Genomic DNA, 56,382 nt, shown 5'->3' with positions numbered 1-56,382 from the left:
ACTGAAGAACAACTATCCCTTCTTCCACCCGCGTTACGCCGGGCAGATGCTCAAGCCACCGCACCCGGCCGCCGTGGTCGGCTATGTCACCGCCATGCTGATCAATCCCAACAACCATGCGCTGGACGGCGGTCCAGCCACGGCAGCGATGGAACGCGAGGTGGTCCAGCAGCTGGCCACCATGTTCGGCTTCGGCACCCATCTCGGCCATCTCACCACCAGCGGCACCGTCGCCAACCTGGAGGCACTCTTCGTCGCCCGTGAACTCCACCCCGACCAGGGTGTCGCCTACAGCGCGGAGGCCCACTACACGCACGGCCGGATGTGCGGTGTGCTGGGTGTCGAGGGGCACGCCGTGCCCACGGACGACCGGGGCCGCATGGATATGGACGCCCTCGAAGAGCTGCTGCGCACGGGCCGGGTCGGCACGGTCGTGCTCACCGCCGGCACCACCGGCCTCGGCGCGATCGACCCCGTCCATCAGGCACTCCTCCTGCGGGAGAAGTACGGCATACGCCTCCATGTCGATGCCGCCTACGGAGGCTTCTTCACGCTGCTCGCCGGCGCCGAGGGAGCGGCCGGTCTGCCCGATGCCCCGTGGCGCGCCATCGCCCGGTGCGACTCGGTGGTGGTCGACCCGCACAAGCATGGGCTCCAGCCGTACGGCTGCGGCGCGGTCATCTTCGCCGACCCCGAGGTGGGCCGCTTCTATCTGCACGACTCGCCCTACACGTACTTCACCTCCACGGAACTGCATCTCGGCGAGATCAGCCTGGAGTGCTCCCGCGCCGGCGCCTCGGCCGCGGCCCTGTGGCTCACCTTCCAACTGCTGCCGCCCACAACCGACGGCCTGGGCAACGTCCTCGCCGCCGGCCGCCGAGCCGCCCTGCGCTGGTCGGAACTGATCGAGGCCTCGGACGCCCTGGAGCTGTACCAGTCCCCCGAGCTCGACATCGTGTGCTACTTCCCCGCGACCGACCCGGCCGCCCTGTCCGCCATCGACACGGCCTCGGAACGCGTGCTGCAGCAGGGCATGACCGAGCGGGACCCGGTGTTCCTCAGCACGCTGCGGGCGGATGCCCATGCCTTCGCGGCACGCCACCCCAAGGTGACCACCGACGCGGAGGGAGCGCGCATCCTGCGCAGTGTGCTGATGAAGCCGGAGTCCGAGGACCATGTGCAGCAGCTGCACACCCGGCTCGAGCAGCTCGCGCGACCGTCCTAGCAGGCGGCCCGGAGGTTGGTCCAGACCTATTAACGATAGGTCTGGACCTTTTTATCGTGTGGTGCATCACCTCACGCGAGTCTCCAGGCCTGCCCCGATCGCCCGCCCCACCCAACGCGGTTCACCAACTCACCCAGCGCCAGGCCGTCATGGACGCCTTCGATGCGGTGATAGCCAGAAACAGCGAGAAGGGAGCACGGCATGATCGGTCGGAGGTTACGTCTTCTGGGTGTCGGCCTGGCGATGGCTTGTGTCGTGCAGGTGCTGGTCGCCGCGGCGCCGAGTTCACCGCGAGCCGCCACCTGCGCGGTCAGGTCGAAGCCCTCGGGCAAGGTGCTCCAGGGGTACTGGGAGAACTGGGACGGCGCGGCGAACGGCGTTCACCCGCCCTTCGGTTGGACTCCGATCACTGACACCCGCATCCGCGATCACGGCTACAACGTGGTCAATGCGGCCTTCCCGGTTATTCGTTCGGACGGCACCGTCCTGTGGGAGGACGGGATGGACGCGACGGTGGAGGTCGCCACCCCGGCCGAGATGTGCCAGGCCAAGGCTGCCGGTCTCACGATCCTGATGTCCATCGGCGGTGCGACGGCCGGTATCGACCTCAGCTCCAGCACCGTCGCCGACCGGTTCGTCGCAACGGTGGTGCCGATCCTCAAGGCGTACAACTTCGACGGCATCGACATCGACATCGAGACGGGCCTCATCGGCAGCGGCAACATCAACCAGCTGTCGGCCTCGCAGGCCAACCTCGTTCGCATCATCGACGGCGTACTTGCCCGGATGCCCTCGAACTTCGGCCTGACGATGGCGCCCGAGACGGCCTACGTCACGGGAGGCAGCGTGGCGTACGGCTCGATCTGGGGCGCGTACCTGCCCATAGTGAAGAAGTACGCGGACAACGGCCGGCTCTGGTGGCTGAACATGCAGTACTACAACGGCAGCATGTACGGGTGCTCCGGCGACTCCTACTCCGCGGGCACCGTCCAAGGGTTCACCGCGCAGACGGACTGCCTCAACAAGGGGCTGGTCGTCCAGGGCACCACGATCAGGGTTCCCTATGACAAGCAGGTTCCAGGACTGCCGGCGCAACCGGGCGCCGGGGGCGGCTACATGTCGCCGAACCTGGTGTCGCAGGCCTGGAACAAGTACAACAACGGCTTGAAGGGACTGATGACCTGGTCCATCAACTGGGACGGGTCGAAGGGCTGGACGTTCGGGAACAACGTCAAGGCCCTCCAGGGCCGCTGAAACCGACAGCACCGCGCGGCAGGTGACCGCTACCAGTCCTTTTCGGTGCCGCCCATCTTGGCACCGGCGAGGACGCTCACCCGGCCTGTGTCGTCGTAGACGTCCTGACGCCACGTGGCAAAGGCGTCCGCCACCCGCCGCATGTGCTCCTCATCCGATCGGAAGCCTTCCCGCATCCAGATCCGCGCCTCATTGCGGTCCCCCACCTTGCGGATGATGACCTTGCCGACCATGGGAGGCAGGACGTCGTCGGACTTGACGGCGTTCGAGGAGAGGTAGCCGCGGAAGTCGGCCTTCGCGTCGTACCAGCCCGCCATCTCCTCCTCTGACGTCACAACCGGATCGCCGTCGCCCTCGGTCGTCAGGTCGGGATGCTCCGCTCCGGACTCGTCGGTCGTCTCGTCCGTGCTCCCCTCCGCCGTCCCCGACTGCCCCTGAGAGCCACCACCGGCCACCACTTCGCCCGCCCCCGGCCGCTCGTGTCCACACGCCACCAACAGCCCACAGCAGAGTAAGGCCACCACTGTCGCGGCCCCCGCGCGCCGCACACCTCGGCCAGTCGTCATCAAGACCCTCCCCGATTCGCATACTGTTCCCCGCTGTCCAGATGCGCACAGAGCCGGTTCCGTTCCCTCTGCGGCTCAGCCTGCCGCGGACGGCCCCCCGCCGTGATGACGCTCCGGCGCAGGCAGCCCACGCCACACGGCCCGCGTACCTTCGGGCGAATATCGCGCGGGGGCGTGGCACGAAGGGCCCAGGGTGGTACGAGCTTGTGGATGTCCACACCAACGGATCCACAGTCCAGCAGTCCGGACCCCGGCGGGCCGCCCGCCGGGCGCCGGCACCGGATCCGTACGGCGTCGCGTCAGGCACTGCGCGGCATCACCCCTTCGCCGGCCGGAAAAGCGGGCGGCCGGCGCCCGCCACCCCGCTCCCGGCCCGGCGGCGAGCCCCGGGTGCTCCCCGCCCTTCAGACGGCTGCCGCGTACTCCTGGCGGATCCTCGTGGTGGGCGGCCTCGTGTACGCCGTCTTCTCGGTGCTGGGGCGGTTCCACGAGATCGCCGTGGCTGTCTTCCTCGGCATGGTCATCACCGCAATGCTCCGGCCACTGGCCGACCTCCTGGCGCGCGTTGTGCCACGACCGCTCGCCGTCGCCGTGTCCCTGCTCGGCAGCATCATCGTCGTCCTCGGGGTCCTGACGCTGGTCGGCGAGGCGGTGGCGGGAGAGCAGGCCGGTCTGGTGCGGGAGTTCCGGGCAGGCTTCGTCAGAATCGAGCACTGGCTCGAGGGGCCGCCGTTCGAGCTCAACTCCGGGGCACTCACCGACATCCAGTCCCGGATCGGGAGGTTCCTGTCAAGCCACCGGGCCACCCTCTTCAGTACGGCACTCAGCGGCGCCGGCCGGCTGGTCGAAGTCCTGACCGTGTTCGCCCTGGCCCTGTTCTCCTCGGTCTTCTTCATCCACTCCGGCGACCGGCAATGGCGCTGGTTCTGCGACCAGCTTCCGCCGGCGGCGGGGGAACGGGTGTCGATCGCGGGCAGCGCGGCCTGGGAGACGTTCACCGGCTACACCCACGGCATCGTGCTGGTGGCCGGGACCAACGCGATCCTGGTCGGCGTGGCCCTCTTCGCTCTCGGCGTGCCGCTCGCGCTCCCGCTGGCTCTGCTGGAGTTCTTCGCCGCCTTTGTTCCGCTGATCGGCTCACCCATCGCCCTCGCGGTCGCCGCCGTGGTGGCTCTGGCGGCCAAAGGCCCGCTCATCGCGGCCATGGTCGTCGCCCTCATCGTGATCATCGGGCAGATCGAAGGCCATCTGCTGCATCCGATCGTGATGAGCTGGGCCGTTCGGCTGCATCCGGTGGTGGTCGCGCTCACGGTCATCGGCGGCGCTATCGCGGCCGGAGTACTGGGGGCGGTGGTGGCCGTGCCGCTGGTGTCCGTCCTCTGGTCGGTCTATCTGGCGCTGCGCCGGGCGCGTGAAGCGGAGACGCCGCAGAACCCGGCCCCGGCCGGGGGACGGGACCGTAAGGCCCGTGGCGAACCTTCGCCGCCCGCGAAGTGAGTCCCGGCAACCAACGTCACCGTGGGGACCGATGCCGGGGGAAGAGCCGACGCCCCGGCCCTTGTCGGGACCGGGACGCCTCGCGTGCTCCTGTGTCAGCCGGTGTAGGCGGCGAAGATCTTCGAGAACTCGTACGCGGACTGCGGGATGTTCGTGCACATGTACAGGGCACCTGTACAGGCGTTGCGGTCGCGGGTCGCCTCCCAGAAGGCCAGTTCCCCGAGATGCCTGCCCTGCGCGAACGTGACCAGCCGGCGTGCGTCGGCCTGGTCGAAGATGTGCCCGTCGTCGTTCTGGCCGAGCATCGGCGTCACACCGACCATCGCCCATGTCTGAGCGTCGCTCTTGGCCGGGTACAGCGACTGGAGCTGGGTGTACGTGCTCTGTGCGGCCTGCACCGCGGCGTCGCCGTAGTCGACATTCCGGTAGTAGTCCATCGCCATGACGTTCACGACGTCGAGATTCACACCCGCGTCCCGCGCCGATTTGACCACAGCCAGCCCGTCGGCGGTCAGCCCCTCCGGGAGAACGGGCAGCGTGAGGGAGATCCGCAGCCCCGGGTGGGCCTGTTGGAGACGCGCCATGGCCTGCGAACGGCGGCTGACCGAGGCCGGGTCGGCGGTGGCCGCCCCCTCGATGTCGAAGTCGGCGTACGTCAGGTCGTACGCGGTGACGACCGCGTTGTACTCGGCGTACAGCGCGTCGACCGACGAACATGCCTGAGCCAGTTCGATACCGCTTGCGCCGCCGAAGGAGATGTTGACGTCGCCGCCGCCCGTGCGGATGGCGTCGATCTGGTCCCTGGCCCAGCCGGCCCGCGGGTCATAGGCGTTGAACCACATGGCCTTGCAGGCCGATGCGGTGACGAAGGCCATCGTGAAGCTCTTGAGCCCGCTCGCCGACGCCATTGCGGGCATGCTCGGGGTCGGCCAGGCCCCCATGTCGACGTACGGCGCGGTGCGCACCCCGCCGGCCGGGGGTGTACCGCCGCCCGTGCCTGTCGTACCGCTGACCGCGGCGCTGTAGGCCGAGGTGTTACCGGCAGCGTCCTTGGCCCGGACGCGGAACGCGTAACCGGTGCTCGCCTGCAGTCCGGTGGCGGTGTACGAGGTGCCGGTCACGGTGACCGGCGTGCCGCCGTCGCGGGAGACCTCGTAGCCCGCGACCGCGCCCGAGTTGTCGGTCGACGCCGTCCAGCTCACGGTCAGGGTCGAACCGGTCGCCGAGCCGACCCTCACGCCGGACGGCACGGTCGGCGCCGTCGTGTCGCCGTCGCCTGAACTGCCTTGGCAAGGTGCGCTGTTGAGCTTGCAGTTCGCCGGTGTGCCGCTCCCGCCGGACACCCAGCCGAACGTCGCGGTCGCGCCCGGTGCCAACGACCCGTTGTACTCACGGTTCGTGAAGGTGTAGTGGCTGCCGCTCCGGGTGAGCAGCGCGTCCCAGTACGAGCCGACCGAGGTATCCGAAGGCAGGTCGAACTCGACGGTCCAGCCGGTCAGTGGGGAGCTGCCGCCGTTGGTGATGGTGTACGCGCCCTGGTAACCGCCGTCCCAGGTCGATGTTTTCGAGAACGCCGCCGTCGGCGTGGCCGCGGCGGCGGGTGGGGCCAGAAACAGGACCAGGGCCCCGATGAGCGTGACGACCAGCGTCAAAGATCTTCGCATGTGCTGCCTCCACCGAGTGGGAACAAGCGCGGATTCGAGCCTCCGGATTGAGCACGCCTGCTTGGTCTATACCAAAGCGTCTGGCATGTACGTACCGAGCGCAGGGCATCTCGTCAAGCCGGCGCTCGCACGGGCCGTGCTCTGCGGCCGTCCGGAGCGAGCCGCGACATGCGGCGCCGCGACCGATGAGTTTTCGTTTGTCGTCACGTCCATACCTCTGAGCGGGAAGCGACATGAGGAGCGGTGATGACCGACACGCAGAAGCGGGTCCAGGAAGCGATCGACCGGATGGTCGACTCCGGTGCGGAACGCGGTGTGCAAGTCGCCGTACACCGGCACGGCGAGCTGTTGGTCGACGCCGTCGCCGGCGTCGCCGATCCGGAGACCGGACGGCCCGTGACGCCGGGGACCGTGTTCTACAACTTCTCCATCGGGAAGGCCGCGACATCGGCCGTGGCGCATGTGCTCGCGGAGCGCGGCGCCTTCGGCTACGACACTCCGGTGGCGGAGCTGTGGCCGGAGTTCGCCGCGCACGGCAAGGGCGCGGTGACCGTACGGCACGTTCTGACGCACTCGGCCGGAGTGCCGGGCGTGCAGATGGGCACCTCGGTGGAAGATCTGTGCGACTGGGAGTCGATGTGCGCGGCGATCGCCGATGCCGAGCTGTGGTGGGAACCGGGCACGGCGGTCGGATATCACGCCTACACCTTCGGCTACATCGTCGGCGAGATCGTGCGCCGGGTGACCGGCAAGCCCATCTCGCAGGTACTCCAGGAGGTCGTGAGCGGGCCGCTGGGCGTGGCCGACGAGCTCTACTTCGGCATGCCCCTCTCCGAACACAGCCGGCTTGCCCGGCTGGAGGACGAGGCGGGCGCGGCGGAGATGCCGGCCGGCCTGCCGGAGGATCTGCCGATGTTCAAGGCGGGGCCGCTCCCCCTGTTCCCGACGGCCGAACTCGGCAATCGCACCGACGTCCTTGCCGCCGACATCCCGGCCGGCGGCAAGACCTCGGCCCGTGCCATGGCGCGTCTGTACGCCGGACTGCTGGGCGACGTTCCCGGTGTCCCGCTGATCTCGCCGGAGCGGCTCCGTGAGGTCACGGCCGTTACGGCCGAGGGCACCGACCGGGTCTTCGGCAACGAGAGCTCGTGGGGGCTGGGCTACTCGATCGGTCTCCCCAGCAGGGAGGGGGCGACGAGCGCGTTCGCGATGGGCGGCGCCGGCGGGAGCTTCGCCTACGGGGACACGGCAACCGGTATCGCGTTCGCGCTGACCAAGAACCGGCTGACCGCGGACTTCTCCGCCGCCATGGAGCTGATCGGGATCGTGAACGAGGCCACGACCGAAGACTGACAGGCTCGTGGCTGGTGAGTGGACCGCGTGCTCGCGGAGCCCTTCGCACCGCTCTCGCCGCAGGAGCGGGATCTGCTCCATTCACTGCTGATGCGACTGCTGCCCGAACAGGGCGGCCGCGACACCGACGAGCATCAAGCCCCCACCAGATAGGCGTGTTCTTGCCCGTTACGGTCCGGACCGGAGGAAGATTTCCGGCGAGGTGCAGTCCGTCCAGGTACGGCACCTCATCCACGCCAGTGGGAGCCCTTTTCAGTGCCGTGGCCCCGACTCGAAACCGACACCGCAATGAACGGTACGCACGACCAGGCCGTACTGCTGGCTGGCAACGACACCTGGACCGTCACCGCCACGGCCGGGCCGCCATCCGCCCGGCCGGGCAGGAAGGGACCTGCTGTGACCCTGTCTTCCTCGAAGGCCAGACTCGCTTCCCTGCGCGCCGACCTCGAGCGCCGCAACCCAGCCCAGCCCGAATTCCATCAGGCTTCAACGGAAGTGCTGGAGACCCTGGCTCCCGTACTCGCCGCCCGTCCCGAGTACGCGCAGCCGGGGCTCATCGAGCGCCTCTGCGAACCAGAACGGCAGATCATCTTCCGGGTGCCCTGGCAGGACGACCGCGGCGCAGTGCACGTCAACCGAGGATTCAGGGTGGAGTTCAACAGCGCACTCGGCCCCTACAAGGGCGGCCTGCGCTTCCACCCATCGGTGAACCTGGGCGTCGTGAAGTTCCTCGGCTTCGAGCAGATCTTCAAGAACGCCCTCACCGGACTGGGTATCGGCGGCGGCAAGGGCGGCAGCGACTTCGACCCACGAGGTCGTTCGGACGCCGAAGTCATGCGCTTCTGCCAGTCCTTCATGACAGAGCTTCACCGGCACATCGGCGACCACACCGACGTCCCGGCCGGCGACATCGGCGTCGGCGGCCGCGAAATCGGCTATCTCTTCGGCCAGTACCGGCGTATCACCAACCGCTGGGAGGCGGGCGTACTCACCGGCAAGGGCCAGGGGTGGGGCGGCTCGGCGATGCGCACCCAGGCGACCGGCTACGGCAGCGTGCTCTTCGCGGCCGAGATGCTGAGCCGGCGGGGAGAAGAGCTCGCGGGCCAGGGAGCGGTGGTCTCCGGCTCGGGCAACGTCGCCGTCCACACCATCGAAAAGCTGACGCGCAGCGGCGCCCATCCCATGACCTGCTCCGACTCCGAGGGCTATGTGGTGGACGAGAAGGGCATCGACCTCGAGCTGCTCAAGCAGATCAAGGAGGTCGAACGCGCGCGCGTCAGCGAGTACGCGAAGCGCCGTGGCACCTCCGCCCGCTACGTTCCCGGCGGCCGGGTGTGGGACGTGCCCTGCGACGTCGCCTTCCCTTCGGCCACCCAGAACGAGCTCGACGCCGACGGCGCTCGCGCCCTGGTCCGCAACGGGGTCAAGGCCGTCTCCGAGGGCGCCAACATGCCCACCACTCCGGATGCGGTGCGCATTCTGCAGGACGCAGGTGTGGCCTTCGGCCCGGGCAAGGCCGCCAATGCCGGCGGTGTCGCCGTCAGCGCCCTGGAGATGCGCCAGAACGCCGCCCGCGACTCCTGGACACCCGGGCGCGTGGAGGACGAACTCGCCGAGATCATGCGCGATATCCATCGCGTCACCTACGAGACCGCCGAGCGCTACGGAGCACCGGGCGACTATGTGACCGGAGCGAATATCGCAGGCTTCGAGCGCGTCGCGGACGCGATGCTGGCCCAGGGACTCATCTGACGGGAGCGGCAGCTGTGGACGGTGGGCCCGGCCGACCCCGGGCCCACGCAGCGAACCAATGACTGCCGCTGCGCGAACCATTGACGAAGCAGGGGCGCGGTTCTAGCTTCATCGCGTTGATTTCATACGTCATATATGAGACGCGATACGCGAGATCTGGGAGTGTCCATGGCTTTCGCCCCGAGCCCGATCCCCTCCCGGACCCAGTACGTGCTGGAAGCGATCAAACACGCCATCCTCACCGGCGGCCTCAGCCCCGGCCAAGCCCTCGTCGAGACTGAACTCGCCGCACAGTTCGGGGTGTCGAAGACGCCGGTACGGGAAGCGCTCAAGACTCTGGCCGGCACCGGCCTGGTCGTCATGAGCCAGTACAAGGGCGCCACCGTCCGCATGGTCGACGCGGACATGGCGCGCGAGGTGTACGACGTGCGGCTGCTGCTGGAGCCGGAGGCGCTGCGGCGGTCCGTCGAGGGCTCGGCGGATCTGGAGGCCGCCGAGCACGCGCTGCTCAAGGCCGACGACTCCGCCGACCGGGCCGAACGCTCGCTGGCCAACCGGGAGTTCCACCGTGCCCTGTATCTGCCGTGCGGAAATCCGCTGCTCGCGCGGATGCTCGACGAGGTACGGGATCAGGCGGCCCTTGTCTCGACCGTGGCCTGGGCCGCCGAGCCGTCCTGGGAGCGGGAGGCTCTCGAGCACCGGGAGATTCTGCGGCTCGCGCTGGCCGGGGATGCCGATGGAGCGGCCCGCGCCCTGCGCGAACACATCGCCGGTTTCGTACAGCGGGCGTTTCCCGAAGGAGCAGAAGCATGACCACCCCTGATCTCACGTCCTTGCGCGCCGCGCTCGCCGATGTCGTAGCGATCCCTGTCACGCCCTTCACCGCGGACGACACCCTCGACACCGACGCTCACCGCGCCCTGCTCGGACGGCTGCTCGACAGCGGCGTACATACCGTCACTCCGAACGGCAATACCGGGGAGTACTACGCGCTGAGCCCCGAAGAGCGGCGCGCGGTCGCGGAGTTGACGATCGATGAGGTGGGCGACCGGGCCGCGGTTCTGGTGGGTGTCGGCCTGGACCTGCCGACCGCCGTCGCGGCCGCCGAGCATGCCCGTTCCGCGGGCGCAGGAATGGTGATGGTGCATCAGCCTGTGCACCCGTACCTCTCGCAGAACGGCTGGACGGACTACCACCGTGTGATCGCCGAGGCCGTCCCGGAGCTCGGTGTCGTCCCGTACATCCGCAATCCGCAGCTCGGTGGTGACCACCTCGCCGAACTCGGGGACTTGTGCCCCAATGTCATCGGCGTGAAGTACGCCGTTCCCGATGCCACAAGGTTCGCCGCCTTCGCCCGGGACGCCGGCCTGGACCGCTTCGTCTGGGTCGCGGGACTCGCCGAGCTGTACGCGCCGTCCTACTTCGCGGGCGGCGCCACCGGCTTCACCTCCGGTCTGGTCAATGTCGCCCCGGCCGTCTCGCTGAACCTGCTGGCCGCGCTGCGTGCGGGCGACTACCCGGCCGCGATGGGGATCTGGGAGCGGATCCGGCCCTTCGAGGAACTGCGCGCCGCTCATCAGTCCGCCGACAACGTGACGGTGGTGAAGGAGGCCCTCGCCTCGCTCGGTCTGTGCCGGCGCGACGTCCGTCCGCCGAGCCGCGCGCTACCGGAAGCGCATCGTGCGGCGGTCGCCGGACTCGTGGCCGGATGGGCCGTATGACCGTCGAGCGCCCCGGGGAACTACGCAGTCACCAGTGGTACGGAACGGACGGGCTGCGCTCGTTCAGCCATCGCGCCCGCACCCGCCAGCTCGGCTATCTGCCCGAGGAGCACCTGGGCAAGCCCGTCATCGCGATCCTCAACACCTGGTCCGACATCAACCCCTGCCATGTCCATCTGCGTGACCGGGCGCAGGCAGTCAAGCGCGGTGTCTGGCAGGCCGGCGGCTTCCCTCTCGAATTCCCGGTCTCCACACTCTCCGAGACATTCCAGAAGCCGACCCCGATGCTCTACCGCAACATGCTGGCGATGGAGACCGAGGAACTGCTGCGCTCCTATCCGGTGGACGGCGCGGTACTGATGGGCGGCTGCGACAAGTCCACGCCTGCGCTGCTGATGGGCGCCGCCAGCGCCGACCTGCCCACCGTGTTCGTACCGGCCGGGCCGATGCTGCCGGGCCACTGGCGCAATGAAGTACTCGGCTCCGGCACGGACATGTGGAAGTACTGGGACGACAAGCGTGCCGGGCTGATCGGCGACGCGGAGATGGCAGAGCTGGAGAACGGCCTGGCCCGCTCCCCCGGCACCTGTATGACCATGGGCACCGCCTCCACACTGACGGCGGCGGCCGAGGCGCTGGGCGTCACCGTCCCCGGCGCGTCGTCCATTCCGGCCGTCGACTCCGGGCACGAGCGGATGGCCGCCGCGTCCGGACGGCGGATCGTCGACCTGGTGCATCGGGACCGGAAGCTCTCGCAGATTCTCACCCGGGATGCGTACGAGGACGCCGTCGCCACTGTCCTGGCCCTCGGCGGCTCGACCAACGCCGTGATCCATCTGATCGCGATGGCCGGACGCTCGGGCGTGCGGCTCACGCTCGACGATTTCGACCGCATCGCCCGTACGGTGCCGGTGCTGGCCAACCTCCGTCCCGGCGGCCGCTATCTGATGGAGGACTTCCACTTTGCCGGAGGACTCCCGGCGTTCCTGACCCGGTTGACGGACGTACTGCATCTGGACCGGCCCACCGTCGCGCACGACACTCTGCGCGAACAGCTCGAAGGCGTCCTCGTCCACAACCCCGATGTCATCCGCCCGCGCGAGAATCCTCTCGCCGAGGAGGGTGGCCTGGCAGTGCTGCGCGGCAACCTCTGTCCCGACGGCGCCGTCATCAAGCACATCGCCGCCGAACCCCGCCTCCTCAAGCACACCGGACCCGCCGTGGTCTTCCCCGACTACAGGACGATGCAGCGAACCATCAACGATCCGGAGCTCGGCATCACCACCGACCATGTACTGGTGCTCCAGGGCGCGGGTCCCAAGGGTGGCCCCGGCATGCCCGAGTACGGCATGCTGCCGCTCCCCGACCACCTGCTCAAGCAGGGTGTACGGGACATGGTGCGGATCTCCGACGCCCGGATGAGCGGCACCAGCTACGGCACCTGTGTACTGCACATCGCCCCCGAATCGCACATCGGCGGCCCGCTGGCGCTGGTCCGCAGCGGGGACCTCATCACCCTGGACGTCGCGGCGCGCACCCTCAGGCTCGAGATCCCGGACGAGGAGCTCGAGCGGCGCAGGGCTGAATGGACACCGCCGCCACAGCGGTACGACCGGGGCTACGGCGCCCTGTACACCGAGCAGATCAACCAGGCCGAAACCGGCTGCGACTTCGCCTTTCTCGCCCGGCGCGGCAGGAACCCCGATCCCTACGCGGGCTGAGCTCCTCCCCCGCGCCTCGACGCCCTCGTGGGTCCCCTGACATCTGTCAGGGACGGACCGCGCGCCACGGGCTCCATCGTCCCGAGCACAGGGGCCGGGGCCCATCGGGAACCGGCATCTTCATCGCGGGGAAGGGAAACAGTCATGAACAAGATGCGTGCCACCGTGTCGGCCTCGGCGGCCGGCGCCGTGCTGGCGGCCGGGACGACCCTCTTCGGGCCCGTCGGCGCGGCCCATGCGTCGCCCTCGGACTGCGAGGGCGGGGCCAATGGCTTCGTCGGCATCCCGGACAGCCTGTCCGGGGAGGTCAGGGCGAGACAACCCCTCAGCGACACGAACAGTCCCACCGCCTACCAGGTCACCGTGGAGGTGGGCACGATCGGCGGGGTCCGGCGCGGCTGGGCCAGGATCGGCAGCGGTGATCCTGTCAACAACCCGGTGAGGAAGCACGCCAAGGTCTGGACGGACTGGAGGGCGCCACAGTCACCGATTCAACCGTGGCTCCAGTGCGGCCCGTTCGAGGTGCGCCACGACGGGTTGACTGCCACCAGCGCCGCGAAGAGGACTGATCCCTCCCCGGATTGGCAGTTCCGCGCCTGCGGCTCCATGGAACTGCCCGGCTCGCCGGTGTACTGCACCGATTGGTGGTAGCCCCGCGGCAAGCGGCGGCATACCGGAGCTCTACCTGCGGGGCCGCCGAGCCGGCGGCCCCGCACCACATCGCTCAGCAGTGAGGTCATCACGGGAGAGGCCGAGACCGGACACCCTGTGTCCGAGGTGGCGCGAGAGCCACAATGGGGCCTACGAGACCGCACCGCGAGGTGGTGCCGACCGGCCCGAGGAGTTCCGCATGAGCTACGACATCGAAGCCGTCCGCGCCCAGTTTCCCGCCTTGAAGGCCGGCTCGGCCCACTTCGACAGCCCGGGTGGCTCACAGACTCCGCAACCCGTCATCGACGCCATCGCCGACGCGCTGGCGAACCCGCTGTCCAACCGCGGCCAGAGCACGCTCGGCGAGCGCAACGCCGAGGCCATCGTCACCGGCGCCCGGCAGGCACTGGCAGACCTGCTGGGCGCAAGTCCGTCCGGCATCGTCTTCGGCCGCAGCGCCACGCAGCTGACGTACGACTTCTCCCGGACCCTCGCCAAGACCTGGTCGCCCGGCGACGAAGTCGTCGTCACCCGCCTCGACCACGACTCCAACATCCGCCCCTGGATACAGGCGGCGGCAACTGCCGGAGCCATCGTGCGATGGGCCGATTTCGACCCGGCCACCGGCGAACTGACCGCCGACGACATACGCGCCGTGCTCTCCGAGCGCACCCGCCTGGTCGCCGTGACCGCCGCATCCAACCTCCTCGGCACCCGCCCCGCCGTCCCGGAGATCGCCCGGCTGGCCCATGAGACCGGAGCACTCCTCTACGTCGACGGCGTGCACTACACCGCCCATGCCCGTGTCGACATCGGACGGCTCGGTGCGGACTTCTTCACCTGCTCCCCCTACAAGTTCCTCGGACCGCATCTCGGCGTCATCGCCGGTCGGCCCGGACTTCTCGAGACTCTGGAGCCGGACAAACTGCTGCCCTCGCCGAATTCCGTGCCCGAGCGCTTCGAGCTCGGCACCCTGCCGTACGAACTCCTCGCGGGCACCCACGCCGCCGTCGACTTCCTGGCCGGCCTGAGCCCGCACCGCGACGGCACCCGCCGGGAGCGGCTGGCCTCCGCATTCACGGCGCTCGAAGACTACGAGGACACCCTGCGGCTGCGTATCGAGGAGGGGCTGAGCCGCTTCGAGGCGATCACCGTGCACTCACGAGCGGCCGAGCGCACCCCGACACTGCTGCTGACCATCCGCGGCCGCAGCACACTCGAGGCCTACCGATACCTGGCCGACCGGGGAATCTACGCGCCGTCAGGCTCCTTCTACGCCCTGGAGGCATCGCGCCGGCTCGGCCTGGGTGACGCGGGAGGACTACGTGTCGGCCTCGCCCCGTACAACAACGCCGAGGACGTGGAGCGGCTCCTGCAGGGCCTCTCGGACTACCTGTACCCGGCATCCGAAGCTCGCTGACCCACGGCCGCCCGGGCCCGTCCCGGTCGTGACCGGCCGAGGCCCACCGATCGTCGGCCCCCGGGCGAGCGAAGAACGGCCTCGGCACCTTCACCCGTGACCAGGTCACCGGAACAGCCGCAGCCACGCTGCACCCGGCTCGTCGCGGCGTCACAGCATGACGTGCTTGACCTGGGTGTAGTCCAGCAGCCCGGCCAGAGACAGATCGCTGCCGTAGCCGGAGTGCTTGACCCCGCCGTGCGGCATCTCCGACACCGTGGTGCCGTGCGTGTTCACCCACACGATCCCGGTCTGCAGGGCCCGGGTCGCGCGCATCGCGCGATCGTGGTCCATGGTCCATACACTGGCCGCGAGGCCGAACCGCACCTCATTGGCAAGCCGCAACGCCTCATCCTCGTCCGAGAACGGCTGCACGGTGACGACCGGGCCGAAGATCTCCTCCTGCACTATCTCGTCGGTCTGGCGGACACCGGCGACCACGGTCGCCTCGTGGAAGTATCCGGGCCGGCGGATCCGGGAACCCCCGGCGACAACCTCGGCATGATCCGGCAGCCTGCTCAGCAGGGCCTCCACAGAGGCCAGTTGCGCAGCGTTGTTGAGCGGGCCGTAGTCGGCCGGCTCGCCGGGCGCCGCGGTGCGCAGCTTCCGCGCGCGGGCGCAGAACGCAGCGAGGAACGCATCGTGAACGCGGTGGCCGACCAGGAATCTTGTGGGGGCCGTGCAGTCCTGGCCGGCGTTGTAGTACGCGACCGCGGCGAGGTCCGCCGCCGCGCACTCGATGTCCACGTCGTCGTGGACGATGACCGGAGCGTTTCCGCCGAGCTCGAGATGGACGCGCTTGAGGTCCGCCGCGGCGGCGGCCGCGATCTCCCGGCCGGCCCGGACGCTGCCGGTGACCGCGATCAGCCGGACGGCCGGATGGGCGGTGAGTTCCCGGCCGGTGTCCCGGTCGCCGCAGACGACGTTGAGCACACCCGGCGGCAGGTGTTCGGCGGCGATGCGGGCCAGCAGGGCTGATGAGGTGGGGGTGGTGTCGGCGGGTTTGAGCACGGTGGTGTTGCCGGCCGCGACCGCCGGGGCGATCTTCCATGCCGCCATCATCAGGGGGTAGTTCCAGGGGGTGATCTGGGCGCAGACACCGACCGGTTCGCGGCGGAGCAGCGAGGTGCGTCCCTCGGTGTACTCGCCGGCGGCGGCGCCGGGCAGGTTCCGGGCGGCGCCGGCGAAGTAGCGCAAGGTATCGGTGATGGCGGGCAGTTCCTCGGACCGGAAGAGGTCCGCGGGCTTGCCGGTGTCGCCGACCTCGGCGGCCACAAGGTCGTCCGCGTGGTCCTCCATGGCGTCGGCGATGCGCAGCAGCGCGCGCTGCCGTTCGGCCGGAGTGGTCGTGGACCAGCGCTCGTACGCGGCTGCGGCCGCCGCACAGGCGGCATCGGTGTCGGCCCGTCCGGAGCGCGGCACGCTGCGGTGCACTGCGCCGGTGGCGGGGTCGGTGAGCTCCATCGACTCGCCGGAGGCGGCGGGGATGTCCGCTCCCGCGATGTGGTTGAGGACCTCGGGATACACAGAGCACTCAGCCACGACGCAGCGCCTCCTTCGCCGCGGCGCGGCCGGTGCGTACGGCGCCCTCCATATAGCCGGCCACCCACTGGTCGGAGCCGCACACATAGAACGGCGGTTCATGGGTGCCGTGCCGGGGGCCGACGGCCATGACGTCGCCGGGGGTCCACTGCGTGACATAGCCCTGGGTCCACGGATCGGTGCCCCACATCCGCAGATACGCGGTGAGTGGCTGGTGGGCCTCATCGCCGTAGAGGCGGGCGACGTCGCGGAGCAGTTCGGGCACGCGCAGCCGGTCGGGCATGCCGAGCAGCACGCCGTAACGCTCGGGCGGGACGAGGGCGGAGAGGATGCCCTCGTTCTGCGGCCAGGTGCTGCCGAGGACCCCTTCGCATTCGGAGAGGCCGCTCAGATCGTGGGCGCGCCAGAAGGGCTTGTCATAGGCCGCGACGAACTTGGCGGCGACCGCCTGGCGCTGCCGGTGCAGCGAGGCGAGCCGTTCGTCGGAAATTCCGGTGACGGTGACCGAGCGGAGCGGACCGACGGGCAGCGCGCTGACGACGGCGCCGGCGGTGAGCGTTTCGCCTCCGGTCAGGCGTACGGTGCAGCCGCCCGGCCGTACGGCGATCGCGTCGACCGGTGCCCCGAGCCGTATCCGGTCACCGAGCCCGTCCGCCATGCGCAGTGCCACGGTCGCCGACCCCTCCGCGACCCGCAGTCCCTCCCAGTCCTCGTAGTCGTAGTGACCGCCATGTTCGGTACCGGGGACGGCGGCATGCTTGCGCAGGGCGGCGAGCAGTGAGGTGCGTTCGTACGAGCCACTGGCCAGGGCGAGTTGGCCGATCTCCCAGAGGCGTACGACGGCGGGGGTCGCGCCCTCGGAGCGCAGCCAGTCTCCGACCGGTATCCCGTCGAGGGCGGCGGCGTCGGGGTGGGACCACGGATCGTCCGGATCGACGGTGCGGGCCAGAGCGGTGAACGAGTCGGTGACTCGCCGGTGACAGGCGTCGTCGCCGGGGCCGAACCAGTGCGGCGGGTCTCCGGCGGAGATTCCTTCCGGCGTGGCGCGGGCGATGACCCCGGGCTCGGCGACATAGCTGGGGATCGGCGTGAGGCCGAGTTCGGCGGCGAGGGTGAGATACGAGGTGTGGGCGCGGCCCACGACTTCGCCGCCGAGCTGGACGAGCCGGCCGTCGGGCAGCGTGGTCTGTTCGACGCGGCCGCCGACCCGTTCGCGGGCCTCGAGGACGAGGACGTGGGCACCGGCTGCGGCCAGGTCACGTGCTGCGGCGAGACCGGCGAGTCCGGCGCCGAGCACGATGACATCGTGGTTCATGGGGCGTTCCTTCGCTGGATCGGCTGCGGGGCGGGCTGTCAGTCGAGGACCAGGCAGTGTTCGGGTTTCCAGCCGATCTCGACGCTCTCGCCACCGCTCCAGCGGTCCTCCATCCGGGAGCGGTCGGTGTTCTGCTCCAGGACCGAAAGGGTGATGCCGGGGGCGAGTTCGATGAGGTAGGTGGTGGTCGGGCCGGAGTAGACGGTCTCGCGGATGACGCCGTTCACCAGGGCCATGCCCGGTTCGAAGTCGGAGAGCCAGATCTTCTCGGGCCGGATGGAGAGGCTGACCCTGCTGCCTTCGGTGACGCCGGTGCGGGTGCCCACGGGCAGTGTGGGGCCCTGGTCGACGACGACCTCGCCGGAGCGGTAGATGCCGGGCACGAGGTTGGAGGTGCCCATGAAGGAGGCGACGAAGCTGCTCGCCGGGCGTTCGTAGACATCCTCGGGGGTTCCGCACTGCTCGACGCGGCCCTCGTTCATCACCGCCACCCGGTCGGACATGGTCAGCGCCTCGTCCTGGTCGTGGGTGACGAAGACGAAGGTGATGCCGACCTCCCGCTGGATCTGCTTGAGTTCGACCTGCATCCGGCGGCGGAGTTTGAGGTCGAGTGCGGCCAGCGGTTCGTCGAGGAGCAGGACCTCGGGGCGGTTGACGAGTGCGCGGGCCAGGGCGACGCGCTGACGCTGGCCGCCGGAGAGAGTACCGGGCTTGCGGTGGGCCAGGCCGCCGAGCTGCACCCGGTCGAGCATGGCGGCGACCCGTTCGCGTATCTCGGCCCGGCCGACCCCCTTGCGCTTGAGGCCGAAGGCCACGTTGTCGGCGACCGACAGATGGTCGAAGAGCGCATAGCTCTGGAAGACAGTGTTGACGTTGCGCTTGTCGGGCGGCAGGGCGGTCACGTCCTCGCCGCCGAGCAGGATGGCGCCGTCGGTCGGGTCGGTGAAGCCGCCGATCATGCGCAGCGATGTGGTCTTGCCGCAGCCCGAGGGGCCCAGGAGCGAGAAGAACTCTCCGCGGGCGATGTCCAGCGAGAGGTCGTGGACGGCGTACGAGTCGCCGTAGCTCTTGCTGATGCCGTCGAGGCGGACGGCGGGCGAGGTGTCGAGCCGGACGGCGGGTGAGGTTTCCGCGGGTGTCGTGGGTATCACGGGTGTCACTTCCCGGAGAGCAGATCGAGGCCACCGCGGCGACCGAACAGGCGCGGTATGGCGAGGGCGAGGGCGATGAGGCCGATGGATCCGGCGAGCATCAGGGTGCCGACCGCGTTGATGGTGGGCTGTACGCCGAAGCGGATCGCCGAGTAGATGCGTACGGAGAGCGGCTGCGGGTCGACGCCGGTGGTGAAGTAGGCGAGCACGAAGTCGTCGAAGACAAGGGCGAAGACGAGCACCGCGGACGCGAGGATGCTGGGGAGCAGGGCGGGCAGGGTGACGAGGCGCAGCGCCTGCCAGCGGGTGGCCCCGAGGTCCATCGCCGCCTCTTCCACCTCCGGGTTCAGGGCGGCGATCCGGGAGCGCAGGATCACCGTCACATAGGAGATGGAGAAGGTGATCTCCGCGAGCATCACGGTGCCGGTGGAGAGCGTGACGCCGAAGCCCTTGAAGAGCAGCATCGCGGCGACACCGGTGACGATCTCCGGGGTGATCAGCGGGACGAGCATGACCAGGCCGGCGAGTGAGCCGAGCCGGCTGCGGCAGCGGACCAGGCCCAGCGCCAGGGCGACTCCGAGGATCAGGGAGCCTGCCATGGCCACCAGGGACACCCGAAGGCTCATACCGAGCGACTCGAGCAGTACGTCGTCCTTGAAGAAGGCCGAGTACCAGCGGAGGCTGAAGTCCTTGAAGACGGTGAGGGACTTCTGGGAGTTGAAGGAGAAGAGGACGACAACGCCGATGGGGAGGTAGAGGAGCGCGAAGAAGGCGGCGGTGACGGCGATGGCGAAGCGGGGCCTGCGGTCGGTGCCGCGGCGGTGCCGCTTGACGGCCGGGCGGCGAGCCGGTCGACGGCTTGGCCGCGGGCCCGGGCGGCGGTTCGCCTTGACGGCCGGGTGGCGTTGCGGCTTGAGGGCGGGACGGAGTGTCATCGGGTCGCCTCCGCCTCGTCCTTGCGGGTGCGCCGCAGATAGCCGAGCATTCCGATGAACAGCACCGCCATCATCAGCATGGTGAGTGCCGAGCCGAGCGGCCAGTTCTGGCCCTGGAAGAATTTGTCCTGGATCAGGTTGCCGATCATGATCTGGTCGGGGCCTCCCATGAGCTGGGCGCTGACGAAGTCGCCCATGGCGGGCAGCAGGACGAGGACGCAGCCGGCCATCGCTCCCTGCCGGGTGGCGGGCAGGGTGACGAAGAAGAACGTCCGCAAAGGGCCCCCGTAGAGGTCGCGTCCCGCCTCGATCAGCGAGACGTCCATACGTTCCAGGGCTGCGTACAGCGGGATGATCATGAACACGATGAACCCGTAGACGAGACCGGCGATGACTCCCATGCCGGTCTGAAGGATCTTCGTGTCCGAGTCGGCGAGACCGACGGCGCGCAGGACCTTGAGCAGGGGCCCGTCGTCGGAGAGGACGACGGACCAGCCGTACATCCGCACCAGGTAGTTGGCGAAGAACGGCACGACGATCGCGGCGATCAGGAGGTTCTTGAAGCGCCCGCCGTGCAGGGCGATGGCGTACGCGACCGGGTAGGCCACCACCAGGCAGATGAGACAGGTGAGGAGTGCGTAGCCGAGGGAGCGGAGCAGCACGGCGCGGTAGGCCGGATCGGTCATCGCCGCGATGTTCTCGAAGTTGAGTCCGAAGCGCGGGTTGCCGAGCGGGTCGGTGGTGCCGAAGGCGAGAGTGGCCACCAGCAGGAGCGAGGCGATGAGGAAACCGGTCATCCAGAGGGTGCCGGGGATCATCAGCCAGGTCCACAGCCGTGTGCCGGAGGCGGACGGTCCGCTGCGCGGACGGGGCTCCTCGGGGCGTTTGCGTAGTGCCATGTCAGCCGGCCTTCACATGGGTCCAGGCGGTATCTCGGGCCTGTTCGCCCCTCGAGGTGCCGTTGCGGAAGAAGAAGTCGTCCTTGAGGTCTCCGGCGGTGACGAGACATTCGGGGAAGGGCTCCACGATCGCGGCGTAGGTGTCCTCGCTGCCGCCGACCGGCATGGGATAGCCGATGTACTCGATGTTCTTCTTCACGTTCTCCGGGCGGAGCATGTAGTCGATGAAGAGCATCGCCGTGCCGGGATGCCGGGCGTTGGAGGGGATGGCGTAGCAGTCGGAGTTGACCGGGGCGCCTTCCCGGGCGACCTCGAAGCCGAGGATCGAGGGGTCCTTGGCCTGGCCGAGCATGGCGGCCATGTCCCCGCTCCAGGCCTGGGTCATGGCCGCGTTGCCATTGAGCAGGTTGTTGTAGCTGTCGCTGGAGAAACCGCGCAGATGCGGGCGGAGCGACTGCAGAGTGCCGGTGATACGGCCGAGGTCGCCCTCATCGGCGGTCGTGAGGTCGAGGCCGAGTTTGAGCGCGCCTATGCCGAGCACCTCGTCGCGGTCGTCCAGTACGAAGACCTTGCCCTTGGCCCGGGCGTTCCACAGGTCGTCCCAGGAGCCGGTCAGGTTGTCGCCGATCTGATCCTTCCGCCAGCCGATCCCGGTCTTGTACATGGTGAACGGGACGGTGTGCGCGGAGGCCTTGTCGTACCAGGGGTCGGCGAAGTAGTCGTAATGGCCGAACACCGCGTCCGCGTTCTTCAGCCGGGAGTGGTCGATCCGGCGCAGCCGGTGGCCGGAGACCAGCCGCTCGGCCCATTTCGCCGTGGGAAAGATGAGGTCGTAGCGGTTTCCGGCATTGAGCTTGGCTGCCATGCCCTCCATCGAGTCGAAGTTCGACTGGATGACCTTGACGCCGTATTCCTTCTCGAATCCTTTGAAGACGGCGGGGTCGACGAAATCGGCCCAGTTGAAATAGATCAGATCGCCGTCGACCCGGACGTCTATGGGGGCTTCCGGATCACCGTGGGCGGCGGGATCTTCGGGGAGGAATCCGCAGCCGGCAACCGTGAGCCCGAGAGCGGCGGCGGATCCGGTACGGAGAAAGGAGCGGCGGGACAGCAGGGGTGCCTCGGGGGACATCGGTGGTCCTCTCCGTAGGGTCCATTGGGGACGAGCACTGCTTCAGGGCGCGGTCACAGGTACACGGATGCCCTGACTCCGTGCTCGACCAGGGAGCCGCACGGCGGTGCGGGGCACACCGCCGGGACGGCTGTAACAGATCACCTCACCGGGAGCGGCTTACAGCTCCGTGCCCCTCGAGGTCGGCGCGGACGCGGCCGGCGAACCAGCCGACCGCCGACTCGCGCCGGGACAGAGGCCCCGGCTCGAAGCCGGGTGTGGTCAGTCCTTTCTGCACACGGGCCACCAGCTCGGCGTCCTCGTCGTTGGTGATCCAGCCGATGTGGATGTTGAGCCGCCGGGCGAGCCGGGTGCGCAGACCGGTCCCGCGGCGGGTGTAGAACGCGCCGGGTACGGCCACGCGGTCCACCGCCGTCGGGATTGCGGTCCAGGCAAGCACATGGTCGGGGTAGAAGTCGATGAGTGTGTTCGGATAGATAACCGCGTACCGCCAGACCCGCCGGTCGGCCTCGGTGAGGCCGGGCATCGGGGCGGCGACCTGCTGGTAGAGGCGTTCCGCCCAGTTCGAGGACGGCTTGTCCCGCAGTGGTGAGGCGAAGAGCGCGTACGACTCCTCGATCTCGCAGGTGTAGCCCTGGTAGTCGAGCAGCCGCATCAGCCCGGGGTGGGCCACCGGGACGTGGTAGCCCTCCAGGTAGTTGTCGACCGCCACCTTCCAGTTGGCTTCCTGGATCTCGGCGCCGGCGAGGTCGTGGATCCGGCTGCGTCCGATGGGCACCAGATCGGTTCCCGCGTAGTGGCCGACCGCCTCGGCGAGTCCGGCACACTGCTCCGCCAGCGGTACGGCGTCGGGATCGAGGTTGGCAAAGACGAAGCCGAGGAACGACTCGACGCGGACCGGGAACAGCCCGAGCCTGGGCTTGTCCAGGCAGGGGATCTGCCGCGCCTCGGGGGCGCCGACCAGGCGGCCGTCGAGTTTGTACGTCCAGCCGTGGTACGGGCAGCGGATCGCCTTGCCGGCCGGTTCGGGGGTGGTGACCAGGCGTGTTCCGCGGTGCCTGCAGACGTTCAGGTGGGCCGCCAGGCTGCCGTCCTCGGTCCGGACCACCAGTACCTCACGGTCGGCGACCGTGGCGGCGAGCCGGGCGCCGGGTCCGGGCAGATCGGATTCGTGGCACACGAGCTGCCAGGACCTGGCGAAGATGTGCCGGGTCTCGGCGGCGGCCGTGCGCGGGTCGGTGTAGTAGCGGGCGGGCAGGGCCTGCCCGGGATTCTGCTGGTCCTGAAGTGCGGCGGAGGCTTCGGGTGCTTCCGCGATCTCGGGCGCTGCTGAGGCCGTGGAGGCTTCAGGCGCTGTGAGGGCTTCAGGCGCCGCAGGAACTGCTGAGGCCATGGGTACTGCAGAGGCTTCGGGCTGCATCGGCTGACTCCTCCATGCCGCATATGCGGCGATCGGTGTTGAGGCGGCCCAGGGCTGTCCGCGGGCCGTGGTGAGACACCGGGAAAGCCGCGCTGACTAATTGGTCAGTCAGATTGCTGCCGCGTTTCCTCAGTGTCAAGACTTGTGGACTGACTAACTGATTAGTTAGCGTAGTCCACATAGCTGCTCCCCGCGTTTGTCGTTTTCCGTCGGACCGGACGCCGGCAGCTTCCCGGGCGCCACGCCCGGTCCGTACAGCCGAATCCCCCGTCGCACGGCACCCCGGTCCACGGCAGTGAGCCATAGACAGCGCACCTCGCACCCCTGGCTCCCGCCCGCCCCGTCGGCCGTGACGGCTCTCCCATTCCTCCCGGAGGCAGGCATGAGCGGTCGTCGGAGTCTCGTCTGGCTCGGGCTCACCCCCGAACCGGAGCGGGAGCTGCCCCCCACCGTCGCCGCCCTGCGCACCCGTGCGTGGGGTGCGGCCGCGACGCCATCAGAACTGGCGGCCGCCGAGCGCCGCCGCGTGGAGACCCTGATCCTGCACGGCAGCCAGCGCGGCTGGCTGCGCTATCTCGCGGAAGTCACCGATCTGGTGACCGCCGTCGCCGACGGCTCCCGCCCGGGCGACCGCCGGGCCGCCCTGCTCGCGGGAGAGGTGGTGCTCGACCACCACCGCATGCTCATCGGCCTTCCGGGACCCGGGTACGGCCGGACCGCGGCGGACCGCACAGCCCTCGAAAGCGCGGTGCGCACCCTGCGTACCCATGTAGCGGAAGGAGGCCGGGGATGACCGGGATCAGGTCCCAGGTACCGGCCCGGACGGGCTCCCTGCTCGGAGCGGCACCGACCGTGGCGGAGAGCGCCGAGGCGTACGCCTCGGAGGGCGGCTACCGGGACGCGGTGAGCCCGGATGTGCTGATGGCCCATATCGAGGCGGCCGGGCTGCGCGGCCGCGGCGGCGCCGGATTCCCGGTCGCCGTGAAGCTGCGGACCGTCCGTGCCGCCGGCGGTGCTCCGGTGGTGGTGGCGAACGGGGAAGAGGGCGAGCCGGGCTCGGTCAAGGACCGCTGGCTGCTGCGGGCCCGGCCCCATCTCGTCCTGGACGGCCTCGTCGCCGCCGCCGCGATCACCGGAGCCGTACGGGGCTACGTCTACCTCTCCGACCCCTACGCCGGCGCACGCGTTCGCCAGGCTCTCGCGGAGCGGCCGCCGCGGCTGCCGGTCGAGGTGATCGAGACCGGACACACCTACGTCGCCGGCGAGGAGACCGCGGCCGTACGGAGGATCAACGGCGGACCGGCCCTGCCCACCGCCAAGCCGCCCCGGCCGTTCGAGCGAGGAGTCGGGGACGAGCCGACACTCGTCTCCAATGTCGAGACGCTGGCCCGTATCGCCCTCATCGCCGCCCGGCCGGAGCTGCGCCGCCGGATCTCCCGTACCACGCTGCTGACCCTGTCCGGCCGCAACGGCACTGCGCTGCTCACCGAAGTCCCTTACGGCTCCACGCTGGCGACGCTGGCCGCGGCCCAGGGCACTCCCGACGCCACCGGGGCGCTCATGGGCGGGCTCTTCGGCGGGCTGATCGGCGCCGGATCGCTCGGCCTCCCGCTCGATCCCGGCGCACTCACCGCCGCCGGCACGGCGCTGGGCTGCGGAGCCATCCGCTTCCTCGCCCCGGGCGAGTGCCCGGTGGCGGTCGCCGCCGACGCCCTGGACCATCTCGCGGCCGAGAGCGCACGGCAGTGCGGCGTCTGTATGTCGGGCACGGCCGCGATAAGCGACACCCTGCACCGGATGACCGCCGGCACAGCCGGGCCCGACTGCGTCGAACGGCTGCTCCGGTGGTCGTCCGGCCTGCCCGGGCGCGGCGCGTGCGGCCTGCTCGACGCCGCCGCGGGCACCGCCGGAAGCCTCCTGCTCGCCTTCCCCGAATCCGTTCGGGCCCACCTCGGCACCCCCTGTCCGGCCTGCGACGCAAACCCTCCCAGCGGCGGCCACAGGTTCTCCGTGCCCGTACCGGAGGTCATGGACGCGCCCGCGTCCGATGCCCCACTGCCCGGCTCCTCCCCCGTGCCCGCGCTGAAAGGAACACCGTGAAACTCCTTCTGGACTCCACACGCTGCCAGGGCTACGGCCTCTGCCAGGAGCACTCCCCCGGCCTCGTCGAGCTCGACGAATGGGGCTACGCGAGCGTCGTCGCCGTACCGGTGCCGGACGGCGGCGAGGACGCGGCCCGCGCCTGCGCCGAATCCTGCCCCAACTCCGCCCTGCGGCTGGAGAAGTGACATGGGACGTGATCTGACCGCACTCTTCGACCCCAAGTCCGTCGCCGTGGTCGGCGCCAGCAACGACCCGGCGAAGTACGGACACGCGGTGGCCTCACAGGCGCTGCGCGACCCCGGCCGGCGGCCCGTGCACCTGGTGAACCGGCGCGGCGGTACGGTCCTCGGCCGCGCCGCGGCCACCAGCCTCGCGGAGATCGGCGAGCCCGTCGACCTGGTGGTGATCTCCGTACCGGGCCCCGGTTTTGAGGCCGCCGTCGACGACGCCCTGGCCTGCGGAGCACGGGCGATCGTCGGCATCACCGCCGGCTTCGCCGAAACCGGCCCGGCCGGACTGGCCCGCCAGCGGGCGATCGCCGACCGCGTACGCGCCGCCGGAGCCGTCCTCGTCGGCCCCAACTGCCTCGGGATCGCGGACAACACCACCCAGCTGTACCTCGCCTCGGACACCTTCGCGCCCGGCGATATCGCCCTGCTGAGCCAGAGCGGCAACCTCGCCCTCGAGCTCCAGCTCCGCTGCGCGCCGCACGGCCTCGGCTTCTCCCGCTTCGTCTCCCTCGGCAACCAGGCCGATGTCACCCTCGTCGACCTCGTCGAGGACTGTGCGCGGCACGAGCCCACCCGGGCCATCGCCGTGTACGCCGAGGACTTCGGCGACGGCCGCGCCTTCGCCCGGGCCGCCGCCGCGGCAGGAAAGCCGGTCGTACTGCTCACCGCCGGCCGCGGCACCGCCTCGGCCCGCAGCGCCCAGTCGCACACCGGCGCCCTCACCACGTCGTCCGACGTCGTGGCCGCCGCCTGCCGTGACGCCGGAGTGCAACTCGTCTCCACGCCACGCGAGATGACCGTCGTCCTCGCCGCGCTCAAATCCGGCCCCCGTACGAGCGGACGGCGTACCGCGGTCTTCACGGACGGTGGAGGTCATGGCGCCATCGCCGCCGACGCCACCGAGGACGCCGGTCTTGAGGTGCCCGAACTCCGGGCAGCGGCCCAGGAAAAGCTGAGAACCGTGCTGTGGGAGCAGTCCGCGGTCGGCAACCCCGTCGACCTGGCCGGGATGGGCGAGCAGAATCCCGGGTCCTACGCCGACACGGTCGGCGAACTGCTCGCCACCGACGAGGTCGACGCCGTCCTGATGACGGGCTACTTCGGCGGCTACGCCGCTTCCGAAAACGGCCTCGGCGGCGGCGGATCCGCGCTCGCCGAGGGCGAGTTGCGGGCGGCCCGGGCGATCGTCACACACCGGAGGGCAACACCCAAGCCGCTTGTCGTGCAGTCGATGTATCCGCGGTCGACGAGCTGCCAGGTGCTGGCCGACGCCGGGATACCGGTGTTCTCCTGCACCGAGGACGCCGCCCGCGCTCTTGCGGCGATGACGCTCCGCGAGGCGGCCGGTCCGCCCGGTGTCGCCCCGCTGCCACCGGCGGCGGCCCCGCTTGCGGATACCGGGTACCACGGTGTCCGGAAACTCCTCAGCGCGGCGGGGGTGCCGTTCCCGCCGGCGCGCGAGATCACCGATGAGGCCGGACTGCTCGCCGCGGCCGAGGAGTTCGACGGTCCGTACGTGCTCAAAGCCCTGCACGTACTGCACAAGTCCGACGCGGGCGGCGTGGCCCTGCGACTGGCCGACCGGGATGCGCTCCTCGCCGCCTACCGGGACATGCACGCCAGGCTCGGCGCTCCCTCCTACTCGGTCGAGGCGATGGCCGACCTCACGGACGGCATCGAGCTGATCGTGGGGGTGAACCGGGATCCGCAGTTCGGTCCGGTCGCCATGGTCGGGCTCGGCGGCGTCCTCACCGAGGCGCTGCACGATGTCGCCTTCTCGCTCGCCCCCGTCCCGGCCCGGCGCGCCGAGACCCTGCTGCGAGGTTTGCGTACCGCCGCGCTGCTGTCAGGCGTCCGCGGCCGCCCGGCCGTCGACGTGGCCGCCGCGGCCGCCGTCATCGAACGCATCACCGCCGTCGCCGCCGCGCACCCGGAGATCGCCGAACTCGAGGTCAACCCGCTGCTGGTCCGCCCGGAAGGCGTACTGGCCCTCGATGCCCGGGCCGTACTCGCCTGACGCCCCACTTCCCCTCATCACCGTTTTCGGAGGACATCATGGACTTCCGCTACACACCCGAGCAGGCCGACCTCAAGGCGCGGGCCGCCGCGTATGCGCGGCTGCTGATGCAGTACGAGGACCAGTCCGAGGAGGCCGGCGGTCCGCTGCCCGCCGACACGGTCCGCGAGCTGACCCGTGCCGCGATCGACGCCGGCGTGTACGCGATCAACATGCCGGCGAAATGGGGCGGTCCCGGCCTCTCCTTGCTGGACCAGGTCATCGTCGAGGAGGAATTCGGCAAGGTCACCAACTGCCTCTGGGACATTCCCTGGCGCCCCGCCAACGTGCTGGCGTACGGCACCGAGGAGCAGCGGGAGAAGTATCTGCTTCCCGTCATCCGGGGCGAGCGGTTCGACGCGTTCGCGGTGACCGAACCGGGAGCGGGCTCCGACCCCGGCTCGGGCACCAGCACCGCCGACCGCACCATCGGCGGCTGGCGGCTGAACGGCGAGAAATGGTTCGTGACCTGCGGTGACATCGCCGACTTCCTGCTGGTGCAGGCCGATGCGGGCAAGGAGCGCGCGGCAACTCTGTTCTTCGTGGACAAGCATGCGCCCGGCGTCGAGATGACGCGCGTGCCGCGGTTCATGCACTCCGCGGTGAACGGGCACCCCGAGTTCACCTTCACCGATGTCTTCGTCCCCGACGAGGACGTGCTCGGCGGCGTCGGCAACGGCTACGAACTGACCAAGGAGTGGTTCACCGACGAGCGGCTGATGATCGCCGCGCGGACCACGGGCGCGGCCGAGCGGGCACTGGAGCTGGCCCGCGACTGGGCCGTCGAGCGCCGCCAGTTCGGCTCACCCATCGCCGACTTCCAGCTCATCCAGGGCATGCTCGCCGACTGCGCCGTCGACATCGCCGTCAACCGCGCCTACACCCACCAGGTCGCCTGGGAAGCCGACCAGCCGCACACCGACCGCAAGACCCTCCACGCCAAGGCATCGACGGCGAAACTCGCCGCGAGCGAGGCAGCGGGACGGGTCATCGACCGGTGCGTCCAGATCTTCGGCGGACGCGGCTACGACCGCTCCTACCCCGTCGAGCGCCTCTACCGCGAACTGCGCGTCGACCGCATCTGGGAAGGCACCTCCGAGATCCAGCGCCTCATCATCGCCAACGAGCTCATCAAACGCGGCACCAGGGCACTCGCGCTACCTGCCTCCTGACGCCCCACGCCGCACGCCGGCACACGTTCATACCCGACAACTCCGAGGAATGACATGGACTTCCGTCTCACCGCCCGTCAGGAGGAGCTCAAGAGCTCCGCGCGCGGGCTCACCGACTTCATCATGAAGTACGAGCTGGACTGCGAGGAGAACAACGGCCTGCCCCCGCAGGCCCATGCCGAGATCCGCGACGCCGTGCTCGGCAGCGGGCTGCAGGCCGTGAACATGCCGGCGGAGTGGGGCGGTGCCGGCCTCACGATCCTGGAGCAGGCCACCGTCCAGGAGGAGCTCGGCCGGCTCACCGGTGCCCTGTGGGACATGGTGTGGCGCCCGGCGAACGCCCTGCGCTTCTGCACGCCCGAGCAGCGCGAGCGGTACCTCGTCCCCGTCATCCAGGGACGGCGCCGGGACTGCTACGCGGTGACCGAGCCCGAGGCCGGATCTGATCCGCAGAATCTGAAGACCACGGCGACCCGGACCGGCAGCGGCTGGGTGCTGAACGGCGAGAAGTGGTTCGTCACCGTCGGAGACCACGCGGATTTCATGATCGTGCTGGCCGCTGCCGGTGAGGACCGGGCTCCGACCCTGTTCCTCGTCGACAAGGAAACGCCCGGCATCCAGATGACCCGAGTGCCGCGCTTCATGCACACCTTCGTCTACGAGCACCCAGAGTTCACCTTCACGAATGTTCACGTCCCCGAGGACGCGGTCCTCGGCGGCATCGGGAACGGGTACGACATCACGCGGTCCTGGTTCACCGAGGAGCGGCTGATGATCGCGGCGCGGACGACGGGCGCGGCCGAGCGGGCGCTGGAGCTGGCCCGCGACTGGGCCGTCGAGCGCCGCCAGTTCGGCTCACCCATCGCCGACTTCCAGCTCATCCAGGGCATGCTCGCCGACTGCGCCGTCGACATCGCCGTCAACCGCGCCTACACCCATCAGGTCGCCTGGGAGGTGGACGAAGGGCGGGCCGACCGCAAGACCCTGCACGCCAAGGCGGCGATCGCCAAGCTCTCGGCGAGCGAGGCGGCCGGACGGGTCATCGACCGGTGCGTCCAGATCTTCGGCGGACGCGGCTACGACCGCTCCTACCCCGTCGAGCGCCTCTACCGCGAACTGCGCGTCGACCGCATCTGGGAAGGCACCTCCGAAATCCAGCGCCTCATCATCGCGGGTGAACTGGTCAAGCGGGGCACGGGCGTTCTGCAGATGCCCTCCGCCGGCTGAAGGCAGGCGGGCCGGCCGGGCCCGGTCCTCGCGACCGGGCCCGGGCGGCCAGGTCGCCCGCAGCTCGTGACCCGTAGGTCGTGACCCGTAAGACGGTCACAGATACCCGAGGAGAAGGAATGACCGGTATCGAACGGATCGGGATCGTGGGCTGCGGCCTCATGGGTTCCGGTATCGCCGAGGTGTGCGCACGGGCGGGACGAGACGTGATCGTGGTCGAGACGAGCCGTGCGGCAGCGGACGCCGGGCAGAGACGTATCACCGGCTCGTTCGACCGGGCCACAGCCGCCGGGAAGCTGTCCGCCGAGGACCGGGATGCCGCGCTGGCCCGGATCGCGACCACCGCGGACATGGACCTGATGGCCGACCGGGATCTGGTTGTGGAGGCCGTCGCCGAGGACGAAGCGGCGAAGGTGGAGGTCTTCGCCCGGCTCGACGCGATCGTGAAACGCCAGGACGCGATTCTGGCGTCCAACACCTCCTCCATCCCGGTGATCCGGCTGGCCGCGGCCACGGCGCGGCCGGAACACGTGGTGGGCCTGCACTTCTTCAACCCCGTCCCGGTGCTGCCCCTGGTCGAGCTGGTGCCGTCGCTGCTGACCGGCGAGAGCACCGCACAGCGCGCGGAGGCGTTCGCCTCCGATGTGCTGGGCAAGCAGGTCGTCCGCGCCCGGGACCGTGCCGGGTTCATCGTCAACGCCCTGCTCGTTCCCTACCTGCTGGCCGCGGTACGGATGGTCGAATCCGGTACGGCGTCGGTCGAGGACATCGACCGGGGCATGACCCTGGGCTGCGCCCATCCGCTCGGTCCGCTGGCTCTGACCGATCTCATCGGGCTGGACACCACGCAGGCCATAGCGGAGTCGATGTACGAGGAGTTCCGCGAGCCGCTGTACGCACCGCCGCCGCTGCTCGCCCGGATGGTCGACGCGGGTCTGCTCGGCCGTAAGTCGGGCCGGGGCTTCCACACGTACCGATGAGTCCGCGCAGCGCGGCCCCCGTCTCGCGGCGGCTGCGTGCCGGGGCCCGGGGTCGGCAGCCGGTGGGGATACGGGAAGATGGAAAGGCGCGGGGCGGGCAGGGTGCCCCGCCGACCATACGGGCGGCTATACGGAACGGGAGCAGCAACGTGGCCAAGACCGAACGCACGCTCGAAACGCGTGAGCGGATTCTCTCCGCCGCGTGCGAGGTGATTGCCGAGGTCGGCTTCGAGAAGATCCGTATGCGCATGGTCGCCGAGCACGCAGGAGTGTCGACGGCCCTGCTGCACTACCACTTCGAGACCCGCGAGAAGCTCTTCGCGGAGGCGATGACGCACTCCTTCGCCCAGACAGGCACCGAACTCGAACGCGACGCCGACTCAGTCCCGGCCTCGGTCACCCTGGCACGCATCATTCACAGCATGCTGCCCACGGACCCGGAACTCCGTCAGGACTGGAAGCTCTGGCAGGAGCTCTGGGTACGGGCACTGCGCGACACATCCGCCCACCATCTCACTGTCGACCTGTACGACCAGCTCCACACCTGGGTCGCCGAGGCACTGCGGCGGGGAATGGCCACCGGGGAATTCGCCGACTGCGACATCGACGCGACCAGCACGCTGACTCTCGCTCTGTGCGACGGTTTCGGTATCCGGCTGATGCTGGACGACCCGCGGGTCACTCTCGACGCCGCGCAGGCGGCAATCTGGCAGACCATCGCCGGAACTCTCGGCACTCCGTCCACGTTCCCGGACATCTGAGAACGGGCGGTACCGCCGGCTGCCGCCGCGGCCGGGGAATGTCCTGCCCTCGCGCCGCCGGCCACACCGGAAGAGGACGAGCGGGGCACGCCCGGGTGGGGCAAGGGGCCGCCCACCGGCCGGTCTCAGGGGCACACTGAAGGCGTTGCCGTCCCGGAACGCCGGGGAGCGAGCGAGGAGCGAGCACCGTGCCTGTGCCGATCATCATCGACTGCGACCCCGGGCACGACGACGCCGTCGCCATCATGCTCGCGGCCGGAGACCCCGCGGTCGACCTGCTGGCGATCACCACGGTCGCCGGTAATCAGACGGTCGAGAAGACCACCTTGAACGCGCGCCGGGTCTGCACCGTCGCCGGGATCACCGATGTTCCCATCGCGGCCGGATGCGCACAGCCGCTCGTCCAGCCGCTGCTCGTGGCGGACGACGTCCATGGGGCCTCGGGCCTCGACGGGCCGCAGTTCGCGGAACCCACCGTGGACGTGGTCCCGGAGCATGCGGTGGACCTTATCCACCGGATCCTGACCGAACATCCGGAACCCGTCACCCTCGTCCCGACGGCGCCGCTGACCAATATCGCCCTGCTGCTGACCCGGTACCCGGACAGTGCCGCGCACATCCGCGAGATCGTGCTCATGGGCGGCTCCACCGAACGCGGCAACAGGACCCCGGCGGCCGAGTTCAATATCCACGTCGATCCCGAAGCCGCGGACATCGTCTTCCGCAGCGGCGTGCCGATCACGATGTGCGGGCTCAACGTCACCCACCAGGCGCTCGCCACGCCCGACGTGCTGGCCCGCCTCGAAGGGCTCGGCACCGAACTCGGGCGCACGTGCGCCCAGTTGTTGACCTTCTTCGCATCCAGATACCGGCGGCTGTGGGGCTTCGAGGCCCCACCGCTGCACGACCCCGTCGCGGTGGCCCGGGTCATCGACCCGGCGATCGTGCACTGCGTCGAGGCGAGTGTGCAGGTCGAACTCCGCGGCCAGTACACGCGCGGGGCGACCGTGGTGGACCTGCACCAGTACCTGGACCGACCGGTGAACGCGCGAGTGGCGATGACCCTGGAACACGAACTGTTCTGGGACCGGGTGATCGCCGCCGTTCGGACGCTGGGGAACCGGCACGCTCAAGGCACCGGCCCCACGCGCGGGTAGCAGGTGACCCAGCGGTGGCGTACGTCCCAGGTACCTCCATCGGCGGTCGCGCCACGCAGCCCGTGCAGGGTGTCCGGTCCGGCAAGGGCCGGAAGGCGGGAGTCCTGAAGGGAGGCGAAGACAACGGTGCGCGCCGGGTCCCAGTCGGTGCTGTGGCGCAGGCGGCGGCTCAGCTGGACGAAGCCGAGCGGAGCCGCCGCCACGACCCACGCGTCCGGCAGCCCGGCGGTCAGCCGCCTGGCCGGGCGCAGCCATGAAGCGGCCGTCTCGGGCCAGTCCACCGCCGCGAGGACCTTTCCGCCGCCCGCCTGCCATGTGATGGTGAAGGCTTCGGCAGCGATGCGGGAGGCGGCATCGCGGCTGTGGCCGACGCCGACGCTCTCGATCCGCGGCTTCTGCTGCGTCAACAGGCCCATGAGAGCCGTGAGTTCGGCACCGGTGTGTGGGGCGGGCCGCGGCAGGTCGCCGTACGCGGCCAGGTTCTCGGCGCTGATCAAGGGTGAGCGGGTCTTCTCACGCTCCGTGCGGATGCTCATGACGTCACGGTTGCTCCCGATTCGCTTTCCAGTCCGCGTACTGGTGGGGCAGGCACGCGGCGCATGGACGGTATCCGGCAGCGACGGCGGTGTTCTCGTCGGCGAAGAAGACGCGGTGCGGGGTGTAGCCGCCGCGGGCTATGGCCCGCAGCGCGGAGGGGCAGTCCAGCCGCCCGTACAGCCGACTTTGCCGGTGCCAGCCCAGCGTGCCGGGTGTGGCGCTACGGCGGGCGTGGCCATCGGCACCGAGCAGGGTGTACCTGCGCATCACGCCGCGTCGTGGAAGACCAGCCCGAGCGCGTGGCGGCGGCCGGAGCGAACGGTGCTCACGCCGTGCCGCACGGACCCTGCGGACCAGCCGCGCTTCGAGCGGACCGGCCGGTCGCGCGTGGTGAAGATCAGTCCGTGGCCCTGCTGGAGGACGGTTGTCGTGCCTCGGGACTGGGCGCGGGGCCGCTGTTCCACGAGCAGGAATTCGCCGCCGGTGTAGTCGCTGCCCTGCTCGTCGAGGCCGATGACGACCTGGAGGGGGAAGAGCATGTCGCCGAACACATCGCGGTGCAGTGCGTTCCAGTCGCCTTCCCCGTAGCGAAGGATGATCTGCGCGGAGCGGTCCTGTCCGGCCTTGTGGCACATCATCAGCCACTCCTCCAGGGTGTCCGGCCACGGCGCCGGGCGGCCGAGCCGTTCGGCCCAGTCACGGGCGATGGTCAGCAGGTGCGGGTAGAACGCGGCGCGCAGTTCGGCGACCGGCTCGGGCAGCTCGTGCGTGAAGTAGCGGTACTGGCCGGAGCCGAAGCGGTGACGGGCCATGTCGACGGTGGTGCGGAACAGGTTCTCCCGCTCGTACAGTCCGGCGATCCCGGCGCACTCGGCGGGGGTCAGCAGCCGCGGGGTGAGCGCACAGCCGTAGGTGTCCAGCTCGTCGGTCAGGGCCGTCCAGTCGGCGGCGTCCACCTGCTGGTGAGCCCGTGCGGTGGCGATTTCGGTGATCATGCGATGTCTCCGGGAAGGGTGCGGTGCGGGCCTCGATGTGGTTCGAGGCCCGCGGTCAGGCGGCCTGCAGTGCGCCTTCGTGAGTGAGGAGCTGCTGCTTGCGCTCGAGGCCGCCGGCGTAGCCGGTCAGGGAGCCGTCGGCGCCGATCACGCGGTGGCAGGGACGTACGACCAGCAGCGGGTTGGCGCCGATCGCGGTGCCGACGGCGCGGATCGCGGACCGTGGCGCACCGATCTGCGTGGCGATATCTCCGTAGCTGAGGGTCTTGCCGTACGGAATGGTCTCCAGCGCGTTCCAGACCCGACGCCGGAAGTCCGAGCCGGCAGCGACGAATTCGATGTCGAAGTGGGTGCGTTTGCCGTCGAAGTACGACTTCAGCTGGGCGGCGATCTCGGTGAAGGCCGCCTCGTCCTCGCTCCAGCCGTCCTGAACTGCTGCGCCGCCCTTCCGGCCGGGGAGGGAGAGCGAGGCGAGTGCTGTGCCGCCGTTGGCGGTGGCGGACTTCTCGCCCACCAGCAGCAGCTCACCGAGCGGGCTGTCGATCGTCGTGCGGAGGGTCATCGGACTGGTCCTTTCCGGGCGGTTCAGCGGTGTGACGCCATCAACTCTGCGGCGTGTAGACGACTATGGCTGGCGGAATTCGGACGTCGCGTTTCTCGCTTCGGCCGACGATGGCCGCCGGTGGCCGGCCTTCGTGATGGCGACCGCGAACCCACCGACGACGGTGCCCGCCCGCCGGAGACTCCCCCCGCTGCTGCCCTCCCACCCTCAGCGGGGTCCCGTGCTGTCGAGGGGACAGCCGGTGAGCAGCGTGCTCGGACCGGCAGCGGCCGGGCGGGCCACCGTATGGCTGGGCGCCGGCTGCCTGCCCTGTCCGATCCAGACCTCCAAGGAGGTGAACGCCGAGCGGTGGCAGGGCGTCAACGGCCGCAGGTGGTCCGGAAAAGCGTCGTACAGCGAGTCGACGTGCGTGCCGCCTTCGACGCGGTAGTAGCGGAACAACCCGCCGCGGCCCGCATCGCGCACCATGCGGGCGTACACATCCGAGTCCCGGCCGATGGGCAGCAGCACATCGAGCGTGCCGTGCAGGGTGATCAGCGGCTTCCCGATCCGGCCGGTCAGCCCGATCGTCGCAACAGCACGGCGCACCTCCAAAGGACGGGAGTCGTACGTGTAGTCCGCGTCGCACGCGGGCGCTCCGGGCGCGCAGTACGGAGTCCCCGCCTCGATCGGCCCGTCGTAGCCAGGGTCCAGCTCCTCCCGGTAGATCCGCTGGGTCAGATCCCAGTAGTACTGGTGGTGGAAGGGCCAGAGAAACTCCGAGCCTTCCGGATATCCGGCGGCGAGCATCGCCCGGTGTGCCGCGCCGGCGCCGGAGCCACCGGCTGCGTACACCGGGTAGTGGCGCAGTGCGGGTGGCAGGAAGGTCAGCAGGTTCGGTCCGCTCGCCCGCCAGAGCGTCCCCTCCCAGTCGACGCCGCCGTCGTACAGCTCGGGGTGGTTCTCCAGCTGCCAGCGCACCAGATAGCCGCCGTTGGACATGCCGGTGGCGAGTGTGCGGGACGGCGGGCGGTGGTAGCGCTGGGCGACGACCGCTCGCGCGGCCCGGGTCAACTGCGTGACGCGGTCGTTCCATTCGACGATCGCCTCGCCGGGCGCGGCGCCGTCGCGGTAGAAGGCAGCGCCGGTGTTGCCCTTGTCGGTGGCAGCGAAGGCGTAGCCGCGGGACAGGACCCAGTCGCCGATGGCCCGGTCGTTCGCGTACTGCTCGCGCACGCCCGGGGAGCCCGCGACGACCAGCCCCCCGTTCCAGCGGTCCGGCAGCCGGATGACGAACTGCGAGTCATGACTCCAGTCGTGGTTGGAATTGGTGGCGGAGGTGTCGGGGAAGTAGCCGTCGATCTGGACGCCGGGCACACCGCTGGGCGTGGCAAGGCCCGCGGGTGTCAGCCCGGCCCAGTCGGCCGGGTCGGTGTGACCGGACGCGACCGTCCCCGCCGTGGTCAACTCCTTGAGACAGGCTCGCTCTTGACGCTCGGCGCCCGGCACCTGCAGGCGGGTGATCCGGCCGCAGTGGCCGGCCGCCTGCGCCTCGGGCGGTTGTTGTGCGACGGCCGGGACAGCGGTGAGCGCGAGCAGCAGCGCGGCCGTGTACGGAAGAGCGAGGGGCACGAGGAGTCCTCCTGGGGCATACGGACCGTCGGGTCAGGGGCAGTTGGCGTCGGCGACGACGAAGTGACCGACGGGGGATTCCTTGAGCGTGTGGGTGACGAAGGTGTTGTAGAGGCCCATGTTCTGCTGGGAGCCCTTGGCGTAGGCGTAGCTGCCGTCGGAGGTGGCCCGGCCTGCCTGCACCTGGTGGTAGTTGTCGGCGGTCCAGCAGACCGCCGCGTCGCCGGTGGTCGTGGCCGTGACCGGGCCGGAGCGCACGCCGTCGGCCCCGGCCGCGTCGCGGGCGGCCACGCTGTAGTCGTGCCTCGTGCCCGGACTCAGGCCCGTGTCGGTGAACGGGGCGCCCGACGGCGTGGCGATACGTGTCCCGTCCCGGTACACCGCGTAGCCCGCCGCGCCATCGACTGCCGTCCAGCTCAAGGTGATCGAGGTCTGGGTGGCGCCCGTGGAGGTGAGCCCGGACGGGGCCGGCATGCCGCCCGGATCAGGCGCGGAGCCGTCGAGGCCGAAGAATTCGGTGATCCAGTAGCCGGAGCAGATCGAGTCGATGAAGTTCGCCGTGCCGGTCTGCCCGCACTGCTGGGGCCCGCCGCCCGGGTCCACCGGCGTTCCGTGGCCGATCGAGGGCACACGGTCGACCTCGACGACGACCCTGCCGTCCGCCGCCGGATACTGCTCCCGGCGCGTCCGATTCGGCCCGATCGTGGAGGTACGGTCCGGGTTCTGGTCCACGCCGTGCACCGCGGTCCACTGATCCCTCAGTTCATCGGCGTTTCCCGGCACGACGGTCGGGTCGTTGTCGCCGTGCCAGATCGCCACCCTCGGCCACGGCCCGGAGTAGGCGGGATAGGCGTCACGGACCCGCTGCGCCCACACCGCTGGCGTACGGTCCACGCCGGGGTTCATACAGGTGAAGGCCCCCGTGTCCTTGGTGCATTCGTAGGGCAGTCCCGCTATCACCGCACCCGCCTCGAAGACGTCGGGATACGCGGCGAGCATGACCGAGGTCATGCCTCCTCCGGCCGAGAGACCGGTGACATACGTACGCGCGGCATCGGCGCCGTAGGCGCTCTCGGCGTGCGCCACCATCTGGCGGACGGACGCGGCCTCGCCCTGCCCGCGCCGGTTGTCGGTGGCCTGGAACCAGTTGAAGCAGCTGCTGGGATTGTTCGCGGACGTCGTCTCGGCGAGGACGAGCAGGAACCCGTGCCGGTCGGCGTACGTGGTCAGCCCGGAGTTGTCGGCGTAGATCCGGGCACTCTGCGTGCAGCCGTGCAGGGCGACCACGACCGCCGGATGTGCGGGGAGGCCGGCGGGCCGGTACACATACATGTTCAGACCGCCGGGATTTGCGCCGAAGCTGCTCACTCGCTCCAGGGGCACGGCCGCCTGCGCGGCGGGCGCCGGCGCGAGCCACAGGGTGGCGGCGATCAGAGCGAGTACGGCGCTCATGCGACCGGCGGCCCGGCGCACACCGGCGGGCTTGGGCGGGCTTGTGCGCAACAGCATCCGAGACCTCCCGCAGACGTATCAAGGTGCCGGTCAGAGTAGGAAGGCGCCGGTCGCCCGCGGAATGGTCACGCCGCCCATAGCGGCGGCGGCCGACGGCGGTGCGCGCACTGTTGTCCGGTCGGCGTCCGCCTGCTAAGGCGTCCGCCTGCTCGGGCCGTTCCGGCTCATCCGGTGTACGGAGCGTGACGCGGCGGTGCTGTTTCCCGGCGAGCGCGGGCGGCACACGCGACGTCGCTTTCCGGCAACCATCGCGCCCGCCGGCCGTCGGCCGTACGACGCCGGGACGTCGCCCGTGGTGGGGAGCCTGGTGGCGCGACTACTTCCCAGCAGCGCGCGAGAAGCGGAGACGAACCGGGCGATGGCCACAGCTCAAGGAAACCTCCTGCGGGGGCTGCCACTGCGACAGATCGCCTGCCTGGTGCCGATCGCCGCGGTCAGCCTGTGGGCGGCCCAGCACTGGCAGCTCATCACGGCCGGCGGCAGCCGGCTGCTGTCCGCCGATCAGTACTGGCTGCTGCTCGCTGTCACGCTCACCGTGCTGGGCTGGGTCGCCGTATCCTTCACGCGCCAGGGCGCGACCCTCGAACACCTCCCCCCGCTACGGCTGTTCGTGACGCAGTTCGCCGCGGGTGCCGCCAACCATCTCCTCCCGGCAGGACTCGGTGCGGGCACGGTCAATCTTCGTTTCCTCCAGCGCTGCGGACTCTCGTTGCCCCGCTCCTCCGCCGCCCTGGCCCTGCACATGCTGGCGGCGGGCACGGGACGAGCCGTACTGCTGCTCGCTCTCCTCGCCGCCTCTCCGCACGCGCTGCAACTGGACGGTCTCCTGCCGCACGCAGCAGGCCCGGTGCTCGTGGCCGCGGGATCTCTGGCGTGCGCGGTAGCGGTCGTGCTGGTGGCGGTACGGCCGTTGCGCAGAGCCATCCGTACGTTTGTGGACACCGCGCTGCGGGACGCGCGCTCCGTGCACACCAGGCCTGCGCGCGTGCTGGCCCTCTGGGGTGGCGCCGTGGCTTATCCGACGCTGCAGGCCGCGGGACTGGTCGCCGTGGCGATGGCGCTGGACGTGTCCGTCCCGGCCGTCCATGTCGGTCTCGCCTATCTCGCCGGAAGCACGCTGGCCGCTGTCATACCGACACCCGGCGGCATCGGCTCGGTGGACGCGGCGCTCGTCATAGCGCTGGTCATGGCCGGGGTTTCGGTCGCCCTGGCCACCTCTGTGGTTCTCGGCTACCGGATCATCACGGTGTGGCTGCCGCTGCTTCCCGGGGCCCTCGTACTAGGTGTCCTGGTCCGTTCGAAGGTGATCTGAGAGTCGCTCGCTGCGGAGGTGCCCGGGCCGATGGCCGGTATGGGCCAGTACGTTCGGGCTGAATCGGGACGCTGTGCGAAGTCCCTGCCATGATGCTCGGATGCGTGTACTGATGCCGGTTCCCGACCGCGATTTCGACGTCACCGAGGTGGCCGTGCCCTGGCGGATTCTCACCGCCGCCGGGCACCAGGTCGTCTTCGCCACCGAGCGCGCGGGAACAAGCCCCGCCGCGGATCCGCTCCTGCTGAGGGGCGTGCTCTTCGGGCAACTCGGCGCCGAGAAGGAGCCCAAGGACTTCTACGACGAGCTCACCCGGTCCCGGGAATTCGCCGCGACCGTGGGATGGGCGGATCTGAAGGCGGAGGAGTACGACGGGCTGATCCTGCCGGGCGGGCACGCGCAGGGGATGCGGCAGTACCTGGGCTCGGAGGTGCTGCACCAGCAGGTCGGCAGGTTCTGGGCGCTGGACCGGCCGGTCGGCGCGATCTGCCACGGCGTGCTCGTCCTGGCGCGGTCGCGTGCGGGAGCCGGCGGCCGCAGCGTGCTGGCGGACCGCCGTACGACCTGCCTGCCGAAGTACATGGAACGCTCGGCCTATCTCACCACCGCGTGGCGCCTCGGCCGCTATTACCGCACCTATCCGGCCTATGTGGAGGACGAGGTCAGGGCCGCGCTGGACGATCCGGGCACACTGTTCGAGCGCGGGCCCCGGGTGCTCACGGCGCGCGGAACCGCGACCGACGACTCACACGCGTTCGTCGTACAGGACCGCAACTACCTCTCGGCCCGTTGGCCGGGGGACGCGTACCTTTTCGGCCGCCGGTTCCTCGAACTCCTGGAAGGCTCTGCCGGATCCGCCGCATCGCGGCCCTGACGGGCGAGTGGCCGCGCGGTGTGCGCCCGCCGACATGGATTTCGTCCCTGCGAAGCGTAGAATTACACAGAAGAGGTTTTGTCTTCAATTACCTGCGATGCCGGAGGTAACCATGGACGTCCTCGTGCTCATCGGTCGCATCCTCTTCTGCGTCCTGTTCCTCAACTCGGCCGTCGGCCACCTCACCAAAACGAAGGCCATGGCCGGCTATGCCGGCTCCCGCGGAGTCCCCGCACCCGCGGCGGCGGTCCTGGGCAGCGGGTGCCTGCTCCTCGCCGGCGGCCTCATGGTGGCGTTCGGGGTCTGGGCGGACCTGGGCGCACTGCTCTTGGTCGGCTTCCTCCTTCCGACGGCGTTCCTGATGCACGCCTTCTGGAAGGAGACCGCCGAACCGTCCAAGACGATGGAGATGGTCGGCTTCCTCAAGGATCTGTCGCTGGCCGGTGCGGGGCTGATGCTTTTCGCGTTCTTCTCGTACGCCGGCCACGATCTGGGACTCACTCTCACGGGCCCGCTCTTCCACATCAGCTGATGGTTCCGGCGGAAGGGAGGTGGGCGGGGGACGGGTCGGTGTTCCGGTGCACCCCCGCCAGTTCGTCCCGGAAAGCGATGACCGTCTGCCGGGCGTGACGCAGCCCGATCCGCTTGAACTCCGTTTCCAGCTCTGCGAGTTCCGCGAGCGTCGCATCCGGTGCACGACCCTGTCGGGAGCGGGACTTGACGAGGCCGAGACGGGACAGGGCCGCTCCACGGGGCTCGTTCATATCGCGGAATTCACGCAGGGACCGTGAGTAGACGGCGCAGGCCTCTTCGTAACGGGCCGCGCGGAAAAGGACGTTGCCGCGCATCTTGTGGTTGTAGGCGAGCGCGCCGGCCAGTTCCATGTCACGGCAGATGGTTGCGGCTTCGGCCAGGAGTGTCAGTGCCCGCTCTGTATCGCCCTGCACGGACACCACGTCGGCTATACCGCGCAGTGACCAGGCCCGCCCCCGTGCGTCGTCCGCGTCGTCCGCGATCCTGGCGCACTCTTCGAACAGCGCCAAGGCCTTGTCGCATGCGCCGGTGTTGCGGTGCATCTGCGCGATGCCGGACATCGCCCAGACCATGTGCCGCGATTCACCGTGAGCCCGTGCCTGCGCGAGCAGTTGCTCGTGCATCTCCGCGACGGCCTCGTAGTCGCCCTGGATCCGGCCCGTCTCGGCGAGGCCCGCGAGCGAGTAACCATGGGCGAGGCGATCACCGCCCTCCACGGCGAGGTCGACGGCGGCAGCCAGCAGGCGGCGGGCCAGCGGCAGCGCTCCGCACTGCCGGGCCAGCGTGCCACCGCTCCACAGAGCCCACGCCATCGCGCCCCGATCGCCGGCCTGCCGGGCGGCGCGGTAGCTGTCGCGCCAGGAGGCACCGGCTTCGGCAACCCTGCCCAGCCGTCGGCCGGCCTCGGCGACGGCGAGCGAGGCCCGGGCGCGGTCGAGTGCCGAGACGGCGTGGCGCCGCGCGTGGGTCGCGGTGGCCAGCACCTCGTCGTACGAGGAATTGACGCCCAGCACCGAGCCCAGTTCGCCCTGGTATTCGGGGGCGAATGCCTTGCCGTACATATCTCTGTGGCCTCCTGATCATCGCTGTTACTGATCAAGAAGCTATGAGCCGACAGGCATACTGCGAATCCCCCGGCGTATGTGTTGTCGGGTACGACCGAAGTGCTACGGGACCGAAGCCGATCATCATCGAGATGTACGGGACCGGCTTTGACCTGTGAGAACGAGGAGCTCCGGGCGCGGGACGGGGCACGGCACTACCCACCGGCTCGGCGCGGGCCCCGCCCGCACCGAGTCCTGCTCATCGGGTCCTATTCGGCGATCTCCGTCCGTTCCCACCATTCGTAGACAGGCAACCGTCCCTCCGGGCTGTCCAGATGCCGCGACGTGACCTTGAAGTGCTCGTACCCGCCGCGGTGCGGAATCTTCAGCTCTTGTCCGGGCGGGGTGATCGGGACGATCCGATCCGGCAGATCATCCGGACCACCCTCGAGGACTGCCTTGCTAGCCATGACCCCAGTCTTGCTACCGGCGCCACCGCTCGCACCTTGACAGCGACAAGGGGGTGACGGTCTCCGGGCCGCCGCTTCCGCAAGAGCGCTCTCAGCGCAGGGAGGTCGCTACCGGTGAGACCCGGCAAACGCATACGGCGGTCGCATCTCATGCATTCGGGCCACCGCTGTGGACCGCCATGCACGGCGGCAGCAGGCTGGTGGCGCACTCCCACCGCCACGAGGAGACAGCCGATGCCCGCGACGACGGACCGCTACGACCAGCTGCGCGCCCTGTTCATCAACTGCACGCTCAAGCGCTCCCCCGAGACCAGCAACACCGAGGGCCTGATCGACAAGAGCCGCACGGTCATGGAGAAGGCAGGCGTCACGACCGAGGTGATCCGCGCCGTCGACCACGACATCGCGACCGGTGTCTGGCCCGATATGACCGAGCACGGCTGGGAGAGCGACGCCTGGCCCCAGCTGCACGAAAAGGTCATGGCCGCCGACATCCTCACCCTCTGCGGACCGATCTGGCTCGGCGACAACAGCTCCGTGATGAAGCAGGTCATCGAGCGCCTCTACGCGTGCTCCAGCATCCTCAACGACCGCGGCCAGTACGCGTACTACGGACGCGTCGGCGGCTGCCTCATCACCGGCAACGAGGACGGCGTCAAACACTGCGCCATGAACATCCTCTACAGCCTCCAGCACCTCGGCTACACCATCCCGCCGCAAGCCGATGCCGGCTGGATCGGCGAAGCCGGCCCCGGCCCCTCCTACCTGGACCCGGGCTCGGGCGGCCCGCAGAACGACTTCACCAACCGCAACACGACCTTCATGACCTGGAACCTCATGCACCTCGGCGCGCTGCTGAAGCAGGCGGGCGGCATCCCGGCACATGGCAATCAGCGCTCCGAATGGGACGCCGGCTGCCGCGACGACTTCCCCAATCCCGACTACCGCTGACACCGCCGAGCACCAGCCACCGCCTGTCGAACCTCCCCGCCCGGCAGAGCCCGCCGCGGCGGAGGGCCGGTTCAGGGCCTTTCCGTATCGCGGCGGGCCCGGCCCGTGGGGGGCGGCTTGTCAGGCGGTGTGCAGCGTCAGGCCGTACCGGCCGAGGATTTCGTTGATCGGCTGGTACCAGGTCTCGCCTCCGCCGCTGCAGTTGCCCCAGCCACCGGAGGTCACCCCCTGGGCCTGGTCGCCGCTGATGAAGGATCCGCCCGAGTCTCCTGGCTCGGCGCAGACGCTCGTCTTCGTCATCTGATGGACCGCGCCCTGGCTGTAGTTGACGGTCTCGTTCTTGGCCAGGACATTGCCGCAGTGCCAGTGCGACGTGGAGCCGGAGCGGCATATCGAGGCGCCGACGGGGGCTTCGGCCGAGCCGCGGACCAACCGGTCGGAGACGGTGCCCCAGCCGAGGACCACGGGGACGGTCCACCAGCCGTTGCCGACGCTGACCCAGGCGTAGTCGTTGTCGGGGAAGGACGAGCCCTGGAAGGCGCCGATGGCGGAACCGTCCCAGCCGCGGACCGCCGCTCCCGGCCGACCGCAGTGCCCGGCCGTGACGAAGCCGCCGTACACGGAGAAGCCGATCGAGCACCGGACATTGCCGGTGTAGTACGGGTCGCCGCCCACGGTCCCGGCCGCGTAGGTCTCGGGTGCCTCGGTCGCCTCCTCGACCTGGACCGGGCCGGCTCGGCGGGCTCGGGCGATGAAGTCTTCGACATCGTTGTCACGCCGCTCGGATGCGATGACGTTCACGACGACCCGGTTGGCTCGGGGGTCGACGTGCCAGCTGCTGACGCCGGCCGGGGCGGACAGCTTGTCGATCTTCTTCTTGGCCGACTCGAGGTGCTGCGCGCTGTGCGTCACGAGCCGGACCGAGGCACCCGTCGCGCGTACGGCGTCGGCGCGCTTCCCGTTGGTGACGGCCACGGTCAGCTTTCCGCTGCCCACGTCGAACCAGGAGCCGCCGAACGACGTTCCCGCGGCGCGCCGCGCCTTTCCTTCGACGGCGGTCGCCGTTTTCTCCGCCGCAAGGCGGGCCTCCGCCTGACTCTTCGTCAGGCCCAGGTCCCGCTGCATGGCGGCGAGCAGACCGGCGGAGGCCTGCGGTTCGGGAACCGGGGTGGGAGTCGCGGCAGCGGCCGGGGCGAGTCCTACGGCCGCCCAGGCGCCCAGAAGGAGGAGCGCGGACATGCCGGTGCGTATACCTGTCGTGCGTCTCAAGGCTTTGACCCTTCGGTTGTTCCAGCTTCGTGGGGGATGGAACAGCAAGCACACGAGAGCGCTCTCACCGCGCGCCCGGCCGGAGCGTAACCGAAACACGATGATCAGGTCCATGCCAACAAACCGCCGCCGGGCCAAGGTTGGCCGGATTCCGAGCAGGGCCCGCGCGTTCGGGCGGCCCCACCGTCACGGCCCCGCCGGGGCCCCGGGCTGCTCATGCGTACCCGCACCACCGCTTCCGGACTGCCTGACGAGGCCCTCGTCACAGGAGGCCGACTCCGCGGCGGGAACCACTCGTGACGGAATTGTGTCCCCCATGAGGACAGCAGGTGGGCTAGCGTGCGGCGGTCGCGCACAACTTCGTGGCGGCGCATTCGACCGCCGGTAACCGCGGGTGCCGAGGGGGGCAGGATGAACGCGTGGTCGGTACCCGGGTACACCGAGTCCCGGGAGTTGGGCTCCGGTGGCAGCGGGCGCGTCGTCCTGGCCGTCCATGACGCGACCGGCATGCCGGTCGCCGTCAAGTACCTCAGCGAGAGGCTGCGGACGGATTCCGGCTTCGTTCAGGTGTTCCGGGCGGAGGCACGTCTGCTCGGCGGCCTCGATTCGCCGTATGTGGTGGGGCTGTACGAATACGTCGAAGCGCCGCAGGGCGCCGCCATCGTGATGGAGCTCGTCGACGGCATCGCCCTGCGCGCGCTACTGCAGCGCGAAGGCGCTACAGGCCCCGAAGCGGCGCTCGTGGTACTCAAGGGCTCGCTGCTGGGACTGGCGGCCGCGCACCGGGCGGGTGTGGTGCACCGCGACTACAAACCGGAGAACGTCCTGGTCGCGGTGGACGGCTCGTCCAAGCTGGTCGACTTCGGCATCGCCGCGGGACGCGGCACCACGCCGGGAGTGGCCGGCACTCCCGCCTATATGGCCCCGGAACAGTGGAACGGGGAGCCCGCCTCACCGGCGGCCGACGTCTACGCCGCGACCGCGACGTTCTACGAGTGCCTGACGGGCAGCAAGCCGTTCTCCGGCGAGAACTTCGCCGAGCTGGCACTGCAGCACATCAGCGCACCGGTCCCCGAGGAGGAGGCTCCGGAGCCGGTGCGCCCGCTGATCAGGCGCGGAATGGCGAAGGAGCCGGAAGCGCGGCCCGCGAACGCGGCGGCGTTCGTGGCGGAGCTCGAGGAGATCGCCGGGGCCGCCTACGGCCCGGACTGGGAGGAGCGGGGCCAGCGGAAACTCGCCGCGCTTGCCGCGCTGTTGCCGCTCCTCCTCCCCTCGGCCGCGGGCCAGGCCGCGGGGACCACCGAGCTGGCCACGACCGCGCTCGGCGGCGGCTGGGGCAGCTGGAAGCCCGGCCTGCGTGGGGTGCTGACAGGCATCGCCGCGCTCGTTGTGGCCGTGCTGGTCGCCGTTGCCGCGAAGGCGACCGGGGACGACCCGCGGCAGCAGACGGCTCAGTCCGTCGCCACCACCAGCGCGGTACCGGGCACGGCCGCCACTTCGCCCGTCGGCCCGTCCGGCTCGGCGAGCCCGTCGGCGACGGGCAGTGCCTCTGCCTCCGCCGACAGCTCCCCTTCTCCTTCCGGCAGCGCGACCGCCGGACCCGGCACGCCCTCACCCGGGATGTCTTCGACCCCGTCCTCCCCGTCGTCGTCCGCGCCGTCCGCCGACCCCAGCACTTCCCCTCCCACCACCGCTCCGGTGAAGGTCAGGTCCGTCTCCGTCTCGAGCCTGCGCCAGACGAGTACGACGGGTGCCGCCGCGTCCATCGACGTCGTCACGGACGGCACCGGTCCCGTGACCATCGTCATCGCCTGGTTCGCCGGCGATGCGAAGGGTGAACTGGGCACACAGGACGGCTCGCAGACCTTCGAGCGAAGCGGCGCGACGCAATACACGATCACGCTGGACCACACATTCCGAGGGCGAAGCTGTTACTGGGGCGTACGGGCGACGACGAACCCGACTGCCGCGAACGGCAGTTCCACGCAGCAGATCCTGACCCGGCGGTGCAGCATCCAATGAAGGACCCACGTATCCCCCACGACCGCGCGCCGGGTCACCCCGGTGACGTCGCACCTGCGCGCTCAGGTCACGACGGAGTCGGCGACAGCGACGGCTACAGCGCGACCGCGCTGGGCAGCCACTGGTTCGAACGGCCGGACCCCGAGTCCGCGCCGACCACGCCGGCGGCGCTGGAGAAGGCCACCCTGATCCAGGGCGGGCAGCCCACGAGCGTGGCACCCGACCGTGTCGATGGCGAGGTACTCCGCTTCGGCCCGGGAGTGACCGCGGTCGTCCAGAGCCGGAATCGCGACAACACGACCGCCGCACTCTGGCACGGGACACTGCCCGGCGAGCCCGCCCGGCCGGAGCCCCGTGAACGCAGCCGCGGCGGACTCCGGCGGTATGCCCTGGCCGCCGTGGTGCTGCTGGCGGTGCTCGCTTTCCTCGCCTGGCAGCGGTACGGCCCTGGCCTGGCCGTGCGGGACGTGACGGTGCAGACCGCCGCGGAAGGGCCCGGCTGCGAGGGCACGGCCGACGTTGTGGGCGTGCTGGAGACCAACGGACGGCCCGGCACGGTGACGTATCGCTGGGTGCGCAGCGACGGCACCGAATCGGGCCTGTTGCGGGAGAAGATGACACGCGGCCAGAAGCAGGCACGTCTGCATCTGTTGTGGACGTTCCGTGGCCGGGGCGAGTACCGGGCCAGTGCGGAACTGCGGATCATCTCGCCGTCCCGGCACACGGTCGCCACACACTTCAGGTACCGGTGCGTCTGAGCCTCCGCCGCACCCGCGCGATCTCCGCGGCCGCGTTATCCGGCTCGGTGAGGAGCTGAAGACCCGCTCGCACGGTCTCCGACCCCGTACCGGCTCCGATGCCCACAGCTCGCCGCGCCGCGCGGCGACGCCCGGGACCCCCCGTTGGACGCGCGCACCACGGTGCTGCGGGGTGTGCTCAGAGTCGAGGTTCGGGCGCTGGAGTCCGGTCCGGGCGGAGACATCGTCGCGACGGGACCGGGCATCGTGCTGCTGCGCCACCGGACGGTGCAGCCGACCCCGCCGCCTTCGTGACCGGCCATGATGTGCGAGAAGACGTCGCGGGACCGTACACCTCGCGACGCCGCGCGCAGCGGAGGCGCACCCGGGAGTGCCGTCGTACGCTCGGGCTCATGACCATCGACCGGCGCATGCTGCTCCGCGGCATGGGCAGGGCAACCGCGGCAGGCGTGATCGGTGCCGCACTCGCCGCCGGGAGCAGTGGCAGGCCACCCACGGCGGCTCGCGCACGCCCCCGCCCGCACCCGCGGCCCGAGCCCGCCACCCAGTGGGCCGGCGCACAGCCGGCCGTCGTACCGCGCAGTGTCTGGCAGACCCACCCGATGGCTCACCAGAAGCCGGAGCTGTCCGCGACCACGGTCAAAGCGGTCTTCATTCATCACACCAACAGCGGAAACGACTACTCCCGTCGAGAGGTCCCCAATCTCATCCGTTTCCTCTCCGACGACCACATGGAGCGCCGGGGCTGGGACGACGTCGGCTACAACTTCTTCGTTGACCGGACCGGCACCATCTACGAGGGACGCTCCGGGGGCATCGCCAATCCTGTCGTCGGCGCGCACACCCTGGGCTTCAACGTCGGCACCGTCGGCATAGCGGCGATCGGCAGCTACGGCTCCGGCTCGGCCATGCCCGCGCCCATGCTGGAGGCGATAGCCCGGCTCGCCGCCTGGAAGCTCGGTCTGTACGGCGTCGACCCACGCGGCACCACGGTCCTGGTCTCCACCAACGACGGCAGCAAGTACCCGAAGGGAGAACGGGCCGTCTTCCACACGGTCTCCGGCCACCGCGACGGCGACTGGACACGGTGCCCGGGAGCCGGGCTCTATACGCGCCTTCCGCAGATCCGTGACCGGGCCGCCCGCCTCCAGGGCCGCACCGAACCGCCGGAGGTCCACGCCGATGGGCCCTTCTGACGCGCCGGTGTGCCGTTGTGACCACGCCGATGCGGCCTTATGACTCGTCAACCGGCGCACACAAACCTGGCGTCGGACTTCTCGGCCCAGCGCACCGCGGGCCTCATGGCGAGTCCGGCTGCCAGGAACAGAGCGCCGAGCAGCAGCCAGCCGGGGACGCCCCAGCTGACGATCAGAGTGGTCAGCAGCAGTGGGCCGAGCATGCGGGCCACGGAGACGCCAGTACCGAAGAAGCCCTGGTACTGCCCTTGTTGGCCGGCCGGGGCCAGGTCGAAGCTGATCTGCCAGGCGCCGGCGGACTGCATCATCTCGCCGACGACCTGGAGTACCGCTCCGGCCAGCAGTACGGCGACGGCCACCCAGGCGGGTGCCCCCGCCGCTGCCGAGAGGGCGAAGACGGCGCAGGAGGCGAGCATCACCGCGCCGCCGCGCCGGACCGTGCGGGTGGCGCTGGGCAGGTCGGTCACCGCGGCGGCCGTGCGGACCTGGAAGAGCATGACTGCTCCGGTGTTGAGCACGAGCAGCATGGAGACGCTCCAGCCGGGCGCCGAGGTCCGTTCCACGATCCACAGCGGGATGGCCAGGCTGATCAGCGGCATCCGCAGCAGCATGACCATGTTGAGGAACGCGACCAGCGCGTACGGGCGGTCGCGGAGCACGGCAAGTCCGGGACCGTCGCCGGCGGTCGGGGCCGGGGGCCGTACGGTGGGCAGCCGCAGCGGGACGAGCGCGCACAGAGCGAAGGCCGCGGCGTCCATGGCGAGGACCGAGAGATACGCCTCGCGGGTGCCGAAGTGCAGGGCGACGCCGCCGGCTGCGGCTCCGACGGCCAGGCCGGCGTTGAGCGTCGACTGCAGGTAGGCCAGCGCTTCAGTGCGGTCCTCCTTGGCCACCAGGCCTGCCAGCAGCGCCTGCCGGGCGGCGGCCAGGCCGCACTGGGCCGTTGCGTAGCAGCAGGCGGCCAGCAGGAACGGTACGAAGGAGCGAACGAAGAGGAAGGAGGCGACCGATGCGGCGGTCGCCAGGGCCAGGAGCACAGCGGTGGAGCGGGGGCCGCGGCGGTCGGCCAAGTGGCCGAGGGGGACGCCCCCGACGGAGCCGATGGCCCAGGCGATGGTGAGGCCCAGTCCGATCTGAGCGGGGGAGAGACCGACGACACGGGAGAAGTAGAGAGCGGAGCAGACGTAGTACGCACCGTCGCCCAGCGAGTTGACCAATTGGGCGAGGGCGAGTATTCGCGGGGACCCGCTCGGCGGCACTATCCGTAGAGACATGTGGCTCCTTGGGTGAAGGCCGACCTGCCTGCCGGTCGCGCCGTCCCTTACCCTAGGGACCCAAATGGCCCATCAAGCGGGCCAATTCGATTCCGATTGACCGGGCCATTCGGTTTCCGGGTCCGGTCCGTCGCGACAGCGAACAGGGTGGGTGCGTGACCGAGCTCTGGAACCCCTCCGACGTAGGCGTTCTACCGCTTCCTTCCGGCCGCCTGGTCCGGGGCCGGGGCCTTCGGCGTGCTCTTCCGGAAGGGCCGGCGCCCGCGTACGGCGTGTACTTGCTGGGCAAGCGGCCTCCCGAGGTCCCGTGGGAGACCCGGTGGCTGCGCTGGCCCGATTTCTGGCTGCCCGGCAGCCATGCGGAAGCTCAGGCCGCCCTCGGCGAGGCATGGGACCGTGCCGCTTTCGAACGGGTCGAGATCGCCTGCGGCGGCGGCCGTGGCCGGACCGGAACAGCCCTGGCCTGCCTTGCCGTCCTCGACGGAGTGCCGGCGGACCGGGCGGTGGACTTCGTGCGCCGGCACTACGACGCCCGCGCCGTCGAAACCCCTTGGCAGCGACGCTATGTGCGGCGCTTCACCGGCTGAATTCGAACCGACCCAAGCAACCACACCACGCACCCGAGCCGGCACGAGGTAACGGTGGGTAAGTGACCAGTCTCACTGCGCATACTCCCCTGTGCGCGTCGCACGACCGTTCCCGCCTGCCATGATCCCTTCTGATGCGGGGGTCGGCCGACTCCGCACGGACCGAACAAGCAGCGGAAACAGGGGCGTTGGCGTGAGAGATACGTGGTTGCGGCGAATGGCGCGAAGGCGTAGGGGCAGCGGCAGGGGATCCGCTCCACGCGGGCCGGGGACGGCCCGCTCCGCTGCCGCGGCGGCCGCGGCGGCAGTGCTGCTCGGCCAGTTCCTCGGCGGGCACCCCGCCGTGGCGCAGACAGCCGCTTTGCCGGGATCCGCGTACCCCCTTGTCCTCGACGTGGATCTGACGCCGAATCCGGTGTGCAGCGGTCCGGTCCGTGGCCGGGTGCAGATGTACGACCCCGCCGCGGCGAAGGCCGGCGCCACCCTGGAGTGGCGGGTGCGGGCCGGGGAGGAGCAGCTGGCGGGCGGAGAGACCGTCATGGACGCGAAGGTGTCCGTGGCCGAGTTCACCATCCCGTTCGACCGGGTAGGGGCGGCGAGCACGGCGCTGCAGTTCGACGCGCGTGTGCTCCCCTCGTCGGCAGGGCGGGAGCCGGGCCCGTACGGAAAGGTCTGGCGGGACACCGTCAGGCGGGGCTGCGACCCGGTGCGCGTGGCATCCGTCGGCGACTCCGTCGTGTGGGGGCAGGGTCTGGACCACGACCAGAAGTTCCCCTATCTGACGGGCGAGCTGCTCGGCCGTCAGACAGGCCGGGGCCATCAGCACATGGACTACTCGATATCCGGCGCGGTCCTCGACGCACCCGAGCTGCCCGCGGACAATGACGACGCCGCCTGCCTGCGGATGCAGGAGAAGCAGGACCCGGACGGCGACGGGGAAATGGAGTTCGGCGAGGTCACTCAGCAAATGCCGGATGTGTTCTGCCAGTTGGAGCAGGCGGGCGCGCAGGCACGGGCGGGCGGATACGGGCTCGATCTGGTCGTCGTCAACGGGTGCATCAACGACCTCGACCCGTTCCTCGGCATCGGCGTCGGCATCACGCCCGGCTCGAAGAAGCTGCCCGAGGCCGTGCGGCGCGAGTGCTCGGGCATCGGCGCGGCAGCCGAGAATCCGGCCAAGGACGTGCCGTACTTCAGTGGCGCCAAGGTCGGCTACGGTGGCCGCGGAATGCAGGCGGCGATCGAGAAGGCGCATTCGCTGCCCGGCCGGCCCAAGGTGCTCGTGGCCGACTTCTACTACGCGCTCAGCCGCAGCAGTTCGCCGGTCCCGGTGAAGACCTGTATGACACCGGGAGTTGCCGGAGCCCGCCTCGCCGCCTGCACGAGCGCGCTCGGCGGCGTGGCCGGGCGCTATGAGCAGTACACCCAACTGGCCAATGACGCGTACCGGCAGGCGGCCGCGGCGGCGAACGCCGCCTCCTCCGACGGCCCGTACGCGGTTGCCGCGGACGGCCTGTTCTCCCGGGACAATGCCGTACTCGCCCCTCACTCCAAAGTCTGGGGCACTCCGTCCTCCGACCCCGCGTTCCCGCTGCGCACGCGGGCCTGCCCGGAGCTCAGCCAGACTCCGGCGCAGTGTCTGACCGCGGCCGTCGCCCACCCGGACGTCGACGGCGCCCGCCAGTACGCCGACGCGTTCCTCCTCAACCCGCTTCTGCGCCAGTGGTTCCACCTCCCGGACGGCGGCCCGCACGCGCTGCTGGACGCGCCGAGGAACGGGCACACCGGGAGCCCGGTCCGTCTGAGCGCGACCATCGACGGGAAGGAGCCTCCGGCCGGATACAGCTATCGCTGGTACTTCGGTGACGGCACACAGCAGGAGACCGGTGAGGCAACCGTCTCCCATACGTTCGACCGGGAAGGCCCCTTCCTGCCCCGCTTGGTGCTGACCGGCCAGGACGGCCGGCAGGTGCTGAGCGAGGCCGCGGATGCTGTGACGGTGAGCTGACGGTCTCGCACGAGGGGGAGGCTCGGGGGCGGTTCGCGGATGCGCGCCGCCCCCGAGCCGTCCCGGACACCCGTCCCATTTCGTCGTCTTGACGATAACGACCCCTGCCTCATATCGTCTGACTGACGAAAAAGAGGGAGGCTTTCATGGCCGACATCATCAGGCGCCTGGGATGGCGCCATCTCCGTACCGCACCCACCGCCCATGTGCGCCACTTCCGGCGCGGGCGGCTCGTACACGACGGGCCGGGGCTGAGCTTCTGGTTCCGTGCGCTGACCGCCGCGCTCTCCGAAATCCCGGTCGACGACCGGGAACTGGCCATGGCGTTCCACGCCCGCACCTCCGACTTCCAGGACGTCACCGTGCAGGCGACGGTGACCTACCGGATCAGCGAACCGGCCACCGCCGCCGCCCGGCTGGACTTCTCGATCGACCCGGACACCGGCGTCTGGCGTGGCGCCCCGCTGGAGCAGCTGTCCACCCTGCTCACCGAGACCGCGCAGCAGCACGCGCTGGACGTCCTGGCGCGTACGCCGCTGGCGGCAGCCCTTGTCGACGGCGTCGCGGCGGTCCTCGAGCGGATCACCGACGGTCTGGCCGCGGAGCCCCGGCTGCCCGCCACCGGCATCACCGTAGTCGCCGTACGCGTGGTCGCTCTCCGTCCCGAACCGGAGGTGGAGCGGGCGCTGCGCACCCCCGCGCGCGAACAGATCCAGCAGGAGTCGGACCGGGCGACGTACGAGCGCCGGGCCGTCGCCGTGGAGCGTGAACGCGCGATCGCCGAGAACGAACTGGCGAGCCGGATCGAACTGGCCCGCCGTGAGGAGCAGTTGGTCGAGCAGCACGGCACCAACGCCCGCCGCGAGGCCGAGGAGAACGCCGCGGCGGACGCCGTAAGGGCCGAGGCTGAGGCCGCGCGCACGGTACGGCTGGCCAAGGCCGAGGCCGAGGCGGCACGCGAGGTCGGGCAGGCGCGGGCTCAGGCACAGGCCGCCTGGCTACGGGTGCACGGCGAGGTGGACGCCGCCACTCTGCACGCGCTGGCCGCGACCCGTGCCGCCGAGAACCTGCCGCGCATCGACAGCCTCACCCTCTCCCCCGATGTCCTCACCGGCCTGCTGGCCAAGCTCGGCCGGGCCGACGGGGAGCAGAGATGAGTCTCGCGCCACGGGCGGTGCTGGTGCACCGCGCCACCGAGTACGAGGAGTTGCTCGCCCGGCACGGCACCCATGGCCAGGCCGACTTCTTCCTCTCCTCGCGCGGCCGGAGCATCCAGGCGGTGACCGAGCGGCATCACCGTGCGCGGCGGGCGCTCGCCGATGTGGCGGCGGCGGTGCCGCTGGCATGGCGGCAGACCCGGGTGGAACGCACGGACCTCGACCGCTTTCTCTTCGGCCCCGAAGACGTGGTGGTCGTGGTGGGCCAGGACGGTCTGGTGGCCAACACCGCCAAGTATCTGTCCGGTCAGCCGGTGGTGGGGATCGATACCGATCCCGGCCGCAACCCGGGTGTGCTGGTACGCCATCGGGCGGCCGACGCGGTCAAACTGCTCCCGGCGGCCGCCTCCGGCACAGGCGCCGTCGACGAACTCACCATGGTGGAGGCGGTCGCCGACGACACCCAGCGGCTGCTCGCCCTCAACGAGATCTACCTCGGCCCGCCCGGCCACCAGACCGCCCGCTACCGGCTGAGCACCGGCGCGGAAGCCGTCCGCACCGAACCCCAGGCCTCCTCCGGAGTCCTGGTCGGCACCGGCACCGGCTCCACCGGCTGGCTGCGCTCCGTGTGGCAGCAACGCGGCAGTGGCCTGCCGCTGCCCGGACCCGCCGACCCTCAACTGATCTGGTTCGTACGGGAGGCCTGGCCGTCGCCCGCCACCGGCACCTCACTCGTGGAAGGGGTACTGGCACCCGCGGAACGGCTCCGGCTGACGGTCGAGTCGGACCGGCTGGTCGCGTTCGGCGACGGGATCGAGACCGACGCGCTGGAGCTCACCTGGGGCCAGACGGTCCGCTTCGGCATCGCGGGCACCGCACTTCGGCTGATCGACTGACCCCACTGGGCGGCGCACCCGGCCGCGTCGGCCGAAGGCACAGGACCGCGGCCGGCTCCCCTCGGCGGTGACGAGCCCGCACCACCCCCTCGTACAACCGCCGGTACGCTGTTGTGCCTATGCGTCGCTTCCCCCACACCGGCCCCCTTCACCGCAGGCGGCCCTTCCTCGCCGCCCTCGTCGCCGGTGCGGCCCTGTCCGGGGTCGCCGGCTGCGCGTCGGAGACCGGCGCACGGGACGGAGGCGTGGCGCCCAGCCTCTCGCCGCCCATCAGCGCGCAACCGCTGTGGCCGCAGTACGCCCCACCGTCCCCGCCCGCGGCAGGCGAGACCAGCCCCCCGTACAAGCGGTACCTGGCCGTCGACGGCATCACCGTGCCCGCGGGCGGGCTCAGGAAGGTGGCGGTGAAGGAGCTGCTGGAGAAGGACCCCAATGCGCCGCAGTTGGTACGGGCCGCGATGAAGGACTGCCCCGGCTCCCGCTGCGGTCTGCGCAACCCCGTCTACCGGGACCTGACCGGGGACGGCCGGGACGAGCTGGTGGTAGCGCTGGACGAGGAGTCGGCCGGGCTGACACTGATTCAGGTCTACTGGACCCTGGGCGGCACGGTGCGGCCTGTGCTCATCAGCTGGGGGCCGCTGGGGCTCACCGGCGAAACGTTCGGCCACGACCTGGTGCTCGCGTCGACCGGCGACGACGGCAGGTTCACCACCCGATACCGGTGGAACGGCGCGGTGATGACGGCGGGCGTCCCGCAGGACCGGGCCGGCGACCCGGCGGCAACGGCCCCGGGCCGGGCCCCAGCCACGGGCACTGGTTCGGACACGGGCACGGGCACGGGCACTGGTTCGGACACGGGCACAGATTCGGGTTCAAATTCGGATTCGTCCATGAGCCTGCAGACCACGAGCCCGCAGACGAGGACACCCCGATGACCCCGATACCGCCGACGACACCCTCCTTCGTTCCGACCGGCTCCGCGGCCGAGGCGCATCTGCTGCTCGTAGAGGACGACGAGGTGATCCGCAACACCCTGCGCATGCTGCTGGAGCGCTACGGCTTCACCGTCTCCACCGCGGGCGACGGCCTCACCGGCCTGGAGATATTCCGGGAAAGGCGCCCGGACCTGCTGCTGCTCGATGTGATGCTGCCCGAACTCGACGGGATCGGGCTGTGCCGCAGAATCCGCGAACTGAGCCTCGCACCGATCCTGATGATGTCCGCCCGCGGTGACACACTCGACGTCGTGTCAGGGCTGGAGGCGGGCGCCGACGACTATGTCGTCAAGCCCTGCGAGAGCGCCGTTCTCGTCGCGCGGATCCGCTCACTGCTGCGCCGCGCCTCCTTCACCCCGCCCGCCGGCCCTGGCCACGAGCGCACGGACGGCACGAGCACGCTGGTCTTCGGGGATCTGACCATCGACACCCGCGGGATGGAGGTGTCGCGCGCGGGGCAGGCGCTCGCCCTGACCCCGACCGAGCTGCGGATGCTCCTCGAATTCGCGGCATCGCCAGGAGTTGTCCTGGAGCGCCGTACGCTGCTCAGCCGGGTCTGGGACCACGCCTGGCACGGCGACACCCGCGTGGTCGACCTCCATGTACAGCGCCTGCGGGCGAAGATCGGCGCCGAACGGATCGAAACGGTCCGCGGCTTCGGCTACAAACTGCGACGCTGACATGGCACTGCGATGGCGGATCGCCGCCCTGGTCGCCGCGGCCATCTGCGCCGTCACCGCAGCCGTCGGTGTACTGGTCCATCACGCCTCACGCGACCGTGAACTCTCCCAGGCCCGCGACAGCGCCCGTACCACCCTCGACCGGGCGGCCGTCACCTACGCCCGCACCGGAGCGGTGCAGGGCACAGGTGCCGCA

The 56,382-nt window shown here is 70.2% G+C and carries 54 protein-coding genes (2 of these 54 only partly in view); 35 read left to right on the top strand and 19 right to left on the bottom strand.

The features are described from left to right. Positions 1–1,225: the 3' portion of a pyridoxal phosphate-dependent decarboxylase family protein gene (locus tag OG966_RS36780; protein WP_326654419.1), read on the top strand. Its footprint begins 140 nt before the window's first position; only the last 1,225 of its 1,365 coding nucleotides appear in the window; the start codon falls outside the window, past its left edge; it ends in the stop codon at positions 1,223–1,225. 201 nt (positions 1,226–1,426) lie between these two features. Beyond that, positions 1,427–2,479, top strand: coding sequence for a chitinase (locus OG966_RS36775; protein WP_326654416.1), 1,053 nt, complete (start codon positions 1,427–1,429; stop codon positions 2,477–2,479). Between the two features lie 29 nt (positions 2,480–2,508). Here the strand turns inward: OG966_RS36775 and OG966_RS36770 are convergent, their stop codons facing one another. Further along, positions 2,509–3,045, bottom strand: a complete 537-nt coding sequence (locus tag OG966_RS36770) for a hypothetical protein (RefSeq protein WP_326654414.1) — start codon at positions 3,043–3,045, stop codon at positions 2,509–2,511. 210 nt (positions 3,046–3,255) lie between these two features. Between OG966_RS36770 and OG966_RS36765 the strand changes: the two genes are divergently transcribed. After that, positions 3,256–4,542, top strand: coding sequence for an AI-2E family transporter (locus OG966_RS36765; protein WP_326654413.1), 1,287 nt, complete (start codon positions 3,256–3,258; stop codon positions 4,540–4,542). 95 nt (positions 4,543–4,637) lie between these two features. Here the strand turns inward: OG966_RS36765 and OG966_RS36760 are convergent, their stop codons facing one another. Then, positions 4,638–6,206, bottom strand: a complete 1,569-nt coding sequence (locus OG966_RS36760) for a cellulose binding domain-containing protein (protein ID WP_326654412.1) — start codon at positions 6,204–6,206, stop codon at positions 4,638–4,640. Positions 6,207–6,452: 246 nt separating this feature from the next. Here OG966_RS36760 and OG966_RS36755 point away from each other — a divergent pair, with 246 nt between their 5' ends. From OG966_RS36755 to OG966_RS36720, 8 genes are all read left to right on the top strand, one after another. Beyond that, positions 6,453–7,559 (top strand): serine hydrolase domain-containing protein, encoded by a 1,107-nt coding sequence (locus OG966_RS36755; RefSeq protein ID WP_326654411.1) that lies wholly within the window; start codon positions 6,453–6,455, stop codon positions 7,557–7,559. A 27-nt stretch (positions 7,560–7,586) separates the two neighbouring features. Further along, entirely contained in the window at positions 7,587–7,712 is a 126-nt protein-coding gene (locus OG966_RS36750; protein WP_326654410.1) for a hypothetical protein, read from the top strand. A 243-nt stretch (positions 7,713–7,955) separates the two neighbouring features. Continuing rightward, a complete protein-coding gene (gdhA, locus tag OG966_RS36745) occupies positions 7,956–9,311 on the top strand; it encodes an NADP-specific glutamate dehydrogenase (protein ID WP_389176802.1) in 1,356 nt (451 codons plus the stop codon). Positions 9,312–9,479: 168 nt separating this feature from the next. Beyond that, the gene (locus OG966_RS36740; RefSeq protein ID WP_326654409.1) at positions 9,480–10,124 is read left to right on the top strand and encodes a GntR family transcriptional regulator; all 645 of its coding nucleotides are present in this window, start codon (positions 9,480–9,482) and stop codon (positions 10,122–10,124) included. Further along, on the top strand, positions 10,121–11,032 hold the full coding sequence (locus OG966_RS36735; protein WP_326654408.1) for a dihydrodipicolinate synthase family protein: 912 nt from the start codon (positions 10,121–10,123) through the stop codon (positions 11,030–11,032). Before OG966_RS36740 ends, OG966_RS36735 begins: the two co-directional genes overlap by 4 nt. Then, on the top strand, positions 11,020–12,753 hold the full coding sequence (araD, locus tag OG966_RS36730) for an L-arabinonate dehydratase (protein ID WP_326654407.1): 1,734 nt from the start codon (positions 11,020–11,022) through the stop codon (positions 12,751–12,753). Before OG966_RS36735 ends, araD begins: the two co-directional genes overlap by 13 nt. Positions 12,754–12,897: 144 nt before the next feature. Next, on the top strand, positions 12,898–13,404 hold the full coding sequence (locus tag OG966_RS36725) for a hypothetical protein (protein ID WP_326654406.1): 507 nt from the start codon (positions 12,898–12,900) through the stop codon (positions 13,402–13,404). Between the two features lie 199 nt (positions 13,405–13,603). Beyond that, entirely contained in the window at positions 13,604–14,824 is a 1,221-nt protein-coding gene (locus tag OG966_RS36720) for a cysteine desulfurase-like protein (RefSeq protein WP_326654405.1), read from the top strand. A 150-nt stretch (positions 14,825–14,974) separates the two neighbouring features. Here OG966_RS36720 and OG966_RS36715 read toward each other — a convergent pair whose 3' ends face one another. The 7 genes from OG966_RS36715 to OG966_RS36685 form a co-directional block, all read right to left on the bottom strand. After that, positions 14,975–16,405 carry an aminobutyraldehyde dehydrogenase gene (locus OG966_RS36715; RefSeq protein WP_326654404.1) on the bottom strand — a complete coding sequence of 477 codons (1,431 nt, stop codon included), beginning with the start codon at positions 16,403–16,405 and terminating at the stop codon, positions 14,975–14,977. Continuing rightward, the gene (locus OG966_RS36710; protein ID WP_326654403.1) at positions 16,398–17,720 is read right to left on the bottom strand and encodes a flavin monoamine oxidase family protein; all 1,323 of its coding nucleotides are present in this window, start codon (positions 17,718–17,720) and stop codon (positions 16,398–16,400) included. The genes OG966_RS36715 and OG966_RS36710 overlap by 8 nt, the downstream gene beginning before the upstream one ends. 38 nt (positions 17,721–17,758) lie before the next feature. After that, positions 17,759–18,868 carry an ABC transporter ATP-binding protein gene (locus OG966_RS36705; protein WP_406733654.1) on the bottom strand — a complete coding sequence of 370 codons (1,110 nt, stop codon included), beginning with the start codon at positions 18,866–18,868 and terminating at the stop codon, positions 17,759–17,761. Between the two features lie 8 nt (positions 18,869–18,876). After that, positions 18,877–19,806: an ABC transporter permease gene (locus OG966_RS36700; RefSeq protein WP_326654402.1), complete on the bottom strand. Its 930-nt coding sequence runs from the start codon at positions 19,804–19,806 to the stop codon at positions 18,877–18,879. Next, positions 19,803–20,705, bottom strand: coding sequence for an ABC transporter permease (locus OG966_RS36695; protein WP_326654401.1), 903 nt, complete (start codon positions 20,703–20,705; stop codon positions 19,803–19,805). The genes OG966_RS36700 and OG966_RS36695 overlap by 4 nt, the downstream gene beginning before the upstream one ends. Before the next feature lies 1 nt (position 20,706). Further along, on the bottom strand, positions 20,707–21,837 hold the full coding sequence (locus OG966_RS36690; protein ID WP_326654400.1) for an extracellular solute-binding protein: 1,131 nt from the start codon (positions 21,835–21,837) through the stop codon (positions 20,707–20,709). Between the two features lie 145 nt (positions 21,838–21,982). Beyond that, positions 21,983–23,230, bottom strand: coding sequence for an aromatic ring-hydroxylating oxygenase subunit alpha (locus OG966_RS36685; RefSeq protein WP_326654399.1), 1,248 nt, complete (start codon positions 23,228–23,230; stop codon positions 21,983–21,985). 409 nt (positions 23,231–23,639) lie between these two features. Between OG966_RS36685 and OG966_RS36680 the strand changes: the two genes are divergently transcribed. The 9 genes from OG966_RS36680 to OG966_RS36640 all read left to right on the top strand — a co-directional run bounded on the left by OG966_RS36680 (position 23,640) and on the right by OG966_RS36640 (position 32,943). Next, positions 23,640–24,050 (top strand): hypothetical protein, encoded by a 411-nt coding sequence (locus OG966_RS36680; RefSeq protein ID WP_326654398.1) that lies wholly within the window; start codon positions 23,640–23,642, stop codon positions 24,048–24,050. Then, positions 24,047–25,357, top strand: coding sequence for an NADH-ubiquinone oxidoreductase-F iron-sulfur binding region domain-containing protein (locus OG966_RS36675; RefSeq protein ID WP_326654397.1), 1,311 nt, complete (start codon positions 24,047–24,049; stop codon positions 25,355–25,357). The genes OG966_RS36680 and OG966_RS36675 overlap by 4 nt, the downstream gene beginning before the upstream one ends. After that, entirely contained in the window at positions 25,354–25,545 is a 192-nt protein-coding gene (locus tag OG966_RS36670) for a ferredoxin (protein ID WP_326654396.1), read from the top strand. The genes OG966_RS36675 and OG966_RS36670 overlap by 4 nt, the downstream gene beginning before the upstream one ends. Position 25,546: 1 nt before the next feature. Continuing rightward, complete coding sequence (locus tag OG966_RS36665) at positions 25,547–27,607, top strand: acetate--CoA ligase family protein (RefSeq protein ID WP_326654395.1); 2,061 nt, start codon at positions 25,547–25,549, stop codon at positions 27,605–27,607. 38 nt (positions 27,608–27,645) lie between these two features. Further along, positions 27,646–28,818, top strand: coding sequence for an acyl-CoA dehydrogenase family protein (locus OG966_RS36660; protein WP_326654394.1), 1,173 nt, complete (start codon positions 27,646–27,648; stop codon positions 28,816–28,818). A 54-nt stretch (positions 28,819–28,872) separates the two neighbouring features. After that, positions 28,873–30,045: an acyl-CoA dehydrogenase family protein gene (locus OG966_RS36655; RefSeq protein ID WP_326654392.1), complete on the top strand. Its 1,173-nt coding sequence runs from the start codon at positions 28,873–28,875 to the stop codon at positions 30,043–30,045. A gap of 119 nt (positions 30,046–30,164) precedes the next feature. Beyond that, a complete protein-coding gene (locus OG966_RS36650) occupies positions 30,165–31,025 on the top strand; it encodes a 3-hydroxybutyryl-CoA dehydrogenase (RefSeq protein ID WP_326654391.1) in 861 nt (286 codons plus the stop codon). A 149-nt stretch (positions 31,026–31,174) separates the two neighbouring features. After that, the gene (locus OG966_RS36645; protein ID WP_326654390.1) at positions 31,175–31,786 is read left to right on the top strand and encodes a TetR/AcrR family transcriptional regulator; all 612 of its coding nucleotides are present in this window, start codon (positions 31,175–31,177) and stop codon (positions 31,784–31,786) included. A 188-nt stretch (positions 31,787–31,974) separates the two neighbouring features. After that, positions 31,975–32,943: a nucleoside hydrolase gene (locus tag OG966_RS36640; protein WP_326654389.1), complete on the top strand. Its 969-nt coding sequence runs from the start codon at positions 31,975–31,977 to the stop codon at positions 32,941–32,943. Here the strand turns inward: OG966_RS36640 and OG966_RS36635 are convergent. From OG966_RS36635 to OG966_RS36610, 6 genes are all read right to left on the bottom strand, one after another. Next, positions 32,916–33,479 (bottom strand): ABC transporter substrate-binding protein, encoded by a 564-nt coding sequence (locus OG966_RS36635; protein ID WP_326654388.1) that lies wholly within the window; start codon positions 33,477–33,479, stop codon positions 32,916–32,918. The two genes, OG966_RS36640 and OG966_RS36635, sit on opposite strands and share 28 nt — an antisense overlap. 4 nt (positions 33,480–33,483) lie before the next feature. Continuing rightward, positions 33,484–33,747, bottom strand: a complete 264-nt coding sequence (locus tag OG966_RS36630) for an Ada metal-binding domain-containing protein (protein ID WP_326654387.1) — start codon at positions 33,745–33,747, stop codon at positions 33,484–33,486. Continuing rightward, positions 33,747–34,475 carry a 2OG-Fe(II) oxygenase gene (locus tag OG966_RS36625; protein WP_326654385.1) on the bottom strand — a complete coding sequence of 243 codons (729 nt, stop codon included), beginning with the start codon at positions 34,473–34,475 and terminating at the stop codon, positions 33,747–33,749. The genes OG966_RS36630 and OG966_RS36625 overlap by 1 nt, the downstream gene beginning before the upstream one ends. A 55-nt stretch (positions 34,476–34,530) precedes the next feature. After that, positions 34,531–35,037, bottom strand: a complete 507-nt coding sequence (locus tag OG966_RS36620; protein ID WP_326654384.1) for a methylated-DNA--[protein]-cysteine S-methyltransferase — start codon at positions 35,035–35,037, stop codon at positions 34,531–34,533. A 207-nt stretch (positions 35,038–35,244) separates the two neighbouring features. Continuing rightward, on the bottom strand, positions 35,245–36,648 hold the full coding sequence (locus OG966_RS36615; RefSeq protein ID WP_326654383.1) for a tannase/feruloyl esterase family alpha/beta hydrolase: 1,404 nt from the start codon (positions 36,646–36,648) through the stop codon (positions 35,245–35,247). Positions 36,649–36,681: 33 nt separating this feature from the next. Next, the gene (locus tag OG966_RS36610) at positions 36,682–38,157 is read right to left on the bottom strand and encodes an extracellular catalytic domain type 1 short-chain-length polyhydroxyalkanoate depolymerase (RefSeq protein WP_326654382.1); all 1,476 of its coding nucleotides are present in this window, start codon (positions 38,155–38,157) and stop codon (positions 36,682–36,684) included. Positions 38,158–38,518: 361 nt separating this feature from the next. Between OG966_RS36610 and OG966_RS36605 the strand changes: the two genes are divergently transcribed. The 3 genes from OG966_RS36605 (at position 38,519) to OG966_RS36595 (ending at position 40,878) form a co-directional block, all read left to right on the top strand. Continuing rightward, positions 38,519–39,472 (top strand): lysylphosphatidylglycerol synthase transmembrane domain-containing protein, encoded by a 954-nt coding sequence (locus tag OG966_RS36605; protein WP_326654381.1) that lies wholly within the window; start codon positions 38,519–38,521, stop codon positions 39,470–39,472. Between the two features lie 100 nt (positions 39,473–39,572). Next, positions 39,573–40,346, top strand: coding sequence for a type 1 glutamine amidotransferase domain-containing protein (locus OG966_RS36600; protein WP_326654380.1), 774 nt, complete (start codon positions 39,573–39,575; stop codon positions 40,344–40,346). Positions 40,347–40,443: 97 nt separating this feature from the next. After that, positions 40,444–40,878, top strand: coding sequence for a DoxX family protein (locus OG966_RS36595; RefSeq protein WP_442806787.1), 435 nt, complete (start codon positions 40,444–40,446; stop codon positions 40,876–40,878). Here OG966_RS36595 and OG966_RS36590 read toward each other — a convergent pair. Both OG966_RS36590 and OG966_RS36585 read right to left on the bottom strand, forming a co-directional pair. Then, positions 40,871–41,941 (bottom strand): tetratricopeptide repeat protein, encoded by a 1,071-nt coding sequence (locus tag OG966_RS36590; protein ID WP_326654379.1) that lies wholly within the window; start codon positions 41,939–41,941, stop codon positions 40,871–40,873. The two genes, OG966_RS36595 and OG966_RS36590, sit on opposite strands and share 8 nt — an antisense overlap. A gap of 251 nt (positions 41,942–42,192) precedes the next feature. Further along, on the bottom strand, positions 42,193–42,393 hold the full coding sequence (locus tag OG966_RS36585) for a DUF5988 family protein (RefSeq protein ID WP_326654378.1): 201 nt from the start codon (positions 42,391–42,393) through the stop codon (positions 42,193–42,195). A 234-nt stretch (positions 42,394–42,627) separates the two neighbouring features. Here OG966_RS36585 and OG966_RS36580 point away from each other — a divergent pair, with 234 nt between their 5' ends. Continuing rightward, on the top strand, positions 42,628–43,344 hold the full coding sequence (locus tag OG966_RS36580) for a flavodoxin family protein (RefSeq protein ID WP_326654377.1): 717 nt from the start codon (positions 42,628–42,630) through the stop codon (positions 43,342–43,344). 120 nt (positions 43,345–43,464) lie between these two features. Here the strand turns inward: OG966_RS36580 and OG966_RS36575 are convergent, their stop codons facing one another. Continuing rightward, positions 43,465–44,583 carry a S1 family peptidase gene (locus OG966_RS36575; RefSeq protein WP_406730357.1) on the bottom strand — a complete coding sequence of 373 codons (1,119 nt, stop codon included), beginning with the start codon at positions 44,581–44,583 and terminating at the stop codon, positions 43,465–43,467. Positions 44,584–45,024: 441 nt separating this feature from the next. On the opposite strand from OG966_RS36575, the gene OG966_RS36570 reads away from it, so the two are divergent. The 4 genes from OG966_RS36570 (at position 45,025) to OG966_RS36555 (ending at position 48,589) form a co-directional block, all read left to right on the top strand. Then, entirely contained in the window at positions 45,025–46,635 is a 1,611-nt protein-coding gene (locus OG966_RS36570; RefSeq protein WP_326654374.1) for a serine/threonine-protein kinase, read from the top strand. After that, positions 46,632–47,393, top strand: a complete 762-nt coding sequence (locus OG966_RS36565) for a hypothetical protein (protein WP_326654373.1) — start codon at positions 46,632–46,634, stop codon at positions 47,391–47,393. Before OG966_RS36570 ends, OG966_RS36565 begins: the two co-directional genes overlap by 4 nt. A gap of 144 nt (positions 47,394–47,537) precedes the next feature. Continuing rightward, positions 47,538–47,687: a hypothetical protein gene (locus OG966_RS36560; RefSeq protein ID WP_326654372.1), complete on the top strand. Its 150-nt coding sequence runs from the start codon at positions 47,538–47,540 to the stop codon at positions 47,685–47,687. A gap of 98 nt (positions 47,688–47,785) precedes the next feature. Then, positions 47,786–48,589, top strand: coding sequence for a peptidoglycan recognition protein family protein (locus OG966_RS36555; RefSeq protein WP_326654371.1), 804 nt, complete (start codon positions 47,786–47,788; stop codon positions 48,587–48,589). A 47-nt stretch (positions 48,590–48,636) separates the two neighbouring features. Here the strand turns inward: OG966_RS36555 and OG966_RS36550 are convergent, their stop codons facing one another. Continuing rightward, complete coding sequence (locus OG966_RS36550; RefSeq protein ID WP_326654370.1) at positions 48,637–49,863, bottom strand: MFS transporter; 1,227 nt, start codon at positions 49,861–49,863, stop codon at positions 48,637–48,639. Between the two features lie 155 nt (positions 49,864–50,018). Between OG966_RS36550 and OG966_RS36545 the strand changes: the two genes are divergently transcribed. From OG966_RS36545 to OG966_RS36515, 7 genes are all read left to right on the top strand, one after another. After that, a complete protein-coding gene (locus tag OG966_RS36545; protein WP_326654369.1) occupies positions 50,019–50,450 on the top strand; it encodes a protein-tyrosine phosphatase family protein in 432 nt (143 codons plus the stop codon). Positions 50,451–50,667: 217 nt separating this feature from the next. Beyond that, complete coding sequence (locus OG966_RS36540; protein WP_326654368.1) at positions 50,668–52,458, top strand: PKD domain-containing protein; 1,791 nt, start codon at positions 50,668–50,670, stop codon at positions 52,456–52,458. A gap of 146 nt (positions 52,459–52,604) precedes the next feature. Beyond that, on the top strand, positions 52,605–53,615 hold the full coding sequence (locus OG966_RS36535) for an SPFH domain-containing protein (protein ID WP_326654367.1): 1,011 nt from the start codon (positions 52,605–52,607) through the stop codon (positions 53,613–53,615). Then, on the top strand, positions 53,612–54,511 hold the full coding sequence (locus tag OG966_RS36530; protein ID WP_326654366.1) for a hypothetical protein: 900 nt from the start codon (positions 53,612–53,614) through the stop codon (positions 54,509–54,511). Before OG966_RS36535 ends, OG966_RS36530 begins: the two co-directional genes overlap by 4 nt. Positions 54,512–54,630: 119 nt before the next feature. Then, entirely contained in the window at positions 54,631–55,446 is an 816-nt protein-coding gene (locus tag OG966_RS36525; RefSeq protein WP_326654365.1) for a hypothetical protein, read from the top strand. Further along, positions 55,443–56,186 carry a two-component system response regulator CseB gene (gene cseB / locus OG966_RS36520; protein ID WP_326654364.1) on the top strand — a complete coding sequence of 248 codons (744 nt, stop codon included), beginning with the start codon at positions 55,443–55,445 and terminating at the stop codon, positions 56,184–56,186. The genes OG966_RS36525 and cseB overlap by 4 nt, the downstream gene beginning before the upstream one ends. 1 nt (position 56,187) lies before the next feature. Then, positions 56,188–56,382, top strand: the 5' portion of a protein-coding gene (locus OG966_RS36515) for a sensor histidine kinase (protein WP_326654362.1). The gene runs 1,077 nt beyond the window's last position; the window shows 195 of its 1,272 coding nt (coding positions 1–195); the start codon lies at positions 56,188–56,190; the stop codon falls past the right edge of the window.

It is taken from the genome of Streptomyces sp. NBC_01750, from assembly GCF_035918095.1.
Taxonomy (GTDB): Bacteria; Actinomycetota; Actinomycetes; order Streptomycetales; family Streptomycetaceae; genus Streptomyces.
This window is presented reverse-complemented; position numbering and strand designations above follow the sequence as displayed.

What these genes read in the sequence shown, in the direction of transcription:
- OG966_RS36775 (WP_326654416.1), top strand. Translation starts at nt 1,427, where the DNA reads ATGATCGGTCGGAGGTTACGTCTTCTGGGTGTCGGCCTGGCGATGGCT.
- OG966_RS36770 (WP_326654414.1), bottom strand. Translation starts at nt 3,045, where the DNA reads ATGACGACTGGCCGAGGTGTGCGGCGCGCGGGGGCCGCGACAGTGGTG.
- OG966_RS36765 (WP_326654413.1), top strand. Translation starts at nt 3,256, where the DNA reads ATGTCCACACCAACGGATCCACAGTCCAGCAGTCCGGACCCCGGCGGG.
- OG966_RS36760 (WP_326654412.1), bottom strand. Translation starts at nt 6,206, where the DNA reads ATGCGAAGATCTTTGACGCTGGTCGTCACGCTCATCGGGGCCCTGGTC.
- OG966_RS36755 (WP_326654411.1), top strand. Translation starts at nt 6,453, where the DNA reads ATGACCGACACGCAGAAGCGGGTCCAGGAAGCGATCGACCGGATGGTC.
- OG966_RS36740 (WP_326654409.1), top strand. Translation starts at nt 9,480, where the DNA reads ATGGCTTTCGCCCCGAGCCCGATCCCCTCCCGGACCCAGTACGTGCTG.
- OG966_RS36735 (WP_326654408.1), top strand. Translation starts at nt 10,121, where the DNA reads ATGACCACCCCTGATCTCACGTCCTTGCGCGCCGCGCTCGCCGATGTC.
- araD (WP_326654407.1), top strand. Translation starts at nt 11,020, where the DNA reads ATGGGCCGTATGACCGTCGAGCGCCCCGGGGAACTACGCAGTCACCAG.
- OG966_RS36725 (WP_326654406.1), top strand. Translation starts at nt 12,898, where the DNA reads ATGAACAAGATGCGTGCCACCGTGTCGGCCTCGGCGGCCGGCGCCGTG.
- OG966_RS36720 (WP_326654405.1), top strand. Translation starts at nt 13,604, where the DNA reads ATGAGCTACGACATCGAAGCCGTCCGCGCCCAGTTTCCCGCCTTGAAG.
- OG966_RS36710 (WP_326654403.1), bottom strand. Translation starts at nt 17,720, where the DNA reads ATGAACCACGATGTCATCGTGCTCGGCGCCGGACTCGCCGGTCTCGCC.
- OG966_RS36700 (WP_326654402.1), bottom strand. Translation starts at nt 19,806, where the DNA reads ATGACACTCCGTCCCGCCCTCAAGCCGCAACGCCACCCGGCCGTCAAG.
- OG966_RS36695 (WP_326654401.1), bottom strand. Translation starts at nt 20,705, where the DNA reads ATGGCACTACGCAAACGCCCCGAGGAGCCCCGTCCGCGCAGCGGACCG.
- OG966_RS36690 (WP_326654400.1), bottom strand. Translation starts at nt 21,837, where the DNA reads ATGTCCCCCGAGGCACCCCTGCTGTCCCGCCGCTCCTTTCTCCGTACC.
- OG966_RS36685 (WP_326654399.1), bottom strand. Translation starts at nt 23,230, where the DNA reads ATGGCCTCAGCAGTTCCTGCGGCGCCTGAAGCCCTCACAGCGCCTGAA.
- OG966_RS36680 (WP_326654398.1), top strand. Translation starts at nt 23,640, where the DNA reads ATGAGCGGTCGTCGGAGTCTCGTCTGGCTCGGGCTCACCCCCGAACCG.
- OG966_RS36675 (WP_326654397.1), top strand. Translation starts at nt 24,047, where the DNA reads ATGACCGGGATCAGGTCCCAGGTACCGGCCCGGACGGGCTCCCTGCTC.
- OG966_RS36665 (WP_326654395.1), top strand. Translation starts at nt 25,547, where the DNA reads ATGGGACGTGATCTGACCGCACTCTTCGACCCCAAGTCCGTCGCCGTG.
- OG966_RS36660 (WP_326654394.1), top strand. Translation starts at nt 27,646, where the DNA reads ATGGACTTCCGCTACACACCCGAGCAGGCCGACCTCAAGGCGCGGGCC.
- OG966_RS36655 (WP_326654392.1), top strand. Translation starts at nt 28,873, where the DNA reads ATGGACTTCCGTCTCACCGCCCGTCAGGAGGAGCTCAAGAGCTCCGCG.
- OG966_RS36650 (WP_326654391.1), top strand. Translation starts at nt 30,165, where the DNA reads ATGACCGGTATCGAACGGATCGGGATCGTGGGCTGCGGCCTCATGGGT.
- OG966_RS36635 (WP_326654388.1), bottom strand. Translation starts at nt 33,479, where the DNA reads ATGAGCATCCGCACGGAGCGTGAGAAGACCCGCTCACCCTTGATCAGC.
- OG966_RS36630 (WP_326654387.1), bottom strand. Translation starts at nt 33,747, where the DNA reads ATGCGCAGGTACACCCTGCTCGGTGCCGATGGCCACGCCCGCCGTAGC.
- OG966_RS36625 (WP_326654385.1), bottom strand. Translation starts at nt 34,475, where the DNA reads ATGATCACCGAAATCGCCACCGCACGGGCTCACCAGCAGGTGGACGCC.
- OG966_RS36620 (WP_326654384.1), bottom strand. Translation starts at nt 35,037, where the DNA reads ATGACCCTCCGCACGACGATCGACAGCCCGCTCGGTGAGCTGCTGCTG.
- OG966_RS36610 (WP_326654382.1), bottom strand. Translation starts at nt 38,157, where the DNA reads ATGCTGTTGCGCACAAGCCCGCCCAAGCCCGCCGGTGTGCGCCGGGCC.
- OG966_RS36605 (WP_326654381.1), top strand. Translation starts at nt 38,519, where the DNA reads ATGGCCACAGCTCAAGGAAACCTCCTGCGGGGGCTGCCACTGCGACAG.
- OG966_RS36600 (WP_326654380.1), top strand. Translation starts at nt 39,573, where the DNA reads ATGCGTGTACTGATGCCGGTTCCCGACCGCGATTTCGACGTCACCGAG.
- OG966_RS36595 (WP_442806787.1), top strand. Translation starts at nt 40,444, where the DNA reads ATGCCGGAGGTAACCATGGACGTCCTCGTGCTCATCGGTCGCATCCTC.
- OG966_RS36590 (WP_326654379.1), bottom strand. Translation starts at nt 41,941, where the DNA reads ATGTACGGCAAGGCATTCGCCCCCGAATACCAGGGCGAACTGGGCTCG.
- OG966_RS36585 (WP_326654378.1), bottom strand. Translation starts at nt 42,393, where the DNA reads ATGGCTAGCAAGGCAGTCCTCGAGGGTGGTCCGGATGATCTGCCGGAT.
- OG966_RS36580 (WP_326654377.1), top strand. Translation starts at nt 42,628, where the DNA reads ATGCCCGCGACGACGGACCGCTACGACCAGCTGCGCGCCCTGTTCATC.
- OG966_RS36575 (WP_406730357.1), bottom strand. Translation starts at nt 44,583, where the DNA reads ATGTCCGCGCTCCTCCTTCTGGGCGCCTGGGCGGCCGTAGGACTCGCC.
- OG966_RS36570 (WP_326654374.1), top strand. Translation starts at nt 45,025, where the DNA reads ATGAACGCGTGGTCGGTACCCGGGTACACCGAGTCCCGGGAGTTGGGC.
- OG966_RS36565 (WP_326654373.1), top strand. Translation starts at nt 46,632, where the DNA reads ATGAAGGACCCACGTATCCCCCACGACCGCGCGCCGGGTCACCCCGGT.
- OG966_RS36555 (WP_326654371.1), top strand. Translation starts at nt 47,786, where the DNA reads ATGACCATCGACCGGCGCATGCTGCTCCGCGGCATGGGCAGGGCAACC.
- OG966_RS36550 (WP_326654370.1), bottom strand. Translation starts at nt 49,863, where the DNA reads ATGTCTCTACGGATAGTGCCGCCGAGCGGGTCCCCGCGAATACTCGCC.
- OG966_RS36540 (WP_326654368.1), top strand. Translation starts at nt 50,668, where the DNA reads ATGGCGCGAAGGCGTAGGGGCAGCGGCAGGGGATCCGCTCCACGCGGG.
- OG966_RS36535 (WP_326654367.1), top strand. Translation starts at nt 52,605, where the DNA reads ATGGCCGACATCATCAGGCGCCTGGGATGGCGCCATCTCCGTACCGCA.
- OG966_RS36530 (WP_326654366.1), top strand. Translation starts at nt 53,612, where the DNA reads ATGAGTCTCGCGCCACGGGCGGTGCTGGTGCACCGCGCCACCGAGTAC.
- OG966_RS36525 (WP_326654365.1), top strand. Translation starts at nt 54,631, where the DNA reads ATGCGTCGCTTCCCCCACACCGGCCCCCTTCACCGCAGGCGGCCCTTC.
- cseB (WP_326654364.1), top strand. Translation starts at nt 55,443, where the DNA reads ATGACCCCGATACCGCCGACGACACCCTCCTTCGTTCCGACCGGCTCC.